Source organism: Nonomuraea sp. B12E4, from assembly GCF_039871825.1.
Classification (GTDB): Bacteria; Actinomycetota; Actinomycetes; order Streptosporangiales; family Streptosporangiaceae; genus Nonomuraea.
In genome coordinates, this window is the sequence record NZ_JBDPME010000039.1 from 1 (window position 1) to 57,671 (window position 57,671).

A 57,671-nucleotide genomic window follows, 5' to 3' on the forward strand; every position below is an offset into this window, starting at 1 on the left:
GAGCACGGATGGTCGCACATCCGCTTCTATCGAGGGCTCCATGCTCTTGTCAGGCGATCGACGACACCTCCACATCCATGGTCATCCGATCGCTATCACCCGGTTTGCCTGCTGAGAAAACTTCAATCGCCTAAGCGGCGACTTGTTTCGAAGAAATTAGTCATACGGTCACGCGAAAACATGTGCTCTTCTTTGTAACGGCCGTGACGATCGCAGACTTCGGCCGGTCGCCATAAGTTGCTTGGGCGATCGGCTGCCGCGACCCTCCTTCGTCGGGCCTTGCCATCGGATGACAGGGGATCCCTAGTACCTCGGCCAGGAACCCGAAATCTGACGGCCGAGTCATGACGTGCGCCCCAGTCAGGTTCTGGCGAGGTGGCCAGCTACAGGTGGCGTCCAGACCGCCGGGAGCAGTTCTGTCGCCCTTCGGTACGCGAGCTTGAGGGTGCGGTGCCGCTCGGTCGTGGTCGCACCGGTCTGGGCCATAAGCACTTCGCGTAGCGGGTGACGTGATTCGATGAGATCGTTGTTGCGCTGTTCGAGCCACGGCATCCACGTCTCGTGCGGAGCTCGCCCTCCTTTGGCGTTGTTGCATGACCAGCAGGCCAGGACGAGGTTCCAGATGGCATCGACGTCGGGGCCTCGCCACAGACGGGTGAGCAGCTTCCAGGGCAGGACGTGCTCAACGATGGGTCCGCTGCTTGTGCTCCGCGCCATGAGCTCATTGCAGTAGGCGCAGCGGCCATCCTGATATCCGTTGAGAGCGGCGACCACCCCGGTCACGCTTCGTCGACGTTGCTTGGACTGGAGCACGAGAGCCTGTTTATCAGGATCGTAGACAAGCGACGGGCTCAGGACCCCATCGGAGATGCCCGTGGCCCACGCCGTCTCCACCAGCCGCCAGCGCGCAGCCGTTTCCGCATCCAGGTCCGGGGCATGCACCGATCCGGCGAGCTCAAGCAATTCGTCGCGCAGCATCAGACCGGGAGTGGCAGAGTTCTTGCGCTGATCCTCGTAATAGTTCACTGGTGCTTGATCACCGCCTAGCTTGGGGAAGGCGTCGACGACGTTGCTGAAGCCAAGCTGGACCGTGCGGCGGTGCAACGTGTCGCGATCAAGCTCGCCAGCGTTGAAGGCGCGGCAAGCGTCCAGGAATCTGCTGCGGGCCGAGGTCCCCTGCCGCGGCTGGCGCTGAAGGGCCTCACACAGGCGTTCCGCGTACCGCGGTGCCAGTTCTTCGAGCGTGACGTGGTTACGGCCGGTGGCAGCGACCTCCAGCAGGGTCGCGCCGAAGGCGAACTTGTAGGTGGCCGAGTTTGCGCCGTACAACACGATGGCACGCCATACGCTTTCACCGGTGACCACACCGCGGCGGTAGTCCATGCGAGCAGTATCGGCCAAGGAGGCGACAGTTTTGGGTCAGGGACAGACGATCGTTTACGGCAAACTGGTCCGTGATCGAATCCCAGAGATCATCGAAGCCGGTGGTCGTACAGCCAAAGTGCGCGTCCTCGCGGAGTCCGAGCTGGTCCCTGCCTTGACAGCCAAGCTCGTTGAGGAAACCGAGGAGCTCCGCCAAGCGGAGTCCGATGATCGGCTGGGAGAACTGGCCGACATCCACGAGGTTCTGGCAGCCCTGACAGCAACGCTCGGATTCTCTGACGAAGAGGTCCAGGCTGCCGCGCATCACAAGCGGATGAAGCGAGGCGGCTTCACGCTGCGGCTGTGGTTGGAGGAGGTAACTGCGGCCTAGGGTACTACACCCATCTAATTAGCCGCGGCCCTTAGCGAACCTCTGTCCAAGGCGTTCATTCCCTAGACGAACGAATCCTGCTCTGCTCAAGTAGATCCGCAACGACAGAAAATTCATCAAGAGCAACGGTGAGGTCTTCAACGATTTCCCGGGCGATCACACTTGAGGCAGGGGCGCTGTCACCGTCTCTCCGGCCCGAAGCCTTCAACCACGTGATGTCGAGGTTCACTTGATCACGATCCATTAGTTCCTCACATGAGAAAGGCTTGAAGCGTTCGGCCTCGACGCGACCGGCGCGAGATTCGCCCGGTCGGTAGCACATGACGAAGTCATCCAAGTCTTCGGGGACAAGCTTCCTCCTCACATCGCTGAAATGCTTGTCCGCACGGAAGTCATACACCCACAGCACAGATGTCTGCGGCACTTCAGGTTGAACCTCCTTCTTGTCGAAGAAAAGAACATTGGCCTTTACTGCAGTCGAGTAGAAGACGCCAGACGGCAATCGCAGTAGCGTATGCACATCAAAATCTGCGAGCAACTGTCGACGGACTTTATGCGCTGCGCCTCCTGCAAACAAAAAAGTATCCGACACGACGACGGCGGCCCTGCCAGGTACGCCGAGCGTTGACGCGATGTGCTGCAGAAAATTGAGCTCCCCATTCCGGGTATAAACTGGGGATCTCGGGATTGAATTCGTGCGCAGCCTGCGCCCGAAAGGTGGATTCGCCAAGATGATGCTCGGGGTTAGGAGTGGGGCCTGCAGTGTCGCATCCCGATCCTCGATCAGCCGCACAGCATTTCCGGTGTCCATCCCGTGCACAATCATATTCATCTTGGCCAGGCTAGACGCCTCCGCAACCAACTCCGTCCCGAAGATTCGGCTGCCATCCAACTGCGCGCGCTGCTCGGCCGTCATGTCATTGCGATGGTGTCGCAGGACATGGTCCCGTGCGGCCAACAGAAGGTTACCCGTTCCACAGGCGGGGTCGTAAATTATATCCGTCGGGCCAGGTTGGGCACAGTCGACCATTGCGCGAACCACTGCGCGCGGAGTGTAGTACTGTCCAAGGCCGGACCGATCGTCGTCCGCAGCTAAGGCGAGCAGCCTCTTGAAGACTCTCTCTGATGGCCCCGTGGTGCCGCTCTGCCCTGAATCCAAGGCATCCACCTCGACGATCAACTGTTTGAGCTTGTCCGGGTCTCGAATCGGGTTAGACGTACTATGGAAAATGTCCCCAAGAAGATCCTCCCGCGAAGCGAATGTTTGGAGGATATGGTCGTAGGCATCTTCTAGCGTCTGGCCATCCTTTGCCAGCAGCGCTTGCCAGGCATCGCTCAACAGCTGCAGCGTCAGATCAGGCCGATCTTTAGCCAGCTCGTGCCCACGCTTGAGAACCATCAAAGGTGCGACTTGGTCCAGGTACTCGCGTGCAGACACACCCTCATTTCGCAGTCTGCCGTAGGACTCCCACAGTTTCTCGGTCAGCTCAGGTGCCGTTGAACTGCTCAAAACAGTGCCTCTTCCTGATATGTCTGCCTGTTTCTGCTCTGCAGTGTCCGACTAACGCGATGGCGCATCGCCCGTTCGGCTCGGATCCGCTCTAACACGACGGAGATGGGCTCATCTGCCGAGTCTTGGCTCACCAAGCGGCCTGCAAACGCGTCGGCCATTAGCGATCCCCGCAGTTCTGCTGCCCGCTTCTTTGCAGTGGTGATCGTGGGCGCAAGACGTTGAATGACGTCGAGTTTCTTCCTGACATCGGCGACGATAAGTTCCTGTTCAGCAAGTGGCGGACGAGGGAAATCAACTCTGTTCAGGCGGGTTGCAGTCAGATGGGTGAGTGTTGTTGTCCCACGCGCCTCGCACCGAAAGCGCCCCGCATGCAGATGCCGGCGGAACACCAGGAGCGCCCACTCCGGTAGGACTCCAGGCTTGGCGCGAAACCGTAGGAGGCTGTTGGTGAAAGCCACATCCGCAGGAATACCCCGGTACATCGCGGGGCGGCCAAGATACTCTGGGCTCTGCCCCTCATTGAGAAGGATGTCTTTCTCTTCGAGACGGTAACGCTCGAAGTCCTGCGGCGGGATATTCATCTCCATGAGATCAGAAGTGTCGATGCGATCTTCATATACGTTAGCCACCCGCAGGTAGGGGCGCATATGAGGACCATTATGCCGGCTTGGGTGTCGCGCTCGTCCGACGTCGACCCGTCCAGCCTCAGCAACTGTCACCGAATCCCAATGCGATGGCGTCGGCATCGGCACCGCCTCCAACAGAATCCGCTTCGTCAGCAGCTCCACTCGCTCCGAAACACGCGCCATTGCCGCGTCCCCAGCATCTAGGTGGGCCACGTGATCCTCAAGAGCTGCAGCGATGCGGCGTTGCTCGGGGTACGGTGGCAGGTGCAGACGGAGGCCCCGCAGCTGTTTTTGCGACAGATACCTGACGCGACTGCCAGTGGCGTGAACCTCAAGCTCTCCTGAGAGGCTCATGTGCTCCATAAAGTAGCGAAGGTATCTGACATCTATACCATCGTATGGTCGGACTCGATGCAGATCATCTCTGTGAGTCATGTAGCCCGTGGAGTTTGGCCAGATCGCACAGCGGCCAATGTCGCCGATCTTGCAGATCAGCAGATCATTCGGCTCGAGACGAAAGAGTTCGCGTTCTTCTAACGGAATTTCTATAGTCGCAATGTCGTCTATCTCAATCCGTCCCCATCGAACATTCTCCCGCCCTACGGAAGGTATCGCGCATCTGTCACCTACGTTCCCGTAGTCAGACTTCTTTCCCAGACATGTCTCGGCAATCTCACCAATCGTCGTTGCGACCCAACCAGGAGGCAGGCACGGATAGGGGCGGTGAACCGAGTTCAAATTTGTGCCCTTCTCAAAACAGTTGGTCGGAGGTCGGTTTCGGCAGGTGGAACTGCACATGCGGCTCTGCGAACGCATCGCGCCCGACTGCGCTGAAGCTGAGTCGATCGAGTTCGTCCGCCAGGAGCGGGATGCCGGCGTTGGTGAGCATGAGCTGTGTCTGCTCGTCAGCCGAGAACAGGACGGCTCCGCGCGCCCCACGGGTTGCGAGAGTTCGGTAGGTGTTGCGCAACACTTCGTGCAGCCGCTCGCCTTGAACACCGCGCATCGCGTAGTCCTTGTTCTTGACCGCGACCCATTGACTGTCGCGCCAGACGTAGTCCTCGCCCATGATCAGACCGACGTAGTCCCACTCGAAGCTCTGGGCTGTGTAAATGCAACCTACTTGCTCAAAACCGGCCGGATCGGTAGCCCATGTTTCGGGACCGGGGATCCGCTTGCGCACGTACTTCTTGCGCGCGTTCCATGCCCGACACCACTCCCCGATGCGGATGTCCAGCTCCAGGTCCCCCTTACGATCGGTGGCCTTGGCCCACGGCCACCAGAAGCCGGCAACGATTCGGGCCGTCGCGTCCTGCGCCATCCGCAGTCGGAGATATTTTTCCATCTCCTGTGGGGAAGCAGCGAGGAAGACGTCATATTCATCGCGGGGAGTCCATGGACCAGGAGCACCACCGTGATAACCGAACAGATGCTCAACCCAGTCGACGTATTCCGGGCAGCGGCTGTGCCGGAACTGGCTGTCCAAGACGATCTCATGGACATTATCGGGCGCGACGCCGCAATCGTCGGCAGCCTGGCGAATCGTCTCCACCGTGCCGACCTCATCAGCACGGATCACCTGGTAGGGGTCGAGGAGAAAGACCGGGACACGAGCCGCATTGATCAACTCACACGCCTGCGGTACGCCCGTCCGGTCTGCCGCTCTGGTCCGGTGGTTGCTCGATGTCGGGCGAAGCCGGTGCCCCTCATCGATGACCAGGGCGTCGAGGTCGTTCTCGGTTCGCCAGCCGTGCTGGTTGAAGTAGGTGAACACTTTCTCGGCCTTTTTGCGAGGACCGCTGAGGTGCTCACGCAACGCGCCCGCGAAGGCGGAGCTCCCTGATGCGTGTTTGGCGGCAAAACCGAGGCGGTTCAGCCGACCCAGAAGCTCCAGGGCGAGCACGCTTTTGCCCGTACCCGGGCCGCCTTTGATGATAAAGACCTCTTTGTTGCTGGCCGAGCCTGCCCGCCGTACGGCTCGGATCACGCGTTCGACGGCCAGGTGCTGCTGGTCCAGCAGGACGAAGATGGGGCGTTCGCGCACTGCCTGGTCGACCGCGCGCATCAGGTCTTCGTTGGGACGAACCCGCGCCTCGTCGATGTCGCGTAGATGCTCCACGGCGTGATCACTCGAGATGGCGCCGGTGAGGAACGTAGCGAACTTGTCGCGCTCGTCCTTGGCGAAAATGTGCACGCTCCCGCCGCATTCGGCGGGCAGCGGCGCGGCTGGTGGCAGGATGCCTATCACGTCTTCGCGCTTGGCAACGTGCAGGTTGACCACGTAGTGCATGCGAGCCGAGTGTAGGTGCGACATGTGCTGCAGCATTGATTCGCCGTACGACCAGACCTGCTTGACGGGGTGCAGATCGCCCGCCGGACTGCCCGGATGGATCACTTCTCCGGGCTCGTGGCTCATACGCGCCCACGACCACCGTTTGTTCTCCACCAGGATGACCGAAAGGTCGCGTGTGCCGGGCTGAGATCCCACCAGCACCATGTCGATGCGGCCGTCGCTAGACAGGTTGTTCATCTCCAGGATGACCATGACGTCGCCCAGATTCGCCTCCACGAGCAGGTTGATGACGTGGCGGACACTGCTGCGCCACGTCTCCTTCTCGGAGGTGCCGACGGTGGTGTTGTAGACCTGCGCCGCCCGTGCGACCAGTTCACCTACCAGACCCTCTTGATCCTCGATGAGGCGCTGGTGGAGGTGAGCTGCGGAGGCGGCCAATAGATAGCGGGCTCTCATCGTGCTCCTGGCTGAGGGGTGAGCTGAGGGGTCGTTCTTCGCTTGCTACGTGGACGTGACCGGCACACCGTGCTGGTCGAGGAGCGGGACTCCCAGGTCGATCAGCAACTGATTGGTGGCCTCATCATGGGCGTACAGGACGGCTCCACGCATGCCGCGGGTTGCCAGCACGCGGTACGTGTTGCGGACCACGGTGGAGAAGTCGTCAGCATTGATTTGGTCACGGTCTTTGTTGTGGCGGCGCTCCGTCTGCCACCCGTTTCGCCACACCAGGTCCTTGCCGATGATGACGCCGGCGTAGTCGTACTCGAAGCCTTGTGCGCTGTAGACGCAGCCGACCTGGTTGACTCCAGCCGGGTCTGTGGCCCAGAGCGGCGACGGCGGAATGTCGCCCAGGTACTCCTCCGCCTTGGAGTTCCATGGCCGCCGCCACTCGTCGATAGTCACGTCGTCCGGCAAGGTGCCGTCGTCATTCGGCTTGTTCCACTTCCAGCAGAAGCCCGCGGCGATGCGGACCTTGTGCTCCTCCGCCGCTCGCGCCTTCAGGTAGTGCTCCATCGCCAGCGGAGTGGGGGCGACGTACAGGCTGAAGTCGTCCAGTGGCCGCCAGACGGGCCGGCCTTGCGGCGGCGCGAGCATGAGGAGCCGATCCACCCAGTCGACGTACTCTGGAGAGCCACCACTGCGGAACTGGTGCCGCAGGGTGATCTCACGCAAGCCGTACCCCAGTTCCCTTGCCTTGGCGCGGATGAGGTCGAGCGAGCCGACTTCACCACGGCGCACGATCTGATGATCATCGAGCAGGAAGACCGGTACACGTGCGGCGTGAATCAGCTCGTCGATCTGAGGTGGCGGCTCACGCATGTCGTTCTCGTCCGTGCGGTCGCGCGAGGTCTCGCGGATGCGGTGTGCCTCGTCCGCGATCAGCACCTCGATGTCATCGGGAGTGGCGTCGGTGAAGGTGTTGAAGTAGGTGAAGGCACCGCGTTCCTTGCTGGGCAGGCCCGCGTACTTCCACAAGGTGCGAGTGAAGGACCGGCTGCCGGTGGCGTGCACGGCGTGCACTTTCTGCCGGCAGAGCGTGCCCAGCAGCTCGAGGGCGATCACGCTCTTGCCGGTTCCAGGGCCACCGACGATGGCGACGATCTCCTTGCCACCGCTCTGCTTGCTCTTTGCCACCAAGTGCCGGACGTAGTCGTAGGCCTCGCGCTGCTCGTCCAGAAGGGGGAAGACCTGGCGTCCGCGCACGCACGCGGCGACCCGGGTCATCAGGCCCTCGGCGAGCCGGACCGGCGCCTGCAAAAGGGTGTCGGCATGCTCAGCAGCGTGCTTCCCGGACAGCCGCCGCAGCAGCGTGTCCCGAAACTCCTGCCTATGCTCCCCCTCGCCGTACATCGCCACCCAGCGCGGCACCCGGTTCTCCGGCTCTTGCGTGTTTTCCTGCTTCCGCGCCACCGGCCGCGCGGCGCGCACAAGATGCGCGGGTGCGTTATGCAGGTTGACGATGCCGCAGATCTTCTCGTCCTCCAGCATGGGGACAAAGCCACGCAATACCTGCAGGTAGCCCCACGTCTGATTGGCCGGGTGCAGGTGCGGGACTCCGTTCTTGCTGAGCCGCACCATCTCACCGTCGGGTTGGATCCAGCGCCACTGTTTGTTCTCGACCACCACGACCGACATGAGGTCTATCTCCGGGTAGGAGCCGACCAGGACCATGTCCATGCGTATGTCCGTGATGGGCGCCTTGAGCTCGAGCAGCACCTGGACGTCGCCGAGCCCCGCGTCGACGAGCAGCCCGACGACCGTGGGGATGCTGTTCGCCCAGGACTCGACCTCGCGAGGGTCCGGCATCTCCCAGAAGACCTCGTTGAAGCGGTCGGCCAAACGCTCGGCGAAGCCGCCGCCCGCGATAGCGGCGGCAAGGTCGCTGGCACTCCCCCGGTAGAGGCACTGCAACGCCATGTAAGCGCTCCTTCGCAACGACGACCGGCACGGTGCCGGCAGGCGTGGATGGGGACGAAGGGTGGTGCGACCTCGTACTGTAGCGGGGATCACCGACAATCCCATCAGACGGACGAGGACCTTCAGGGACCTCAACCCTACGAGCCTGTCCGCCGATGGTGCCGCCATCGGCTGGCTGCAGCGGATGAAAATCACGATCTTGCTCGAGCCGGCGTGCCGGGGCTTCTTCTCGACCCCTTCATGCGCCTCGGCTGGATTTCCAAGACCGCCTGCATCTAATTAGCGTGATAGCGCCTCGCTGAAGGGACATTTGGGATGTACGTCATCCCACAGGCATGCGCCAAGGAGGGCTGAAGCCCGTACGAGTTCTACCGATCGCGATTCCGCCAGGCGGTGAATGTGTCCACGTGTCACTTATCCCGCTACTCTCTGAACGACCATGTGATGTGGCCCGCTGGGCTTTCGCGGTCCTACGGCTCTAGCCGTAGCCGATAGACCCGCATCACACCCATCCATCGTGCCGCCTGGGGGACGATCTGTGACGGCTCTGCGGCTGTCTGTAGACAACCTTCTTGCTTCTCCAGACGGGTCCGCTCTGGAAGAAGCCATCGCCGACCACGTGCGGGCAGCAACAGGGCGCCGTTCCTCTCCGTCTGAGGTCAGGTCTTGGCAGCGCAGCCTGCCCGTGCTCGCTCGCGACCTGGCCGACGCCGGACTGCGCAGGGTCGAGATGCTCGTGGAGTACAAGCTCCCGCTGACCAGCCGGCGGGCCGACGTGGTGCTCGCCGGCGTGCATCCGCGCACCGGCGAGGACTCCTACGTCGTGGTCGAGCTCAAGCAGTGGAGCCGCGCCGAGCCGTCCGAGTCAGGCGAGCACCTGGTCATCGTGGACGGCATGGGCGGCGGCGAAACACTCCATCCGGCTGAGCAGGTGCGCCGGTACTGCGAGTACATGTGCGACTTCCTCGGCGTGCTCAACGGCAAGCCGCACGTCGTGTACGGAGCCGCGTACCTGCACAACGCGATGGACCTGGACATCGACGGCCTGTCGGAGCAGGTCCGCGACCAGCGCAGCCGCCTGTTCACCAAGCAGCGGCGCGGCGAGTTCCTCCGCTACCTGAGCGAGCGGCTGTCCGACAAGCCCGGCGCCGACGCCGCAGACCGGCTCCTGTCCAGTGCCGTCGCGCCCAGCAAGCAGCTCATGGCCTATGCCTCCAAGGAGATTCGCGAGCGCGAGCAGTTCACGTTGCTGGACGAGCAGCAGGTCGCGTACGAGCTGGTCATGGGAGCCGTCGACAGAGCCCGGCGAGCCGACTGCAAGCAGGTCGTCATCGTCACCGGCGGCCCCGGCAGCGGCAAGAGCGTCATCGCGCTGTCGCTCCTCGGCGAGCTGTTCAGGCAGGGCCGATCGGCGCTGCACGCCACCGGCTCGCAGTCCTTCACCCAGACCATGCGCCGCTACCCCGGGCGCGGCAGCACCCGCATCAAGAACCTCTTCAAGTACTTCAACAGCTTCACCGACGCCGAGCAGAACGGCATGGACGTGCTGATCTGCGACGAAGCGCACCGCATCCGCGAGACCTCCACCAACCGCTTCACCCCCGCGGCCAAGCGAACGGGACGCAGCCAGCTCGACGAGCTGCTGTCCGCCGCGCGGGTGCCGGTCTTCCTCCTCGACCAGCACCAGGTGGTGCGGCCCGGCGAACTCGGCACCGTGACCGGCATCGAGCAGTACGCCCGCGCCAAAGGCTACGACGTCCGCTTCGTCTCGCTCGACGAGCAGTTCCGCTGCGGCGGCAGCCGCAAGTACGAGCAGTGGGTCCTCCGCCTGCTCGGCCTCACCGACGGCGGCCCGATGGAGTGGGACGGGGACGACGACTTCGAGGTACGGCTCGCCGACTCACCACAAGAGCTCGAGGCGTTCCTGAGCACCAAGCCCGGCACCGCCCGCATGACCGCCGGCTACTGCTGGCCATGGAGCGACCCACGCCCCGACGACACCCTCGTCAACGACGTCGTCATCGGCGACTGGGCACGACCGTGGAACGTCAAGAAGGACCGCGCCGTCGGCGACTACCCACCCAGCATGCTGTGGGCCAGCGAGCCGAACGGATTCGGTCAGGTCGGGTGCGTCTACACCGCCCAAGGCTTCGAGTACGACTGGAACGGCGTCATCCTGGGTCCTGACCTGACCGTTCGCGACGGACATCTGACCACTGTCCGCAGCGAGAATAAGGATCCCGCATTCAGAAGCCGGAAAACCGTTCCCGACGGGGAATTCGATCAACTCGTGCGTAATGTATACAAGATCCTACTTACACGAGGAATGCGAGGAACAGCGATCTACGCAGTGAACCCTGAGCTGCGGGAGCGCCTCGTCGGCTTGCTGCGTGCGGCGAGGATTTAAGCGTCATCCTCAACGACAGGACTTTCGAACAAGTGTGCGTATTGATGACGCTAAGGACCTGCGGGGAAATAACTCGGAGCATTCCGGCCTCGCGGTCGATGGGCTGATATGAGCGTGTCGGCAGAGATCATGGAGATGCTGACGGCGAAGCTTGAGGCGATCTTGCCGCATCTTGGATGAGCGGCAACGCCGGCTCGGCGCGTAGGTTCGCGCGCTGAGCCATGGCGGGATCCGGGCGGCGGCCCAGGCCGCGGGCGCGCGAGAGGCGACGGTGTCGAGGGGCGTCGATCAGCTGGACGCCGCTGCTCAGCCGCTGGGACGGACGCGTCGCCGGTGCTGGAGGTGTTGGCCGATGCCAAGTGGCCGAACGAGTTGCCTGGTGGCCTAGCCATTTCGCTAGGCCACCAGGCAGATTGTTATGAACGTCCGGTATACGCCGAACTTCCCTGGTTACCGGGTGAGAGCTCGATGAGCACACTGTCGTCCTTGCCACCTTTGAGGCTGACATTGCTCAGCACATAGGGGGCCTGGTTGATGCGGATCTGGATGGTCCCCGTGTCGAGGGCGGTGATGGTGAGTTGCCTCCCACCGGAGAGGCTGACCACGGTCTCTTCCTTCCGCTCACCACCTTGAACAATCGAACCGATGCCCTGATGCGTACGGATCAGCTTCTGGCTTCTGAGGATTGCCAGGGCACGCTCGACCGTCCCCATGGAGACGCCGTAGGACTGCTCGAGGTCGCTGATGGACGGCAATCGCGCTCCGGGCGACAGCTCACCAGACGTGATGCGCTGCCGTAGGTCGTTCGCGATCTGCTCGTATTTTGGAATCTCTCTTAACATACCCAGGACTCTAATATCCCATATAAGAGTTGGGTAGGTGAACTCGCAATAGGTGACAGGGTTGGCTCCGAACGGCAAGCCTGTTACAGACCTCGACCTCACGCCTATTCAGCCGACACCGCCAGTGGGATACCCGAGCTGCAGGCGAACCGGCTCGGTCAGCACGGCGCGGGCTCCGTCGAGATCGGCCATCCGAGCTGCCATTGTCGCTATCGCCAGCCGTTCCGGTAGCACTACGGAGAACTTCAGGCCACTGGCCGCACGACGGTCGACGTCCGGCAGTACCAGGATCTCCCCGTTGCCTACGCTGCTACGAGCCTCTCGCCACATCTCAGGTGTCAAGTCCTCGCGCAGCCGTACGGAGAAGTCCGTCGGCCGCTGCACCGGGTCGGCGATCGACGGCAGCGTGGCGGCGAGCGTCGCGTTGGCGCGGTACCCGGCCCAGGTCCACCATCGCACGTCGTCACCTGCCCGGCTGATCAGATTCCCTGCCGGGTGCACGATGCTGGGCGCCTCCTCCTCACGCCATTCAGTAAGTCTTGCCTGAGCTCGCCGGGTCAGGGAGACCGTAGGATCCGTGCCGAGCAGGACCTCCCGCATGGCCCGCGTCAGTGCGTAGGACAGACCAGCGATGCCGCCGCTCGTCCATTTAGCGACACCGCCGCGGTCGGCGGGCTCGACGAAGGCCCGCCTGCGAGCCCAGTCAATGAAGGTCACCCGCCAGCTCCGGCCGCCGAGCAGCAGCAGGCGAGGTCCCGTTCTCTCCTCCGTGAGTACCGAGGGGTCGGTCTGCCCGATCTCCTGGCGTCCGGCCAGCACGGTGAACTGCGGTGGTGCGGTGAAGGAGGCGGTCAACTCGATGAAATTGCGCCGTCCGAAGCGCTTTTCGGCCTCGGGCCCGACGAACAGCATCCCGTCGTCCTCGTCAAGGAACCCTTTCTCGACCATGTACCGTACGATCGGAGCCGCTGAGCGGTCGAAGGGGACCAGGCCGTTCCACTCCCTCTCCCACACCCGGTTGCCGATGCGGTGCTGCTGGAGGGTGACGGCGAGCAGTTGTTGCGCTACCAGATGCCGCGGTTCCGGCGGCGCAGTCACCGGTTCGACCCAGCCTCGCCCCCACAAGAGAAGCAGTCCGGCGGCCTGGAGCAGCGACTCTTTCCTCGTCGCGAGAAACAGGCAGTTGCGCACAGTGCCAGCCCGCCGGCCAGTGCGACCGAGGCGCTGCAGGAAGGATGCAACGGTGCTGGGCGCATCAATCTGGATTACTCGGTCCAGGTCACCGACGTCGATACCGAGTTCGAGCGTTGAAGTAGAGACGATGACGCAATCGCGGGCCTCCGCGAAAGCTCGCTCCGATCGGGCACGCTCCTCTGCGGACAGTGAGGCATGGGATAGGAAAACATTCACCTCGCGGGCGCGCAGGGCCGCGCCCAACTGCTCTACTTGCCGCCGCGAGTCGCAGAACACCAACCGCTTCTCGCCTCGGTGCAGTGCCGCGATCAGTTTCGCGGCGTTGTCCAGCGAGCCGACATAGTCGAGTTCGACGTCACCCGCTGGGTGGAGACCCATCGGGCGAGAGCCGTCTAGGAAAGAAGTCTCGGAGCTGGTCGTAATCGAACTCGGAAGACCAGGCGCCACCACCTGGCCGGTCCGCTTGCCAGCGTCGGCCCCTTGTAGCCATTCAAGCAGCCGCTGCGGATTCCCCACGGTCGCCGACAAGCCGATCCGCTGAAGGGGATGACTGGTCACACGCTCCAGCCGTTCCAGCACGGCCAGCAGGTGCCAGCCGCGATCGTCGCCGGCGAAGGCGTGCACCTCATCGACGACCACTGCCCGGACGCGGCCCAACAGTTGTCCGTGGTCGGTCTTCACGCCGATCAGCATCGCTTCGAGCGATTCGGGCGTGGTGAGCAGGATGTCGGGTGGATCGGTGCGGATTCGCCGGCGCTGTGACTCCCGGATGTCGCCATGCCAGAGTGCGGCACGGCGCCCGAGCCACTGAGCGTAGGAGTCGATGCGCGGCAGGAGGTTGTTGAGCAGCGCCTTGAGCGGGCACAGATAGAGCACCGACGTGCCGATCCAGCGCCGTTGCTCCATTGCTGACAGCAGCGGGAAACAGGCTGCCTCGGTTTTGCCTCCCGCGGTTGGGGCCAGCAGGATGGCGTCCTCGCCATCCATGAGGGGTGCGATTGCTGCTCGCTGCAGCGAGCGTAGATTGGGCCACCCGAGAGTGTTCACGATGTGGTGCAGAACGACTGGGTGAAGACGGTCCAGCCAATCACCAGGCTCGCTGCCGGACGTCATCACAGGTCCAGATCGACGTCGTCGGCTGAGGCGGCGAGATTTCGTTCGGTGTCGGTGAGCTCGTCGCTCCGCACGGTCAGCTTGTAGTGCCGCCGGGGATCGAAGTCCTCGAACTGGTCGACGCGATCAAGCACGTCGCCGACGAGCTTTTTCAGGAACAGCCGGGGAGCCACACCGACCTTGCCGCCAAGCGCCCCGCCGACCGCCTGCGCCAGGTCAGCGATGTACGCGTCGGTTACGAACTCCTTGACCCTTTCGGGAGCATCGGCTCCGGCGGCGTAGAGATCGCGGACCGTCACTCCTAGGTCTATCAGTGAGTCGGAGGTGAAGCCGGGAAGCCGGAGTTGGACTGCGCGCGGGTTGTCGAAACGGGGATCGGTGGTGAAGTCGGTCGCCAGCCGCTGGGCCAACGGCGCTAGGCGCTGCACTCCCTGTTGCCCGTCGTAGAACGCTGGAGTACCGGTGATCAGTAGATACAGCCCGGGGAAGCGGCCTGAGTGCACCTCGTCGATAAGCTGCCGCAGCGCGTTGAGTGCCTTATCACGTGCGTCGGCCCGCACCCGCTGCAGGGTCTCAACTTCGTCCAGCACGACGAGGAGCCCGGGATGTCCGGAGTCGCGCAGCACCGTCAGGAGCCCCTGCAGGAAGCCGAGTGCCCCGAAATGGTCGAGGTCGCCGCGCACGCCCGCGAACCGGCGTGCGGCGGCGGCGACATGTGGCTGCCCGCCGAGCCAGGCCAGCACCGCGGCGGCGGTCGCCTCATCGCGTGCCGCGAGCGCGGCCCGGTAACCGCGCAGCGCCGCGGCGAACGACGGCGCATGCCGCGACACCTCAGTGAGCCGGGCGACCAGCAGCTTCTCCACCTCCGCGGTTAGGTCACCCTCGTCCGCTCCATCGGCGAGGGCGTCCTCCTCCAGCGCGTAGAACCACGCATCCACCACCGACCGCAGTGCGCTTGGTGGAAAACTGGCAGTGGTGAGTCGTTCCGTCAGTCGCCGGTAGACAGTCTCCAGCCGGTGCAGGGGCGTCTCGGCCTCCGATATCTGGATCTCCGAAACGGCAAAGTTCCGGCGTTTCGCCTGCTCCCCAAGCCACCGGGCGAAGAACGTCTTACCGGTTCCGTACTCTCCCCGCACAGCCTTGAACACCGACCCACCGGAAGCGACCCCGTCCAGTTCGGCGTCCAGTGCCGATTCGAACCTCTCGAGGCCGGTGGCGAGCAGATCGAGCCCGCTCTCGGGTACGGCACCGCGCCGCAGCGCATCGATTACGGCACGGCGACGCACCGTACTGACCTGAGCGGAAGGGGACGGCCGAGCAGTGTTCACGCCTGCCAGTCTCCCATCGTGCTCGTCATGCCAGCTCGAACTGGTCGCGCAGCAGTCCCGTGTTCAACCGCAGGGTGCGTCCATCGGGGAGAGTCTCCAGGACCTGCACTCCGTCATAGTTGAGGAGTTGGCGCAGCACGGCGGCGAACCCGTCGGCTCGGGCGGCCGGGTAGCCGACGCGTTGGGCCAACGCCGTGATCGGGAGAGCCCCGGTGTCGAGCATGGCCAGCACCGCTTTGCCGATCTTGTCCAGGGGAGGCTTGCGAGCCAGTAACCCTACCTGTGCCTGGAAGATTTCCGATTCCAGCAGGGCGTTGACCAGGACGTCGTCGGGTGAGGTCAGGCGCGGGGAGAGAAGGGCGTCGTCGCCTCCAGGCGCCAGAACCACATCGAAGAGCGCGTCCCCCATCTCGGCCTGCGCCCGCGCCGCCTTCGACGGCTTGGCGCGCCGCTTCGGCTCGGTCGCGGGCACAGGGGCCGGGGTGACGAGGCGGGCAGGCTCCGTCTTCGCGGACCACCAAGCTGGGCGCTGGTCACCTAGCTCACGCCATCCCTTGGGCGGCTCTGCTCCGAAGGGCAGGAATGCCAGGACGGGGATGGTGACCTCGGCGGGTGAGGCGCCGCCATGATAGCCGGCCTTTTGCGCTGTGTATCGAGAGTCCGTGTCCCACAACGCCACAATGTTGGCGCCTGGCTCCGGCCACACCACCCGCGGCCCGGACAGCTCGATCTCGGTCTCCCCCAATGGATCACCGGGGGTGCGGTGCCTGGCGGATGCGATGCCATCGCCGTCGACCTTTACTCCGTGGCGGTCCACGACGTGCCCGTGATCGCTGGTAAGGATCACTGCCATACCCTGGGCCGCGGCCACACGTAGCAGGTCTCGCAGTTTCCCGATCTGGTCAAGGCGCCATGCTCCGTCGCCGAGCTTCTGCTCCTTGGCGAGCCGGTCGTCAATGGTGTTCAGCACGACCGCTACGTGGGTGTGCTCGTCAGCGAGGGCCTCGGTCAGATCTGGTCCGAACGGGTCGCCGGCGTTCTCGCCCCGCAGATCGTCCTTGTGGAAGACGGCAGCCCGGGCCCCTCCCCAGAACCGATGCGTGGGGAAGATCCGCTTCTCATCGGTCTGCGTGCCCTTCACCAGTTTCCCAGCGAACAGCGACGTGCGGGAGACCGCGGTCAGTGTCGGCAGGGCGGCGGCCATGGCGCGCCGTCGCGGCGGGCGGTCTGCTAGATCGGGTACTGGATCGTACTCGGCCCAGTGCCGGCGCAGCTCCTCCCCCAACTCGGTGGCGATCGCCGCACTCATTCCGTCTAGGACTAGCAGCAGAAGGCGCCGCCCGGCTTTAGCGGTAGCGATCGGCTTCACGACCCGTACGAGGAAAGTCTCCACAGTCAGCATCGAGCCAGGGTCGGTGCCTGCCGCTGTCCACGTGGCGAGTGTCCGCGCGAAGGCCTGATCGATTTCACGTCGGCGGTCGCGTACCTGGGCACCGAGCGAGTCGTAGGCCATCTTGAGCACGGAGTTGGGGTCGCCGCCTGCTTCGATGTGCTCCAGGGCCTGGTCCACCCAACCAATCTCGGCGAGGTGACGTTCGATCGCCGATGCGACCGTGTCAGCGGCTGCGGCCGGACCGGTCGCAAGCCAGCGGGCGAGCCGCTGTCCCATACGAGCCCGTTCGATTCGGACCCTTACGTCCGGATCGGCCGCCATATGGTGGCCGTCCAGCGCCTGAACAGCCTGCGTGACCGCCTCCGGTCTCTCTCCCGACAACGCTCGCCCGACCTGCGCGAACCGGGCCTCCAGTCCACCCGCCAATACCGGACTGCAGGTCACATCGGCGCCAAGCTGCCGGGCCAGGGCCTCGGCCCGGTCCAGCACCGTGCCGGTGATCCGCCGTGCTTCGCGTGCTGTGTCCTCATCCCCGCCGTTGCAGCCTGCCTCCAGCAGTGCGGTCACGTACTCCTCGCATGACCGTCCGAATGCGGTCACCAGTGCATCAAAGGCCTCGCCGATGGCGGGTGGCTCGTCACCGAACCACCGTTCTGCCCGTCCGCGCACCCGGTAGGTTTCCGCATCGGTCTGGGCGTGCAGCCAGAGCGTCGCGCACACCAGCCCGAACGGCACAGCATCGGCTCCGTGCTCGGCCTCCGCCAGCGCAAGGAGAGCCCGGGTGGCAAGCCCTCCCTGGTCGTCCTCGGCGAGGAACGCCATCAGTCCGGCGCGTTCTGGGCGGCGTAGAGCCAACAGCCGCTCCGCTCCACCAGGGGTGAGCGACCAGCGCAGCAGGGTGTGGGTGTCGAGTCCGTCTTGTAGTCGGCTTGGCTCGTCGATGTCGTAGCGGCCCAGGCGCAGACGACGCAATGCGAGTGCCGAGAGTGCTGTACGGCGTGACAGTAGGCCGCCGGCCAGCGGGGGCCAGCCACCCGGCGGAGTGGCGTCGAGGAGCGCTTCTGCGGCCCAGCCATCGGCCTTGAGCCGCGGGTCGACTTGCTCGGCTCCGAACGCCTCCCGGACGACGTCCCAGCCGTCCACGATCTCGATGCGCTGTTTGTGCGTACGAGCCAGGATGGCCGGGTCGAGCTCGTTCTGTTCGCGGTCGGTCAGCACCACCAGGACCGCCGGCCCACCAGCGTCGGCAGCCAGGTGGTCGAGCACCAGCTCGTGTACTGCCAGCGGCGAAGGGGCCGCCATGATCCGCGCGTGCTGTTCCTCGCCCCAGGACAGCTCCGCAGGGCCGTCCCAGTAGGGCGCAGAGCGCAACAGCACGACCCGTCGCCGTTCGCCACCCTTGAGGGACTTCTGAGAGGACAGGAACTGGGTGATGGTCGCGGCAGTCAATCGCATCGCGCCCGTGATTGTCGTAGGCATCAGTCCACGATCCGCCAGGTGATCTCAATGGTGGCGCTGGGATTCTGCGCCACCAGCCCGGCCAGCTCCGCCTCCATATCGGCGACAGCCTTGGCCGCTGTAGTGCGCTTCGTCCCTCCTGCTGTCCCGATGCCGGCCTTGGAATCGGGGGTGCGGTGGGTGTCGGGCACGCGTGGATGACTCGACGACGTGTCCAAATCCATATCTCCTGCTATGCGCTCCGCCGGCACGGGCGGGCGCGGGACAGGAGGTTGGTTCCGCTTGACCAGTGCGGTGACTTCGCGGCGGGTCTGCTCCAGAGCGCTGACCAGGTCAGCCGTCAGTTGGTCAGCCTGAGCCACCCCACGCAGGGACTGCAGCAGCGCCTGTCCCTCGGCGCCCTGCCCCTCGGCGAGCTCCAGTGTGTCCCAGGCCGCCCCGGCCAGCGCCTGCGCGACATCGTGCGCCCGCTTGATGCAGGTGCCGTAGCGGTCGGCGCTCACGTCCCCAAGATTGAAACGGGCAAGTGTCTCGACGACCCGCTTCGGCCCGCTCATCGCCGCTACCGCCTTCAGCAGGTCACGGGAGCGGCGAGCGAGCGCGAGACGCCCCTTCTCGTCTGTCTCGTCCAGGGCGAGAAAGCCTGCATGCGCCTCCAACCGTCGCACCAGCTCCGCCACCTGCTCCTGGGATGCGCGAGCGCTCCCTATGATCTGCCGGGCGAACTGATTCACCATGCGGCCCCGCCGCAGCGCCGGCGCCTTGCGCCCGAAAATGGTCTCGTATCGGCGCCGGGCCTCGTCCCAGTCTTCCTCGCTCGGCAGCGGCTGACTGCGCAGCGCGTCCCCTGACTTGATCTGGGACAACTCGGGCGCCGGGTCTAGCGGGACTCCACCACGTACCCAGACCCGGTCATCCATCTCCGCGAACGCGGCGACGACCAGGTTGGCGAGGAACGGCTCCAGCCCGCGCCTCTCCGGCCGATCCGTCCAGCCGAGGAGAGTGATGAGGCTGAGGTCTCCGGTTTCGCCGTCGGTCTGCGCCATCCGCCGGAAGTGGTCGGCCCAGCGGTTGGACAGCGCGAAGTACGCTTCCTTCTGCTGTCCAAGCTCCAGCTGCTCAGCCACCCGGCGCATCAGCTTGCGATCCTTCTCTGGCACCTCGACCCGCCCGTCGCGCGCCTCGGCAGCCGTTCTTATATGAGCGAAGATCGTTCTGGCATCGGCAGGCTTCACCGCGATGCCGACGCCATCCTTGTCGAGGTCGGGGTGGGCGGGGAACTGGTGAGCGAGCAGTTTGCCCGCGATGTCCCTGATGGCTTCCCGCATGGGCTTGGCAAAGGAGATGGTCAGCCCGCTGATGTCGGGCAGTGCCACGAGGTGGTCTTCGAAGCCCAGCTCGACATCGGATGCCTTCTTGTCCGCCAGCCCATACGCTTGCTTGAAAGCCGTCTTCACCTGCTTGAGCAGGGCCCCGAGTTGCGTCTCTAGCAGGCCCTTGGCGCGTGCCCGGTTGTCGGCGTTGAGATGGGCGGCGTACTGGGTGGCGAACCGGTTGTCGTCGGCGAGCGCCTTGTCGATGATGACGAGCCTGCGGAAATCGGCGAACCGCTGGGCGGACAGGTGCGCGGGAATCCACGCGACCGTGGCAGCGGGCTCGCCCTGCCGCTCGCGCAGGCGATGCATGCGGTTGACATCGTCGACGGGACCATAGGTTCCCTCGTCGAACGGCAAATCGACGATGATCCGCCAGCGGCCTTCGAACTGAGGTTGCAGTTCGTGGTCGGGCAGTTCGTCCTCGTCGGCGATGTTGCCGAAGATGATTTCCACTGTGCGGCCGGATCCACGCCAGACGAGGTTCAGGTCGTCAGCGCCGAGCCGTCCCTCGGCGCGCTCCATGCCCAGTTCCTCGGCGAGCAGCCGCTTGGCGAGCGCCATCCGGTTGCCAGGGTTGTCGTTGACGGTCGCGTTGGCGATGACCGAATCGACGTCGACGCCGGACAGTTCCAGCCGCACCCCCGCGTTGGCGCCGGTGCCGGTCTCCTTGATCTCGGGGAAGCGCGCGGCCCACTCGGCCACCTTGTTCTTGATGATGCCGACCTCGCTGCCCGGAATCGGCGCCGACACCGAGCCGTGGTTGAGCGCGCCGAGCCGGCGGTTCGTCAGGTCGCTGAGGGCGGGCACGCTTGGCGCGAGCGCTGACAGCAGCAGTGTGCAGATCAGCCGGTTGTCGCCGACGAACGACCTGCAGCGCTGGGTCAGGGCGGGGTCGGTGACGCTGTCCGGGCGGTGCATGTACCGCTCGACGTCGTCCTCGTTGACGTCGTACGAGGTCAGCAGGTATGGCCGCAGCTTGGTCCTGTACAGCTTGTCGGCCGCCTCGAAGACCACCTTGAGGCTGTCGACGAATGGTTTGTCACCGCCGTCGGCGATCAACGAATACAGGTCCCCCACGGGGACCAGGTCCCCCAGCCGCAGATCATCCCGGCGGGCTGCCAATAGCTGCCCCATCAGCTTCAGGCCGGTGCGCGAGCGCTGCAGCGCCGAGGAGATGTGCACCAGCGTGTCCATGAAGGCGGGCGAGAAGGGATACGTCAGTCGGAACGACTCCTCATCCGCCCCCGTCGTCCCCTTGTCCGAGCCGAGCAGCGTGTCCCACACCTGCGGGCCGATCCGCTTGGTCCGCTCGAACGCCGCGTCGACCAGCTCCTTCTTGCCCTCCTTCGGCTTCAGCAGGCGGGCGTACGCGATCTGCGGAAGGTTCCGATCCTCCAGCGTGATCTTGTCGAACCGGCCCGAGGCGAGGTTCAGCGTGTCCTGGATCGACGCCTCGGCCGCACCCGACACCTCCTCTCCGACCAGCTCGCGCAGGTCGCGCTGGCGGGCGATGAACGACACGATAGGGATGGCTCGCCGGGCATCCCCACCCTCCACGAAGTTTGTGATCTTGCTGGCTTCGCGGGCCACGAACTTCTGGTCGTGGATAAGCGTGGCGAGCCACAGGATCAGCTCGTCCATGAAGAGGATCAGGCCGTCGTAGCCGAGCGACTTGGCGTGCTCGGCGATAACGGACAGGCCTGCATCGAGGGAGACGAACCCGTGCTCGTCCTCGGCGGCGTTCATGGCGAAGCCGGGCAGCAGGTAGGTGCTCGCGTCGTGCACAAGCTTGGCCCGCAGCTCGGCCGGGGTGGATGGGTGTACAAGATCCAGCGGCGCGCCGCCGTCATGCGACTCCTCGGCGGCCAGCGCCTGGTCCAGCAGCGCGGACGTCCAGGCGAACGACTCGCCCCACTCGTCGTACTCGTCCGCCTCCTCACCGCTGTACCCGAGCCCACCGATGACCGCCGCGTCACCCATGCTCTCCCGGATGGCCCGTATGTTGGCGAACAGGGCATCCGTCCGGTACACCTGCGGGGTCGGCGCCTCCGGGTGCAGCCGCTTGACGTGGCTGACGTACCCGCCCAGCACCCGCTGCTCCAGCGCCTTTGCGCCGAGCATGTGGTACGGCACCAGCAGGAACCGCTTGCCGTCGGTGTCCAGCCACTCGTGCTTGGCCAGCACGTGATCGAACTCGTCGCGCGCGCGGGCTGCCTGGTTCCCGCTGAGCAGCGCGTACAGCACGGCCATGAAGTGCGACTTACCGGAGCCGAACGAGCCGTGCAGGTAGGCGGCCTTCGAGGTGTGCCCGTCGAGAGCGGACTTGATCAGTCCGAGCGCCTCTTCGAAGTTCTCCAGCAGCCGCTCGGTGACGACGTAGTCCTTCAGGGCATGCTCAGCCCCCTCGGGTGTCACCGCCTCGGCGAGGCTCAGCACGAAGTCCGAAGTGGAGATCGACTCCTTGATGTCGATGACATCCTTCAGGAGGGGCTGCTCTGTCATAGCCTTGTCTCGCTCTCCCTACTTCTTGGTCGTACGGCGCCCGCGGGCCGGCGCGGTCGGCCGCCAGTTACGCAGGGCGTCGTCGGTCAGGCCGTGCTCCTCCTGGATTTGCTGCCGGTAACCCGCGAAGAAGCCGGCCGGGGAGCCGCTGTACATCGCGTCAGGTTCGTCGTGCCACTGCCACAGCCACGGCTGTAGCTCCAGCAGGCCAGCGAGGAACGGTGTGATGTCCTCGGTGGTCATGGGCTGGTTAGTGAAGTACGTGGCCAGCGCCTGCGCCTGCTCACGATGGTCCCAGCCCGCCCAGCCGTACAGACCGGGGATCGAGTACGAGATGAACCGCTCCTTGGGCACGTCGAGCTTGCCCCTCGCCCGCCAGTAGGACGGCTTGGCGAAGTCGGCCGAGGCGTACTTCGGCGGCACCGGGATCGAGTCCCGGATCCTCTTCTTGGCCGGCTCGTCGAGGGCGGCATCCTCCTGCCGCTGCAGGTCCCACACATGCTCCCAGTCGGCGCGCTTCTTCAACCCTGACGGCTTGTAGCGCAGCGCGGCCAAGAACGGCACATGCTCATCGGCAAGCAGGTCGGCGACGACAGCCATCAACTCCCGGCGAGGGGCGTAGAGCCCGGCGACGGAAACGAAGTCCTCATCCCGCGAGAGACCATCGACCAGCCGCGCCAGCGTGACGATAGTGGGCTGGCCGTTCTCGTCGTACCAGTGCTCCCGCCTCTCGATCCGATCCAGCAGCCAGGACCGCAACGCCTTCTCCTGCAGCGCATCCCACCCCTCGGTGGCCCAGCGCCGCTTGTACTCGGGCCGCTCGATCATCCCAATCGCCCGCGACGACTCGATCGCCTCGATCCGCCGCTGCACGATCTGCTTGTACGCCTCAGGCCACCGCTCCGGAATCTCCGTAATCGGCGTGGACCCATGCCGCTTGAACCACTCCCCAGATGTCTCCCCCTGAGCCACCTTCTGGGCAAGGACGATCTCGAAGGCTCGTTCTCCGAGGGCGAGTTCAGGGATGTCGGCCTCGCCGGAGGTGCGGAGGTCCTCGGGGTACAAGTTGTAGAGGGAGTAGACCTTCCAATCCAATTCTTCCTGGAGGGCGATCATCCGCGCCCGGATGGACTGCCACCTAGCCTTGCCTTCGCGGAGGGCGGCGGCCGTAGGCACGACTCTCGCGATGGCCATGGGATTCACATCAGCGAGGTTTTGCGCGAGCCGGTCTAAGGCTGTGGCGAGAACAGTAGGATATTCTGCAGAGAGTGGAAACTCCTGGAGCTTGGTACCGCTGAATTCGTAGAACCGCTCCCAGTCATCGCTAGTGAAGCCGCCTCCTTCGCCACGGATTCCTTTATCATGGCTCACCATCTTGAGCCAGAAACAGGAAGTTGAGCTGTTGAGCAGACCGAGCAATCTTAAATGCTCTGTTTCGCTCGCCCCCTCTCGCAACTTCACCACCGGAGAGGAACGGTTGAAGAGGTACCCTTCGCGGCCAAAAACGAAGTGGTTATGCGTCGCTACAAATGCAAAGCCAATACCTAGATCGCTTCCCAGCTTGCTGGGGTAGTTTTCCAAGTGTACATACCAAGGCCTCCCATTCTCCGTAAGCGTTTTGCCGAAGATCATCCTCTGGCGTAGACGAGTTCGGTCACGCCACAGATGCTTGGCAATGAGATCGTCAGTATCCGGCAAGAGTTTGGAGTTCTTGTGATCGACGTACGGGTTGCAGACCTGAATAAGAGCGCCGAAGCTGAAGTCTCTAACCGAATCGCCCACAACCATGGGACGCACTCGTTCGGAGCACCCATAGCGAGCAGCTGCTTCTTTATTTGGCCAGAAGAAGATGTCGTCTGCTCCCGTCGAGGTAGTACGCCCGACGCTATCCACGTGATCCTTCAAGAGGCTGCCCGCAGCGTGGTGAATCTGCTCCACCATTTCCAGCCCTCCATCAGCCAGAATCCAGGGCTGCTTGCTGAAATAACGCTTCCGCTCCAGGTCGCCTACCGAGACCCACTGGCCGAGAGATCCAATCCTGTCAATCTGATCAACAATTGCTCTCCAAACCAGACCGTTCTCAGCGTTCTCCGGCGCGGAAGGCTCACCCTGAACGCTTCGTACCGTCCGTACGGTTTCAGAACGCTCGCCACCAGAACGGTGTGTGCCAACGAGAATGACCGTCGGCGTCCCATGTCCAGGGATATACGCCCCCGAGGTGTCGATAACCTCAGTCAATTCAACCTTGTGTGCAAAGAAGTCCTCGACTAGCTTTTCGCCGAACTCTCGCTTCATGAAAGAATTTGCTGTTATCTGACCGACCATGCCATAGCCACGCCTGTCGCCGGCATCACCCCGCTTAGCCAGCTCAAAGAAGCGTTGAGCGAACGGCACTGATAGTGCGTAGGTTCCCGCGCATACGCTGTACAGCCTCCGATACACCTCGTTCAGTTTTTTGTCCTTAACCGTAATGTACGGCGGATTGCCAACCACCACGTGGTAGCGGCCCTCCTGCAGAATGCCAGGGTGTTCGTGTACATCCTCGAAGGCATAGGCGAACTCCGCGAGCGGGTCGCGTGGCGCCTCCTCACCTAGAGGAAGTTCGAGCTGCCGCTCCTTAATGAGGGAATCGCCAATCGCCAGATGAATCGGCCACTCATATTTCGCCGCTTTCTCCATCGTCGTTACGCCCGCCGCCGCCATTGCAGCCACCAGCAACCGGAACCGGGCGATCGCCACCGCGAACGGATTCACGTCCACCCCGTGGACAGAATCCAGCGCCCCCTTCACCCGCTCATACCGATCAGCATCGGGCCGGCGCTCACCCCAGAGACGAACCAGCCGCCGGAAGGCGCCCAGCACGAAGTGCCCCGACCCGCAGGTCGGGTCGATCATTTTCAGTTCCTCGAAGCCGAACTCCCGCACCGCCGGATCCATCGTCCGGTCGAGGATGAACTCCTCCACGAACTCCGGCGTCTGCAGCAGCGCATAGGTCTTGCGCGCTGCCTCCGACAGGTCCTGGTACAGGTCACCGAGAAAACGGGTGTCCCACCCCCGGGTGCCACCGTCGTCGAGCGGGTCGGTGAAGTCGTGCATGAGCGCGCCTGCCCCATCACGCTCCCGCCAGAACTCCACCAGCACCCGCGCGCCATCGTGCGAGAGTGGGATCTGGAAGAGCGGATTGTGCGCCCGGTCGAACAGCAGCCGCCCGGCCTGCCCCTCCCCCAACTCCCCGAAGGCACGTTCCAACCAGCCTCGATAGGTTGGATCGGCATCGTCCTCGACATACGCCTCGTACCGCGCCTGCGCCAGGTCACGTCGCTCGGTGTCGGCAGCGGTCAGGTACGGCTCCGGGATCAGCCGGTTGTCCTCGCAGAAGCGGACGAAGACCGTGCCTAGCACCCATGCCACCGCCACCTGCGTGACACGCTCGTCGAGCCAGGAAGCCCAGGTCGCCGCCGTACGACCCAACTTGCGCGCTCGGTCGTACTCTGCACGTAGCCGCTCCCCGGTCTCCGGCAGCGCCTTGACCTGCTTGGCGAGGTCGGCCTCGGCCGCCTTGACCTGCTGCTTCAGGTCCTCCAGCAACGCCTTGCGGTCGATCATCTCGCCTCCTGCCGGGCTGCGGCCCGGTGCTCGTTGCTCACCCACGCGTCTGGCAGCACGATCCATTCGCCCAGCCCCGCCTGGTACGGCACCGCGACCGTGCCCAGCCTCGGCTCACGCGCCGGATCGCCCTGCGGACACAACAGCCACAACCCCCGGATGCCCTGCCTGGACGCTGCCGTCAGCCGGTCCAGCACGCCCATCGCGTCGTAGCGGGCGAACACCCCGGCATCCGTCAGCAGCACCGGCCCGGCACCCGTCGCCAGCAGTTCGCGCACCCGCGGCTCGATCCGCCCCCAGGCGGTGCGGGTGTACTCAGCCAACTTGAGCGCCGCCCGCGAGCCGGGTTCGGCCACGTCCGCCCGGATGATCGTCTCCCAGGTCGGCTTCGTGCCCGGGGGCACGAGTTCGTGCATGACCTCCAGGAACAGACCAGTCATCGAAACCGTCTCGGTCGCGAACCTGCCACCGGACAGCTCGGTCACCGCCTCCCGGGTCAGGCCCGTACGTACCGTCAGCACCCGGAACCCATCCCGCCGTACCGAAGCGCCCAGCCTCTCCTCCGCGCGCACCGCACCCGCGAGCTGCGGGTCGTCGGCGTACCGGGTGAGACCAGCGTCGGCCGTGCTGTGCCGCCAGGCGCGCACGGTCAGGTAGCTGGAGGCGATGTCCATGCGGGTGGGTAGATAGCGCGGGGTGCCGGTGTCTTCGCGGGTCGACAGGGTGAGGTCGAAACCGGCATCCCGTAGCGCCTTGGTCAGGGCCCCGCCGCCCCGGATGTCGGTCAGCTCGGGGAAGCGGGCACGTACCCGCTCATGAATGTCCTCGGCGGTCAGACCCGGCTGCCGCTCCTCGGACACCCCCGGGATGAGCCGGACCAGACCAGCCTGCGTCAGCCGCAGCGCCCGCACCAACGCCAGGTCACGGGGGTAGATCTCCAATCGCGGCGTGGCCGCGGCGTTGCGAGAGGCGGCGACGGCGAGCTCGACCATGCGGCGCTCGTCCCACTCGATCGCGCCCGGCGGCGGGGTGATCGCGCTGAGCTCACCCAGTACGGTCATCGCGGTCGGCAGCGTGTCGAGCTTGGCGAGACGGTCGGCGACGCGGCCCAGGCGGTGGGCGTAGTCGAGCAGGCCGGGAGCGGACGGGGTGTCGGGGGCGTCGTCCTCCCCGACTTCCAGGGCCAGCAGACCTGCGCCCATTGCCTCGTCAGCGGCCTCACGGTTGGCGGCGTGCCGAAAAGCGCTGTCCTCCGGCACCAGCTGCTCGACCTCCAGCACGGCACGGACGGCGGCCAGGGCGAGCGCCCGGCGCTGCTCACGCTCCTGCAGACGGGTGCCGCGCCGTACGGCCAGCGCATCGGCGATCTCAGCAGCCGAGGCGACCCGGCCGAGCCCGGTCAGCAGCGAAAGGATCTCCTCCCGCAGCACCTGCAGCGCCGGGAGCTTCTTCCACCGGGTCCGCTGAGTCTTCAACATCTGGGGGATGCGCCCGCGGCTGAGGCCGAGGGCGTCGGCGACTTCCCGCTGCTTTGGCCAGACACCGATGTCGGGCAGCTCACCTCGCTCGTCGGGCAGGCGCAGCAGCAGCCGCACCATCTCGACCTCGTTCCGGTTGGCGCCGTTCTTCTTCAGCTCCGGCACCAGCAGCGTGGCAAGGGTGTCGAGGCTGACCGAGCGCAGGGCGCGCAGCGGGAGGTCGTCCGCGCCTTCACTCTCGGCGAGGGCGTTGGCCAGGGCGGACTCCGCGGTGCCGAGCCGCTCCAGCTCCTCCTTAGCGGCGCGGCGGCCCTCGGGGGTGAAGGGGGAGACGGGTGTCTGGCGCAGCCGTTCACCCCATTCACGCTGGCGGCGCTGGATCTCGTTGCGGGTCTTGGCACCCAGACCAGGGGCGTTGACGAGGGTGCGCTGGCTATAGTCCAGCAGCTCGCCCACCGTGGTCACGCCCAGCCCGTACAGGAACGACTCGGCAGCCGGGGTCAGGCCGGCGGCCGACAGGTGCGTCTCACGGCTCACCTCGGCGGCGAGCCGATCACGCTGCTGCTCGGCAGACTCCGGCTCGGCGTCGGCGATGACGGGGGCCACCTCTACCTTGCCGGGTGCCGGGTGCCGGGAGGCTCGGGGGTTGGACGGAGCCGTCTCCGCCATATCCAGGAAGATCTTCTTCCAGGCGTCCCGCATCGGCTTGAGGTCCCTGAAGCGCCGTGCGGCGTCCCGATGGAGGGCTTTCTGGAAAAACGCGACCAGCCCGTAACGGATCGCGGGGTCGAACGCCTCGGCGGCGATCGCTGGGACCGGCCACTCCTCCGGGTCGGTCTGGCGCGGAAGTACCTTGCCGTCGCCCCATTTGGGTAGTTCGCCAGAGGCCATCTCATGCAGGGTGATGGCGAGCGCGTACCGCTCGGCGTGGGCGTCGTACACCGAGCGGGTCAACGTACCGATGAACGGATCGAGATAGCCGTCGGTGCCAGCTTCTGTCTCCTGCACCGGGTAGCCTGCCAGCGAGAAGTCGATCAGCACCAGCTCCCGGGTGCGGTTGGGGCGGACACGGATCGCGATGTTGTCCGGCTTGATGTCGCGGTGCCAGACGCCTTCCCCCTCCAGGAAGTCGACCGCACCGAACAGGTAATCGCCGTACGCTTCCAACTGGTCGACCTGGAGCCGACCGCTCTCGCGCAGGAGGCGGGCCACTGTCTCCTGACGACGACGCGTCCCGCTTGAGCCCTCCCCGCTCTCGTCCAGGTCGCGCTCGTTGCCGACGTACTCCAGGACGAGAACCGTACGACCACCGATCACCAGTGGCTCAGGCTCGACCAGCCGGATGACGCCCGAGTGTGGCCGGATGCGGCCCATGACTTCGGCCTCCCGAAGGAGGACCTCGCCGCGGCTGTCCGACAAGGCGATCTTCAGGACGGCGAGGGCGCGAGCGCCGCGCGCCTCCGGGTCGGCCCGCAGATCACGAACGAGGAAGGCCCGACTCGTCGAACCGGTGCCCAGTCGGCGCCGCACCTCCCACCGACCGGCCAACACGTCACCCGCGACGGCTTCCAGCGGATCCTTCTCCTTCGTATCCACCGGGGCAGAGGCAGGGGCGGTAAGCGAGTCCTCGACGCATTCCAGCATCTCCAGGAACTCGGCGACCGTGGCCAGCCGCCGCTCGGGCTTGTAGGCGGTCGCGGCCTGGACAAGTTCGTCGATGTCCTCAGACAGGCCATCCACGATCGCGCTGGGGCGCAGCCCTTCGCCGGCCTCCAGCCGGGCCAGCAACTCGGCCTGGCTCGCGGCCGGCGGCTTTCCCGTCGCCAGCAGGTAGGTGAGCACGCCGAGCCCGTACACATCCAGGGCGATCGGATCTGGGCTCACTGCCGTCAGCTCTGGGGCAAGGTACGGGTCGGCTCCCTCGGCCAGGTGGATCGCCGACAGCGCCGTCGGTGCAAACCGCGTCATGCCCTGAGACGGCCCGCTGCCGCTGCGCTGGGCGGCGATCTGCCAGTCGGAGATCTGCAGCCGCGGGGTGAGCCAGCCACCTTCCCGGTTCTGCGGGATCACGTGCACCGAGCGCGCCGCCAGAGCGCGGTGATGGATGCGGCTGGAATGCGCCGAGCGCATCGTCTCGGCAAGCTGCCGGACCAGGGCCATCCTGCCGAGGATGTCGAGCTTGTCGCCGTATTGGACCAGATACTCATCCAGCCGCAGCGTCTCCGGATGATACTCGAAGATCAGCGCAGGCCCGGCGGAGTGCCCGGACGGATCGTACTGCTTCAGCTGTACGGCGCCAGGATGCCGGAATCGGCGCAGTACGGCCGCCTCCCGCCGGGCTGCGTTCTCCACCGAAGCGCGGATTGAGGCATCCGAGCCGCGTTCTCTCAAATAGATGCGCACCCGCGCCGACTCGGGCAGCTCGGTGTGGCGAGCCAGATAGTCGGCCCAGGTAGGGCCGGTGTCAAAGGCCTTGCGTTCCAGAAGGTACGGGCCGACCTTGTACTCAGCGTCGCTGCGGCGGATACCCACCCGGGTCAGCGAGGCCTTGATCTCCCGGGAGTCGGTCGCGGTGATGCGCCGCCGCTCCTCGCGGGCAGGTCGCTGCAGCATCTCAACGAGCGAGTTGATCGTGTAGACGCCGTTCTGGTCGTGGGCGGGCAGACGCACCCGTAGTGAGGAATCGGTGAAGCAGACCGCGGCTGACACCCACACACGCTTGCCGTGCCGTCCCAGCAGCGACGCCAGCTCCTTGGCCTTCTTGTTGACCAAGTGGAGAGGATTTCCGTGGGAGATACGACGGCCGTTCGGAGCAGTCTGCACCCAGGAGCCGTTCTCCGTGGTGAGGCTCCCGTGCCAGTCCTTGAGCTCGACCATGCACACGCCGCCAGGGGTGACGACCAGCAGGTCAACCTCACGTACATGGCCGGTGTGCGCGGTGAAGGTGAAGTTCGACCAGGCCCGCCATGGGTCAGCGTCCGGCAACAACACGCGGATGGCTTCCAGGCCGCGGCGCTCATGGTCGAACTCGGACTCGGTGACGATGGTCCACCGGCCTATGAGCATGCGCCTACTCCGCTGTCGATGCTGTGTGTCGCCGGCCGCTGAACGGAAGCCGATCTGTCCGCCCAAATGGTAAAGCAATGGCAATGGATCTGGGTAAGGCTTTCCAGGGCAGTAGGGGTAACGTTTTCTGACGAATGCCTGTCGACTCATTCCAATGGTGCACCTCCCCGCAGGGGTGACTTCAAGGTGCCCATTTCCGGACATTCCTCCAGACATGCCGCAGAGTGAGGGAGTGTGTGTGAACTGCAACTTTGAAGCAGCGCGGATGAAGGGCGATCACATAGGCCCGATGAAGCTGACAGAGCTTTTTGTTGGCCCGTAATTCGTCTTTCGGGCGACCGATACTTCGGTTAATGTCACGTCATAGAGGGTCGCGACACTCGCTCTGCCACGATGACGATGCTGCGGCCGTGGTTGGAGCGCTGAGCCACATGACATTCACCCGCTCTACCGCTGGAGCATCACCATCGACCCAGCCCAGCAGTAGAGGGCATCGGCCATCCCAAATCGGGCCAGCCAGCCCGGAGGGCCAGTGGATAATGGCGGTGGATCACCAGGTCAGAAACGCAGACGAGGATCTCATCTGGTCGGGTAGCTCTGCCGCTTTCCCCTGCTCTAGCGGGTCGCTTGGACTCACCGTCGTGGTTGCGGGCTGGTCCTTCTTCTTCGCACGCTTGCGAAGGTGCGCGGGAAGGCGCAGGTGAGGGGCAAGTCGCTTGCGCAGTTCCTTGGGAAGTCGTCTGCGGATCTGCTCCAGGGCCTTCACTTCCAGTTGCCGGATGCGCTCACGGGTCACGCCGTAGTGGCTGCCGATCTGGTCGAGGGTTTGAGGCTCGTCACCGTCGAGGCCCAGATGCCGGCGGAGGATGTCGGCTTCCTTGTCCGAAAGAGGTGCCAGCCACTCTTCAACGGCCTGCTCGGAGATCATTTCTTCCAGCATCTTCTCAGGCCCCGGTGTGGGGTCCAGCAGGGACAATAGTTCCCCCAGGTGGACTCCATCCCCGACGATACGGTCCAGGGAGTCGGTGACCTTGCTCAGCGCACGCACCTCGTCCACCGTACGGATGTCCAGGCCTGTGGCCAGCGCCACATCGACTGCAGTGGAGGACTTACCAGCCTGGCGCAGCGCTGACTCCGTGGCCGCGACTTTGCGCATCTTCTCGTGCATGTGGACAGGGATGCGGATGGCCGCGCCCTCGTCGGCGATCGCCCTGGTGATCGACTGCCTAATCCACCAGGTGGCGTAGGTCGAGAACTTGTGACCCATTCGTGGGTCGAACTTCCGCACGGCGTGGATGAGACCGAGGGTTCCGTGTTGGGCGAGATCTTCTTCCTCAAGCCCCTGCCCTAAGTAGCCCAGGAGGATGCTGTAGACCAGACGCGTGTTGTGCAGGACGAAGGTGTCCCGGGCAATCCTGCGGATGTCGTCGGCGGGCAACGCCGAAAGCTCCTCGTCGGTCGGCTCGACGTCCACGCGGTCGACGCCACCGCGTAGCAAGATGCTTAGACCGAGCTCCTCGGTTGCGCTCAGAAGACGCTTACTAGGATCGACGCGGAACCGGTCATCCTTGATGAGGTGCCGCGCCGCCGCGACAGCGCTCGGGAAGTCACGCGTCGATCTTCTGGGCTCGGGGCCGGGCTCGGGCTCGCGTCGGGATGTGCTGGCTGGTTCTGACCTCGACGTGGTCGACTTTTCGGCAAGTACGGTGATCCCGGCTTTCATGGCGTGCTCAGCGAGTGAGACGACCTCACTGGTATCCAGCCCCGCCAGTCGGCCGAATCGGCTCAGTTGCTCACGTGTGACAGGAGCTGTGGGAATGTGGCGGCGCACGAGTGCCAGTGCATGTGTCAACCGGTCGGTGAGCGCATCGGTTGCGGTGGGCTTGTGGATCACGATCCGCAGACCCATTTCGGCGAGCGCCTTGATGACGCGCTTCCGCGCTTCCGGGGTCAGTCTCATCTGCTCAGTGGCGTCCTCGAAGACTCTGGCAGACACAACACCGTTCACGGCGGCGCTTCTTAGCTGCTGCAAGACGTCCGCTACGGCGTGATAAAGGCCCGACTCACCCGAACGCGCCAACGGCGTGTCAACGGTCATGACAGTGACCATGCCATAAGCCACCGACATTCACGACAACCGAAGTCTCGCGCCAAGCGTCTGTCCTGAGCATAGTTAGCATCCGGGTGACTGGATAAAGCTGGAGGGGCGAATGTCGCCACGCGAGGAGCTAGTGAGGTACCTCCGTCAGCAACTGATCGGCCCGGTGGGGGAAAGCACAGAGCTCATCGAGGAACCGCCCAACCGGCGATACCTCATGGGCACGCTCTACCCGCGAGACACCAACCGTCAACATAGTTTGACCATGGGCGCCGAGGTGACCGAGCCGGACGCCATTCCAGAGGAGGTCTCTGAGGAGACGAGCCTGGTGGACGACGCCGCCCCGGACGCCAACGCCTGGCTGCCGTCCTCGCTGGGAATCTCCCTTTACACCGACGCTGATGAGCTAACACTGGTCTGCCGGGGTGCTCGCTATGAGACCCAGCGCGGCAAGGTCAGGAAGTGGCAACGCGTCCCGCTTGAGGACTTCGAGGAGACTTTCAAGGAGGGAGATACCGAGAGGGACATTTGGGACGCCCGCGCACAGATTCGCCTGCGATGGCGCTTGTTCGCGGGCAAGCGCTTGGTGACAGTTGCGTTAGTCAACGCCAAAAAGGCCGTAGGAGACCAAGGGTCTCAATGGGGCGACATGCTCTTTCAGGTCTCGCTCGAGGTAAGGCCGGTCGGCGGCGAGCTGCTGCAGTACCCGAGCATTCGGCTGACTAGCCGCGATCTGGAAGAGCAGGAGCTGCGCCTGCAGTACAGGCATGTGGTGACCCATGCCGTCGGCCACAGCTGCGCGGTGGACGAGATCGTTGAGGATGGCCAGGTGGCCGGGCTCCAGACCCAGATGATGCCCGAGGCCGAGGTGCCGGCGATCAGGCCGGCCGGTCCGAGCGGGCTATCCGTGCTAAAGCTCGCGTACCTGTCCGACCCAAGCCTGCCGAAGCCCCGGCTACGCACCGAGATCATGGACTTCATCGGCGGCTACCGGGAATGGTGCCAAGCTCAGCGCAAGGTTGACGTGCCCTCGGGGGCGCAGAAGGCGGCCGAGCGCATCCTCGACAGGTTGGACACCGCTGTCCGCAGGATGGAACTCGGAGCGAACGCCCTGTTCGCCGACTCCTCCGGCCATGCACTCCGCGCCTTCCAACTGGCCAACCGAGCGATGGCACTTCAGATGCGGCACTCGGCCCCGGACCTGGGTGGACGGCGTCGTCCGCGTTACACGGCCGTCCCGCTCGACCCAGAACCGTTGCCCGACGCAGCATGGCACCCGTTCCAGCTCGGGTTCTTCCTACTGTCGATCTGCGGGCTGATTGACGAGTCCCACCCCGACCGCGAGGTGGTGGACTTGATCTGGTTCCCCACAGGTGGCGGCAAGACGGAGGCGTACCTCTTCCTGGCCGCCTTCGAGATGATTCTGCGCAGGCTGCGACACGGAGACGATGGCGGCGGTACCGCCGTGCTCAGCCGGTACACGCTGAGCCTTCTCACGACGCAGCAGTTCCAGCGCGCCGCGACGACCATCTGCGCCCTGGAGTACCTCCGGCTGACGGAGGGCACCATGATTCCAGGCGGCCCGTTCGGCATTGGGCTGTGGGTCGGCAGCGGGACCACTCCCAACACGTACGCAGAGGCGCACCGCGTGTTCCAGGAGCAGCGCGCAGCTGCCAGACCGAAGGATGTTTTCATCCTGGACCGTTGCCCCTGGTGCGGCACGCAGCTGATGCCTACTGCCAAGTCTCCCCATATAGATGACTATGGAGTTCGGACGACCGAGACGTCCTTCCGGTTTCTGTGCCCGAGGGAAGAGTGCCACTTTCACGAGTGGCTGCTGCCAGTGGCGGTGGTCGACGAGCACCTCTACGCGGCGCCACCGACATTCGTCCTCGGCACAGTGGACAAGTTCGCCCGGCTGGCCTGGGAGCCCGACGCGGGAGCGCTGTTCGGCGGCGATTACCTACCTCCGTCCCTGGTAATCCAGGACGAGCTTCATCTGCTGACCGGCCCGCTCGGCACTACTATGGGCCTGTACGAAGCGGCCGTGCTCGAACTGTGCTCGTGGAATGGCCGCGGGCCGAAGGTCGTCGCGTCCACCGCCACCATCCGGCGTGCGAGCGAGCAGATCCGCGGGTTGTACGGCCGCGACGTTCAGCTGTTCCCCTCGGCGGGTCTGGATGCCCGTTTCTCGTACTTCGCCGAACCGGACCATACAGTGCCAGGGCGCAAGTACGTCGGCGTGATGGCGCAAGGTCACACCGCAGGCCGCGCGACAACGGTGACCGCAGCCGCCATGTTGCATGCACCCATGGAATTGTCCGATGAACACCGCGACGACTACTGGACGCTCGTCGCCTACCACCACAGCATGCGGGAGCTTGGCCGTACCCGTACCGCCGCCGGTGACGAGATCCCCGCGCATCTGCGCGGCCTCGGTTCTCCTGGACGTCGTCGTGAACTGGCCGAACGCCAGGTGGAAGAGCTGTCCAGCAACCTCGATAGGTCCGAGCAGCCCAAACTGTTGGATCGCCTTGAACTCGGGCTCGAGGACCCCGAAAGCGTTTCCATGGTGGTCTGTACCAACATGCTGTCGGTCGGAGTGGACGTAAAGCGGCTGGCGCTGATGCTGATGCTCGGCCAGCCCAAGGCGAACGCTGAGTACATTCAGGCGAGCAGCCGCGTTGGACGGCATGGCGTCCCTGGTCTCGTTGTCACGTTCCTCAACGCGACCCGGTCGCGTGACCGATCGCATTACGAAACGTTCGGCACGTTCCACCAGGCGCTCTACCAGCATGTCGAGCCGACCAGCGTGACTCCGTGGTCGATCCCGTCCCGCCGCCGAGCACTGCATGCCGCGTTGGTGATCCTTGTCCGGCACGGCCTCGGGCTATCGAGGGACGACCAGGCTGGTGATGTCATCAACCACGCTGACGAACTTGCCGAGGCTGCGTCCCGGCTGGTCCGATGGGCAGCCGCGGTGGATTCATCCGCCGCCGACGAGGTACGGGCCGACCTCGATGAACTTCGTCGAAAGTGGCTGGACGCAGCCAAGCAGGTTAGGCAGACGGGCAAACGCCTGTATTACAAGCCCGCCGGGAAGGCGCAGAAAAGCCTGCTCAAGCACTTCGACCGGCCCGGCGGTATGTGGGAGGCGCAGCATTCCATGCGCAGCGTCGACCGTGAATGCCAGATCATCGTAAAGGGGGCTGGGGAATGAGCACCCGTAAGCTACGCGTCCGGCAGTCGCAGACAGTCGTGCCCTTCGGAGTGGGCGCGGTATTCGACGTCCAAGGCGAATCATTTGTCGCGGCCGGGATCGCCGATTGGCCGCCGCCACGGGATCTTGAACAGATCCGCGCACCCCGGCTAGAACGAAAGCTGAAGGTAACGGGCCTGTGGGCGCCGTTGCAGGCCCCCGCCGCCGACTACGACAAGCTCGACGCGACGGGACCAGCCTTCATCCGCTTTCCTGCCTGGCTCTTCTGCGGATCGTGCCGTCGGATGATCCACTGGCGGATCCAAGACGAGAAGTTCGGGCATCCGCCTCACTGCGCCTTTTGCAACCCGCGGCACAAGCTCACACCAATGCGGTTTGTCCAGATCTGCGAGGCCGGCCACCTCGGGGACGTCGATTGGTGGTACTGGGCACACTCCGAGCTCACGCCAGCGGAACGTGACAAATGCCCAGGGCCCACAGCGCTGAGCTTCGAGGCTGGGGAGAACGCTACTGGACTCGAAGCTCTGACAGTGCGATGCCGACACGAGGAGTGCGAGGCGGCCAACAGGGACCTGCTCGACATTCTCGGGACGCAGAAGATGCGCTGCTGTGGACGCAACCCGTGGGAGCGGTTCAGCGAGCGAAAGGACTGCAGGGAGCGGATCCAGATCGTGCAGCGGACCGCCGGCAACGTCTACTACCCCGTCGTCCATTCGGCACTCGACATTCCGACCCCTTCCGCGCCCGCATCAGCCGATGACGAGATTTCGAGGCAGATCCGGGAACACCCCTTCTTCAGCGCACTGTGCCAGTCGCCCGACGCCCCGGGGTCGGACGGGCTCATCATAATCATCGCGGAGGCGGCCAAAGCTGAGCCATCGCTCGTCAGGCGGTTGATGGCGGAGGAAACCGGGCAGGATACTCTATCCGGTACTTCGCCCATGGCGGAGGAGTCCGATCTGAGCAGGGGGGAGTGGTCCGCCTTCACCTCGACCAGGCCCGAACGCAGCCTCCATTTCGTCACTCATGAAGTCGGCTTGGGCTCATCACAAGAGCCACCATGGACCGAGCTGGAGTCGAGAATCTCGCGAGTGGTGGTGGCCGAACGGCTTCGTGAGGTTCGTGCCCTCCAGGGCTTCAGCAGGGTATCCCCGGAGAGCCGCATGATTCCGGTGGACTCCTCTGGACGTCGACGCTGGTTGCCCGCCGTCGAGGTGTTCGGCGAAGGTATCTTCCTGACCTTGAACGAAGAACTGCTCAAGCAGTGGGAGGCCCGCCCTGAGGTTCGTGCACGCACTGCAGGAATGAAATCGGACGTTGCGAAGTCGTTCCAGCAGGACCGGGTCGAAGCTTTCGCTGGTTCTAAACTATTGCCCCGACTGCCATTGCTGCATACGCTGGGTCACCTCCTCATCCGGCAGTTGTCCTTCGAATCCGGGTACAGCGCCGCGTCGCTGCGCGAGCGGGTATACGCGCGTGCTGCAGAGGACGGTGGCCAACAGTACGGGCTACTCGTATACACCGCCTCCGGCGATGCAGAGGGCACGTTGGGTGGTCTCGCGCGGCAGGGCGAACCCGATCTCCTTCCTGAGCTTCTACTACGGCTCCTTGAACAGGCCGCCTGGTGCTCGGCGGATCCGCTGTGTTCAGAGCACGACGGCCAGGGATACGGCAGCCTGAACCGGGCGGCATGCCATGCATGTGCGCTGATTCCCGAGACTAGCTGCGAGGTAGGCAACATCCTGCTCGACCGGGTGATGGTGGTCGGTGGCTCAGGGGTTCCCGGGTTCTTCGAACCTGTCATTCAGGCGGCCCGGGAAGAAGCGGCACACCAGGTCGGTGCGTGGTGACCATCGACTTTCTCGACCTGCTCGCCGAGCAACACGCCGTGCTGCACAGGCTCATCGAACCCGGCCATCACCTCGTCAGCGGTCCTCCCGGATCCGGCAAGAGCCTGCTCGCGATCCATCATGCGGCCGCGCTGGAGATTGCCGGCCGCCCCGTGACACTGATCGCACACTCGAAGCTGCTCGGCCAGCACTTGAATGCCGACGGCATGCGACTTGGCGCGTCGTTGCCCATCATGACCTTCCACGGCTGGGTGCACGGCTGGTACCGGGAGACCACAGGCTCGACGCTCGGAGCGAGGAGCGGTCCCTTCGACTGGCCGCGGTTGATGTCCGCGGCACTCCATGACACCGGACGACGAGGGCATATTCTCGTCATCGACGAGGCTCAGGACCTTCCGCAGGAGTTCTTCAGCCTATGCAGGGTTCTCGGTATGGACGTGATCGCGTTCGCCGATGAGTACCAGCGGATCACCACTACCCAATCCACTCTCGATGAGATCGAAAAAGCTCTTGGTGGCTGCGGTCGACTCGAAATCAGCACAAATCTGAGGAACCCACGCCCGGTCGCGGAACTTGCGCGTCACTTCTACCCGGGGCTGTACCAGCCGCCGCTGCCGCACCGAGACGGACCGGTTCCTGTGCTACTGCACCGCCCGGAAGCGCGGCGTCCGTTCGCGCGCTGGCTCGTCCGCTACGCCGAGGACCATCGCAAACTCAAGATCGGAGTTGTGGTCAAACGCAAGTATGAACAAGTAGAGCTGCTAAGAGAGATCGAGCGGGTGCGCCTCGGCCTACGACCACAGATCTACGTCGGCGCTGCCGAGGACAAGCGGTACAAATACGTCGACGCAGAGCGTCCTGGTCTACGACTGGTGAACCGCGCGAGTGTCAAGGGCCTGGAATTCGACACCGTCATCGTCCCGGACGCGCATTTGGACGCGAGCGATCCATCCAGCGTCGATCTGAAGATGCTGTACTACGTTCTCATCACAAGGACGCGCGGGGAACTCCACATTTGCTATTCAGGCGACCAGGAACCACGGATGTTCAGCGCAATACCACAACGAACCCTTATCCGGAAGATTCTGCGGGACTGAGCCGCAGCACGCCGTGTCGGCGTATTCTGCGGCGTGCAGAGGTAGGTTCGGAAACGGACTCTGTCACTGATCTTGGGACGTTCGGGACTTCAGTCCCGAAGCAGGAGCTTTCCTGAGAAGGTCAAAGCTCGCGCCTCTGCATCCCTTCACTTGTGCTATGCCGAGGAGACGTTACGAGAGGGCAGGGAATGGTTGCTGGCCTCGACTACGACGACGTCCAGCGCTGGGCGCAGGTGCCTGAGCCGCCAGCCTAAACGAGCGGCCAGGAGGCAGGCCGGCCGGGACGGTGACGCTACCGGGACTGTTGTTGCGGCTGAGGCGGCGTCCAGCATTCTGCGTTGTTGAGCCACTACGCAGTCGCGTCCTCCAAGCCCCTCTGGTGCGTGGAGGTGACCGTAGGCGAATCTTGCACTGAGCCTTTGAGTGGATTGAGATACGGAGGACCAGCTGCAAGTGCACCTGCTCGGACTGCGCTCTCGACTTCGCGAGCTGCTCGCGCGTTGGTGCACATCAGGAATCGGTAACCGAGATGCTGTCGAATGTAATCCCTGGTCAGCCGGTCAAGGCTCAGATGACCGCGGCCGATGTCGGCCTGCTGTTCGGGGGTGAGGGCGGGGATGACCAGACGGTCGCAGATGTAGACGTTGAACTGGTCCCCCGACCGCCTTCCGGACGCGTGTGCTCTCAGTAGGGTCCAAAGCCCCTGAGGTTTGCGCGGCTGACCGGGCTGGACCTGCAGCTGCTCCGGTTGTAGCTCTCGCCCGCTCATGCCGGCGTAGAGGAGCCTGTCTCCTTCCCAAACGGTGTAGACACCGATGGAGACGTCAGGTACTTGCTCGTTCGGCCAGTCGGAGAACTTGAAGAGCGGCCCCTCCTGCAGTTCCTTCACTCGTATGAAGGTACAGGCCGTGCCGCTGCGTTCATAGATCTTCTTCCTAGAGCACGAAGCCAGTCGTGCTTCGACGGCAACTTCCCCGCGTTTCGCCTGATGGGCCTCTTTTGGAACGTACCCATCAATTTCCCCTATCGCCCCACCATCGCCTTACGTAGGCGGCATTATCAGTGATCAGAGATCCACTTGCTTCCGGAGGACGACGCGTGAAGCTGATCCATGCCGCCGATCTGCACATCGACAGTCCGCTCCGCGGCCTGTCTGCCTATGAGGGGTCACCGGCCGAAGACCTACGGACCGCCTCCCGGCGTGCGCTGCAGGGCCTGGTGGACCTTGCGATCTCCGAGTCCGTCGATGGCGTCCTTCTCGCCGGCGACATTTACGACGGCGACTGGCCCGACTTCCAGACCGGTCTCTTCTTCGGCAAGCAAATGTCCCGGTTGCGGGCGGAAGGCATCTCCGTCTACGTCGTCTCTGGAAATCACGATGCCCAGAACACGATGACGCACCGGCTGCGGCTGCCGGACAACGTTCACATGTTCGACGTCGATGAGCCCGAGACCGTCCTCGACGAGAAGGCCGGGCTGGCGGTGCACGGACAAGGTTTCCCACGGTGGAACATCACCGAGAACCTCGCCCTCGGCTATCCCCCTCCCTGCCGGGATCTCTTCAACGTCGGACTGCTGCACACGGCACTCACCGGCCGCGACGGCCACGACAGGTATGCTCCCTGCACGGTCGATCAGCTCACAGGGAAGGGCTATGACTATTGGGCGCTCGGCCATGTACACCATCGCGAGGTCGTCCGGAAGGACCCGTGGATCGTCTTCCCCGGTAATATCCAGGGCCGCCACGCCCGGGAGACCGGCCCGAAGGGCTGCACCCTGGTCACGGTCGGCGACGACCTACGAGTGCGTTCCGCCGTTCATCACGATCTGGACGTGGCGCGCTGGGAGCATCTCCGCATTGACGCCTCCGGAGCCGAAGATCTAGATGCCGTCACCGACCTGGTACAGGCCCGGCTCAATGCGCTGGCTTGCGGGAAGCTGCAGGCCGTACGGGTCAGCCTCACCGGCCACAGCAGTGCTCATCTAGGTAGCTGGTGTTAAGCGGGTCATCTCGGCTGGACGATTCCGGGTGACGCGCTCAGCGCCCGATTCTGTGCGCTGGCTGAGGGACTGACCTGGTGATGTGGATCCGGCGATCTGCGGTCTCGAGAGTTATCCACAAAGCCGCTGGAGGTGTCCTGTGGCCGTCCTGGCTGGATGGTTCTGGGGCGTTCGCCCTGATCACGCTGTGGCCACCGTCCATCGGCCGCCGCCGGTGGAGGTGATGCCGAGCACGGCCAGGCGCGCCAGATTGACGGCGGCGGCCAGCAAGGAGAAGTCCGCGTCGACCTTGGTGGTGCCGCGCAGGCGGGCGCGTCGTCCGCCGTGCCGCCGCCGCATCAGGTGTGCGATCTTGCGTTCGACTTTGGGCCGGGTGGCGCGGTAGCGGGCCAGCCAGCCCGGATCGGTGCTATTGGCCCGGCCGCGGAGCAGATGTTCCTCATGCGGGCTGATCGTGATCTCGCGGCCGTTCTCGGCGGTGGTGCACCGTTCGGCCAGCGGACAGCCCGCGCAGGCGGCGCCGAAGGCGGCCACCCCGCCGCCGTCACGATGCCGGCGGATCTCGGTGGTGACCTGGCTCGGGCAGCTCACCTGCCCGGCCTCCAGGTCGATGGTGAAGGCGTCCTTGGTGAACCGGCCACCCGGAGCGCTGGAGGGCTGCGTCTTGACCAGCGCCTCGATGCCGGCCTCGGCCAAGCCGGCGAGCATCGACCCGGTCCCGTAGGCGGCGTCACCATAAACCTCAGCCTGCCCGGCCTGCTCCTGCCCGGCCTGCTCCTGCCCGGGCAGCACGTCGGCCAGCAGTTCGGGAGCAGGTTCGGCATCGCCGACATTCCCGGCGGTCACCCGTGTCGCGGTGATGATCTCACTGTCGGGATCCTCGGCGATGTGGCCCTTGTAGCCGTCGAACGATTTGCTGACCGTCTTCCGGCCGTGCCGCGCCTGCGGGTCGACGGTGGAGATGATCCGATCCTTGGCCACCTTACGGGCGATCCGGAACACTCCATCCTCGCCTTGGTCCAGGTCTTGGCCCAGCACCGTGGCCAGCAACCGTGCCGCCTGCCCCACCTCCAGCGCCAACCGCCGCCCTTCCAGCACGGCCAGCAACGCAAAGCCGTCCCGGGCCCGCGAGTCGATCAGCGCTTCCCGCTCGGCCACGTCCGTCCAATCGATGACCGGCTTACCCAGATCGGTGTAGCCATCCCCGCTGGAGATCACCACCCGCAACTCCACCCGCAGCAGCCGATCGGCAGCACGCAGCAGACCCCGGATCGCCGAACGGATCAGCGTCAGCGTGTCCTGGGTGGCCACCGCGTCGTAAATCGGCGCCGAGTCCAGCACCCGCCGCCGGCCGATCAGCCCGGCCTGCGCGGCCACCTCCACCGTCCGCTCGAAGATCCGGCCTGGCCGATCCGAAGCGGCCAGCCGGGCCCGCATGTCCACCAGCACCGTGTGCACGAACCCCGGATGATCGAAGTCCAGCCCGCCGGCGGCGTACTTCCACCGCACATCGAAGGCGAACCGATCGACCGCCTCCCGATCCGACAGCCCCTCCAGGCGTTGCAGCACCATGACCACGGCCACGATCATCGGCGGCACCGACCGGCGCCCATCCTCAGCGAACAGGTCGGCGAACATCTCATCCGGGAACAGGTTCCGGCACTCACGGTGCAGCACCGCGTAGATCGAGTTCGGCGCCAGCCGACCCTCGACGAAACTCACCGTGGAGGACAGCAACCCCGGCTGCATCGGAGTCTGGCCCACTGCCATCGCTCGATCTCTCCCCACGCCCGGTGACCAACACCGATCACCCTGGCACAAGCGGACGAACCTATGCGATAAAGATCAAAAAACACCAGCCACCTAGAGCTCTGGCAGGGACGGCATCGGTTCGTCAACGAGGTCCGTTCACTCGCAAACGATCTCGGCGATCTGTGGGTGGAGAAGGTACGCATCGAGACCCGGCTACCCGACACACCCGACGAAGGAACTATCGGGGTGCTCGCCGATCTCCGACGCACAGCGGCGGCACTCCGTTCGGACACCCATGCCCTGCGCCAGATGATCATCCGGGATCCTCTCTACGCCCAGCTGCCGCCGGAAGTGCATCATCGCGACGGCATTCGTCCCGATGACCCCGACTGGCTGCAACGCCTCGGCGACGACGCCATTGATCTGCTGGAATCCATGCTCACGGAGGAGCGGACTCGATGAGGATTGACCGGCTGGACCTGATCGCATTCGGTCCCTTCAGCGAGATGACACTGGATCTATCCGCACCTGGCATCCACCTGGTCGCCGGGCCGAACGAGGCCGGCAAGTCGACGGCACTGCGTGCGATCGACCAGCTCCTTTACGGCATCGACGAGCGATCGCGCTACGACTTCGTCCATGCCAAGGCGGCGCTGCGGCTCAGTGCGCTGGTGCGGGGCTCAGAGGGCGCACTTGTGGAGTTCATCAGGGTCAAGGCCCGCAAGACGCCGCTCCGGCGCACCGATGGGCAGCCGCTGGACCAGTCGGTGCTGAACACGATCCTGGGAGGCATCGACCGAGCTACCTTTACGTCGGTGTTCGCTCTGGGGAGTGCCGAGCTACGCCAGGGTGGTGAGGCGCTGGCGCGCGGAGGCGGAGACTTCAAGCAGGCGCTGGCCGCTGCCCGCTCTGGAGGCCGTCTGTCCGATGCTCTGCGTAAGATCGACGAACGTCTTGGCGTCCTGTACAAGCGGCGGGGACAGAACCCTCGGATCAACACCCTCCTGAGTGAACTGAAGCAGGCGAGGAGCCAACTGCGTGTGGCGACTCTGCGCCCGCAGGAGTACCTCGAAGGGGAGCAGGGGGTCAAGGACGCAGGAAATGCCGTGACCACGCTCACCCTGGGACTGGAGCAGGCCAGGAGTGAGCAATCCCGTGTGGAGCGACTCGTGCGGGCCTTGCCGGGGCTCAATCGTCGCGGCGTCCTGATGACCGACCTCGCTGTTCTGGAAGCCGAAGGGGCGATCGCCCCTGTGGAGGTCGTTGAACGCCTGCCTGAGCTGCGGGAGGACCTACGGCTGGCGGACAGCAAACTGGGGGACACGCGACGGCGCCTGGACGCTGTTGGCCACGAGTTGAGCAAGCTGGCCGTCGATGACGACCTCCTCGCCGTGGAGGACGCGATCGATGCCCTCTATCAGGAGCGGAAGGCGGCTGCGGCAGCCGCGGATCGGCTGGCCAGTTTTTCCGGCGCTGTCACAGACCTCCGTGACCGGGCGTTCTCCCTCCTCGCCCAGGTCCACATGAACGCAACGCTGGACGACACTGACCTCTATACGGTGCCGGCGTCGTTGCGCACGCGTACTCAGGAGCTGCACGACCAGCGCACCGCCATCGATGTGGACCTGGCACGGGATCGTAAGGCGGTGGCCCAGCGCCGGCGCAATCTGGAGGAAGCCGAGAAACGGCTCAGCGAGCTTGCTGCGCTCGAAGACACGAAGCCGCTGCACGCCGCGCTCAACGCCGTTCCTCAAGACCTGCTCACCCACATGGCCGCCGCCGACGAAGACGCCCGGCGCCTGGACGACCTCGTCAAGCGAGCCACGCTGGAGCTGAGAATCCCGGCATCACAGGTCGGCGTCATGGCCGTGCCCACCCGCGCCCAGGTCGACGAGCACATGGAGACGCGGAACGATCTCAAACGGGACGGACACGAGCTGGTCAAGCAGCGAAAGGCGCTGACCGCCAGGCTTGATGACAAGCGCCTCAACCTGAACACCCTGCTGAACGGCGACCCACCCCCGACCGAGGCGGAGCTAGCGGCGGCCCGGTCCGTCCGGTACGAGCTCTGGCTCGCGATCCGCGACGGGCAGCAAGATCAGGCAGGGGATTTCGAGCTGGCCCTTGACCGTGCCGACCAGATCGCCGACCGGATGCGCCGGGACGCGTCCCGGATCGCCGAACGCTACCGGCTGGAGCTCGAGATCGCTCACGATGAGAAGGCGCTAGCCGCGCTCAACGAGGAGCGGGCTGTTCAGGACGACCGGGCCGACCGTTGGGACGCCGAGTGGGACTCGCTGTGGGAAGGCTATCCAGGCCCTGTGCCCAAGCCCGGCGCCGCCCCTTCGACCTTGGACAGTGTCGAGAAGCTCCGCGGCGGTCTCAAGGACCTGGGCGATGCCCGAGCGCGCCTCTCCTCCCTACGAGAGCACGCCACCCTGCACATCGCCCGGCTCCATGAATTGCTGCGAGCGCCGGGAGAAGTTGCATCCCTGGGCGCCGAGCACGCCCTGTCGGAACTCCCCGAACTATGCGAGTTCGCCGGGCAGCGGCTGACCGAGCAGGACGAGCTGGCACGTACGCGCAACACGTACGAAAGCCGGCTCCTCGCGGCCCGCGACGAGCTGATCGCCGCCGAAGCCGAAGTCGCCGAGCACGAGCGTACCCTGACCAGTTGGGAAACCGCCTGGTACGAGTTGCTCATACAGGCGAAACTGCCCACCGACCGAGACACCATCGGTGCACTCACCGATCTGGAACGGCTCGGCCAGGTCGTTTCCTTCGTAGCGGATGCCGCCAAGAGCGAGCGTGACTCTGAGGAGGCCGCCGCCACGCTCGACCGGTTCCACACCCGGTTGGCCACCACCGCCTCAGCCTGCGGCCGTGCGATGCCGGGCGACGAGGCCGAGCGTCATCAACTTGTTGGCGATCTCTACAAGAAGGTCAAGGAGAACCGCTCCGCTGCGGACCGCCGAGCCACGCTCGTTGCCGATCAGGTTAAGCTGCGTACCGAGACTCGTGACCTTGAGGACGCCGTCAAGGGATTGCGCGCCGAACTCGCCGGGCTGTGCGAGAAGACCAAGGTGGACAGCCTCGAAACTTTGAGCGAGGCCGTACGGAGAAGTGAAACTTACAGGGACTTGAAGGCGAGCCTGGCCGAAGTCACGGCGGCGCTTCCACCCGACGCCGACACGCTATTGGCAGAGTTCTCTGAAACTGACGAACACCAGCTCACGGCTCGCCTTCGCACGCTCACCGACCACGTCGACGACCTTGACGCCCAGCGAACCCGCCAAGTCCAGCAGCTCGGCGAGAAAAAGACAGAGTTCGCTCGCTTTGACGGCTCCGCCGCCGCCACGCAAGCTGCCGCAAGCGCGGAGACCACCGCAGCCGCGCTTTTGGAGGAGAGCGAAGAGTATCTCCGCCTGCAGATCGCCCGGAACATCGTCTTGTCCTGTATGGAGGAGTATCGGCAGACGCAGCAGGACCCGGTACTCGCACGGGCGAGCCTCCTGTTCGGGCAGCTGACGCTCGGTGGCTATGGCGGGCTGGAACTTGATCAGGACCGCGATTCACCGGTCGTGCTGACACGACGCGGTGCCGAGTTGTTGTCTGCCGACCAGCTCAGCGAGGGCACCCGTGACCAGCTGTATCTCGCATTGCGACTGGCGTCTTTGGAACGTTACGCCGAGCAGGATCGAGCGCTTCCGTTCATTGTCGACGACATCTTCATGACCTTCGACGACCAACGCACCGTTGCCGCACTCGGTGTATTGAACGACATGGCCGACAGGTTCCAGACGATCGTCTTCACCCACCATGATCACTTGGTGGAGCTGGCCCAGACAGAGCTCCCGCCTGACCGCGTGCACGTTCACCGGCTGCCGCGGTTCACACCCGCATGAACAAGGTGCCTCGTGCTTCCACTCCTCGATCCCTACCGGCCCTGATGACGGGTCCACACGCATCGAGGTATGCGATTCTCGTCTCTGCTGTACAGCCAAGGAAAACACCAGCGCGCACTCGCGCCAGCACACAACACCGCTCGCCACCGCTAGTTGACCTAGGCTGATGCCGTAACGATTGCAAACTTCGGTACTCACCACAAACGGCCGGGTCGATCGGCGGCCACTGCCCTAACCGACGCTGCCCGATCTTGTCAACGGTGGAGTGAGTGTCTCGGCGAGTCCTCGGCGGAAAAGTGCCGCTGGGCGACCGACGTCGGGAAGCCGTCGTTCACCTATGGGTATGACGAAGCCTTCTGTCTTCATGACCTTGCGGCGGAAGTTGCTGGGGTCGAGGGGAAGGCCCCATACCGCCTCGTAGATCTGGCGCAGATCGGCGATGGTGAAGGGTTCCTCGCAGAAGGCTGTGGCGATCGTGGTGTGCTCCAGTTGGGACCTGGCCCGCTCCAGCCCGTCGCGGAGGATTCTCTCGTGATCGAAGGCGAGTGTGATCTGGCCCTCGAGGACGGCGGAGACCGGGGACCAGTGGGCGGCCGACGCGTCGGTCCCCGCCTGGGGCATGGGGAGATCGGGGCCGAGGGCCAGGTAGGCGATGGAAATTATCCGTCCACGGGGGTCGCGGTCCGGGTCGCCGTAGGCGTGCAGTTGCTCCAGGTGCAGGGTGTCGCCGGCGACTCCGGTTTCTTCTCGTAGTTCTCGTCTGGCTGCGGCGTCCAGGGCCTCGCCATCACGGACGAACCCGCCTGGCAGCGCCGCTTCGCCGCGATAGGGCATGTTGCCGCGTTCGATCAGCAGGACGTGCAGCCGGCCATCGCGCACGGTGAAGATCACGAGGTCCACGGCCGCGGTCAGGGAGGCGGGCGGGCGGCGTCGGTGGGCTGACTTGCTCGTTGCCATACGTCTATTAAAGGTCCAGTTGACTCTAAGTCGTGACACACTTATGGTCAGATTTACCTAAATGGCTACCGGAGGGGCTCATGGCCCGATCTAGCACGGTACGTCTCAAGAACGACGCGGGGGCAGTCGCCTCCAAGGCGACGCGGTACCTGTGCGCCGGCGTCTACCTCGACCGCGACTTTCGCGAGATGGTGATCCGCCGGGTCTACAACGACTCCAAGCACATGGTGGCGCCCTCCTACGGCTTCGATCTGGTGCCGGTCGTCGCGCACGCTTGGCGAGCGTGGCTCCTGGAGGCGCTGAAGTGGATACTGCTTCTCTCGGTCCTCCTGGGCGGCATCGCATGGGCTCCTGCCGCGACCGCGGCTGAGGCGGCGTTGTTCGGTCTGTGCTGGTCTGTGGCGATCGCTGTCAGAAGCGCGCTGGTCGCCTTGCCCCTCAAGGCAAAGGAACGCGCGGACCGATTCCTGCGACGAGTCCGCTGGAACAGCGAATCGACCAATCTTGCCGAGCACCTCCGTTCCCTGAAGCTCGCCTGTGGCGGGAGCGGCGCTCTGGCGGTTGCTGTCTTCGTGATCTCTGCCATGGCCGGCATGCCGCTCTCCCAGTTGCTACGGCAAGCGACGATCATGGGGATGATGACGCTTCTCGTCGCGTGCGGCTGCGGGGCCGCCCAGCGCGGCGCCCTGCACCGGACGGCGAAGAGCCGGCTGCCCTCGCCGAACAGCCACCGATATCAGGCGATCAACGAGCAACAGCACCACACCTTCGTCGTCTACCGCAGGCCTCCGAAGAAGCAGCCGGAGCCGAAGGACTTCCGCGACATCCTCGCGCTCGACGACTCACACAAGCCTTTTGTCGGAGCCGGGCGACTGATTCATCGCTGGAACCCGCCGCTCAACATCCACTTGCTGCAGATCGGTGAAGGCAGCATGGCCGACCGGGAATTCGACCCGCTCCCGTTCAAGGCGCACGAGCTGGTCGCATATTTGAAGAAGGAGATGCGACGGCTCGACGGGCAGGATGACGCCACCAGCCTCCCGGACTTCGGGAAGGCGGACCGTGTCTACGTGGCGGAGGCTGATGTCGACCAAGAGCGCGGATGGTTACAGGGCGAACCTGCTGACGACGAAATAAACGAGATCATCGATCGGCCGTTCGACCAGTTTCACCACTTCCTCGAGATCCGTACGTCGGTGTCCGGCGAGCTGGTCACCACGGTGTTCCTGCGCACCACGGTCAAAGGGCGTGCGCTCAGCCTCGACTTCGCTGCGTGTGCGCTGACGCGGACGCCGGACGAGTACCACGTCCTGGACGAGTACGGTGAGCGCGGAGTCACGGCCGTACTCCGGGCAGCGGTCCGAGCTCTTACGGAGCTTCCGGCCGACATCATGCAGTCATGGCGTCTTGTCCACGTCCCGGCCATCCTGCTGGGGGCTCTTCGAGCACGGCGAACGCGCGTTCTCCACCCCAAGCGGGGTGTGAAAATCGGAGCAAAGCTGAGCGTGCGTGAGGAGAAGCGCATGCCATGGGAGACGGCTCAACTCGACCGAACCCTCATCTCCGACCATGTGAAGCTCATCGAGGATCGCCTGTTGAAAGCGGCGACCGAGTTCCTGCGCGAGCAGAAGGTCGACATCTCTGAATTCGAGGAACGCGCCACCAGCATCATCAACACCGGAATCATGAACTTCGGCGAATCGATGAATGTCACCAACTCCGCAGTCGGCGCGAACGCGCTGAGAATCGATCTGCCTGAGACCCTCGGCAGCGCACCAGGAGGAGGCCACGCATGAACAGCAAGGTCAGGAACAGCGGGGTCATCCATCAGGGTGGCTCCATGACCATCACCGGCACCGCGATCGGGGACGGCGCCATGGTCGTCCACCACCAGCCGGCCGACGCGATGGTCGGCAGGGGCACGGACCTCGGCGTGATAACGATCAAAGAATCGGAGGCAAGGGCAGTCATAGACGCCCTTGGACTCGAAGGCGCCCCGGTGAATGGCATTCCCTTCTGGTGCGGCACCATCGACCATCGTGGACTGGCCACCAGAGTGGCGATGACCCGATCGCTGGGACAGGGCCAACGATCGACAATGGCCGCGTTCGAGAATCTCAAGGAGACGTTCCGGCCGGCGGTCGTCGCACTTGTCGGCATCGGCGGTGGGTTCCAGCCGGACATCTCCACAGGCGACGTCGCGATAGCGACCAGAGCCGTGTATTACGACCTCCGGAAGGAGACGGCCGACCGCACGCAGCGCAGAGGCGAGGACCGCGAGACTTCTGCCGTCGTGGGAAACGCCGTGAACAGCTTCTTCGTCGACTACGGCGAGCCGGCGCGGTTCGTCAGCGGAGAGGAAGAGTTCCAGGTCATCTCCTGCATCGTGGGAACCGGTGAAGCCGTCATCGCGGACGCCGAGTCTGAGATAAGGCAATACCTCAAGCACTACAACGACAAGATCTCCGTGGTCGACATGGAGGCCGGAGGTCTGGCGCAGGCATTCCACGAGCGCGGAACCCTCGCCCAGATGCACGGATGGGTGGTGATCCGGGGAGTCTCCGATTACTCCGACAAGGAGAAGAACGACGTGCTGCAGAAAACGGCTGCCCGTAACGCCGCCGAGGTCCTGCGCGCTCTGATCCCTTACCTGCCGTCCCAACGGTGACAGGACGCGCGGATGGGAGAGTTCATCATCGGGGTGGTGAGTTCGCTCGTCGCCACCGCGCTCGTTGTCGTGGGCGGTACGGCTCTGTCGCCTCGCGCGCGCTCATGGCCGACCCGGCTTCTGTCCGGATTCACTGGCTTGGGAATCTCCTGTGTGCATCCGCGTCAGCGCGTCGCCATCGGAGATCTCATGGGAGAACTGGCCAAGGCTCGCTGGGTGAAGGTGCTCGCCGGCCGAGGCAATGAGCTCACTCGCGACGGTTTTGTGGCTTTGTGGGAGGACGGAGGGCGTCGCCTGGAGTTCGTCCACATATTGCTTCCCGACACCGATCCTCCGTCCGCATCATGGCTGGAGCGGCGCGAGGACGAGATCCGGCGCATCGACCCGGGCTTCTCCCGGGGAATGCTGGCCGAACAGGTCGACATCAACGCGGGATACATCAAGGAGGTCGCCGCTGACAGGGACAACATCGAGTTGCGCCGCTACAACCTTCCCAACCTACACCGAATGGTGATCACCGATCGCGTCGCCTTCCTCACTCTCTACCGTCGAGCGGCCCACGGCCGCGACTCGCCCTGCATCGTGGCACCCAGCCCCGGCGTGATGTACGACTACGCTGTCCAGCTCTTTACCACAGCCTGGGACCATGCCTAGGCTCGACGACCGTGGTCGCAGCGGATGCTGCACAGCAGCATCCGCTGCTGTGCAGCCGAGTAGAGCAACGCCGACGGACGCGAGCACATGCCATCAGTCACCACATTCAGCTTGACCAGGTGAAGACCGCTCGACGGTACGACTGGCTCCGTTTGCAGGTAGGCGCTCATGCGGCGCTGTCATGGAGTCGTCAGCCAAGACAGGAGTCCGCTGACCAGTTCGATACCTCCGATGACGCCGTCATTCCTGACGAGGAGGAGCCTTATAGCGACGAGCAATCGTGATCGCATCGGGGAGATTTTCGAGGTCTGAAGTTCCCCGCCGCCGGACACCCATGTCTACGCCGCGCCCTTGCCGCTAACTGACAGCGGCCCATGCAGCGTCACGCCCTCTTCGATCTCGACACCTGCCGGGGTTCGGGTCGGGTGGATAGGGGGTCGGCGATGCGCGTAGTCAGCGCGGTCACTTCGTATCCCAGGGCACGACAAGACCGTGGGTCAGAGCGCACGTCACGCATTGACGATGGACCAACTACGTCCCATGGCGGAGCCAAACGAATCAAGGTCTACGAATGTAGTACGGTCAGGCGCTCGAGCGGACCTCTCTGGGCAGCGGAACAATTTCAGTTCAGACGCCAGGTGAGATGAATGTCTTGGCGATACGGCGCGTTCTCGGATGTCGTTGCGAATGCGCCGTCCCGAAGGGTTAGAGTTGCCGGGCCAAGCGGAATCTCAGGGGCCGTAGAGATCTTGGTGAGTTTTTCCCATGTCTCAACTTCGCGAGATTCATAAGCTTCGACCTTGAATCCACACGGTTCACCCTGATGGAAGAGAATGGATCCCTTGGCGGAGAACCAGGATACAACGGTAGCTGTTGCGAGGTTGCACACAACAGGCACTTCAATGATTGCGTTTCGAGGCTCGCAATCGCTGGCGTTGGCATGTCCGAAGATGAGTCCTCGGGGGATGACATGGGCACCTGGCGATGCTGCTGCAGCAAGCCACGCCATCGCAGCACGAGACTCCTCGAGTGCCATGTCTCGGATTAGGACTGGAACATGGTCGAAGCCTTTGAATGACCGCGCCCTGAGTAGTGCGCTTGCGAAGTTTGAGCAGTTCCCCAAGCCTGCGAAATGGTCTGCATCGAGAACCACTTTATGGTCTCCCTGAAAGACGAACTTGGAGTCCGGTCTGCAAGCATCGAGGAATTTCAAGAGATCCAAATGGTCTGTCCAGTTGGAGTCGCTGACCTCGTCCACCAATGCATCCATCTCATGGACGTACTGGCCGTCTTGTTTCTTCCGGGTTGAGATCGTCAGGGCGAAGCCTGCTTCATGTACATAGCCAAAATGATGTTCGTTCCCTGTGTGTGACAGTCGAATTGTGGCAGCTGCGTCAGAGCTGGAGACCTGGGCTATTATGGGTTCGTCCATCACGAACCCGCTGAGGACATACGGTTGGGGAAGTCGCGCGAGGTTGCCCATGAGCCGTTCCTTAAGCGCCAAGTCCCGGAGTCTCTGGCTGCGAAACCTGGGTGCTCCAAAGGTGGCCAGGTGCAGAGACAGCTTGTCGCTGTCAGTCTTCTGCTCGAAGTACTTATAGAGGTCAAGAGCTGTCACCAGAGTCTCTTGGCCGTCGCTGTCGCGCCTGATCTCAATGTGAACGGATCCGATCACCGGTTCCGTGCGCTGCTTGGTCGCCGCGAGTCTGGATCTCTCGACGAAACCGGAGGCCGAGGCTCGCTTCACCTCCTCTCTGATCTTCGTACCAGGAAGAAGGTCGTTTGGGACGAAGTGCTTGACCTTCTTCTTCGATGCTACGAAGGCATAGAGCTCAGATGTAAAGTCGTCGTCGAGCAGGCGGAAGAAGATCTCGCATGAGTCCGTCTCATGCAATTTCACTAAGGCGAGACCGGTCGGAAATTCAGCTGCAAGCAGGCTCTCGGCATCTGCTCTCGTCAGCTTGATCTTCCCATCACGTGTGGCCGTCGAGCGAATGCTGAAACCGATGATGGTGCCGGCTATCTGCCCAAGTTCAGTAGGGTTCTTCGCTAGGTCGATCTGGCAGAGGAAGTCGAAACCGAAATCTTGCCCCGGCTTATTGGGGATTAGGTAGTTCTGCTCGCAGAACGTCTGGAACAGACTCTCACCGAGAGATCCGATGCGTTGACTCTGGCTACGCTTCTTCGTCAAGAGAACCTTTGGCTGCTGCTCGGCGTGCTGAGGACATCTATCATGCTTGGCCATCGCTCCGGCGGTCGCGCGCTGCAATGCGGACGGCTGGCGACAACAGTCTGTCGTACTGTGTGCGGCAAATTTGGGCTGCGAGGACAGGCTGGTTGTCACGGTGCTGCGTGCACATCAGGGCTTCCACAGAACCCGGGGCGGTTCAGTTGGCACCATCCGCCTAACTTTGGCAAGGGACGATCTCATCTGCTGCTGCGGACCCCACTGAGGCGGATGCGCATCTGCGCGAGTTCTTCCTCTGACATGCCCATCCATCCGACTCGGACGGCGTGCACGATGAATCCCTCGATCGCCAGGATGCCGCGACGAGCCTCCTCGACCTCTTGCGAAGCCCCGCTGTCGGAGTGCTTCAGTTTCTGCAAGCGTGCTCTGGCAGTGGTGAGGCCAACGACCGCCATCTCACTGAAGACGAACGACTCGCCCGGCTCTTTCCCCATGTAAACGAAGCAGAGGGCCTGCCCTCGCTTCGTCGGGCGAACTCTTCCGGACTGATCGGCGGTGTAGAGAAGATCGGGTTCGTCTGGCCGGTACGTGGACACCCAGGAGATCACCTGGCCTTCGCTGTACGCATCCCTGAGAAGCCGGTCGACGAACTCGACCAGAGAGTTCGCTGCCTGTGAGACGCCATCAGCGGAGTGATCGAGAGCATCGCGCGCTCCGCGAACCTTCCGGCTGAGCTGCTCGCTGAGTTCAAGAAGGACTTCGCTCGATCGGCCAGAGAGGACTTCGTGCACGCGCTCGGCGATGCCCGTGATGTCGTCGGCGATGTCTTCGACGAGCGGCTCCAACTCCTCGACCCGCTGTGTCATGGTGTCCACCGGAAGGTCAAGCTGGAAAACCCTGTCAACCGCTTGATCCACCACGAGGACGGTCCTGAGGAGGGACTCGCTGAACTGACTAAAGCCCTTGATCTGTGCGATCTGCTCGCGCGTGACAAACGTCATGCAGTTGTCCAAGGCGAGCGCCAAGGGCATGAGGCTTCGGATCCCTCGGCGCACTCCAACCGCCAGGGCCGCGCCATCGGCCTTCACAGCTCGGATGAGCCGCGTGTACTTCGCTTCCCCCAGAAGCTTGTGGACGAAATCCTGGAACCCAGGCGACTTGAGCTTCCGGGTGATGGAGCCTGGATCTTGCGACAACTGCTCAAGGCCCTTGAGGGTGGCCTGGAGCTGCGGGTCGAGCTCGTCGACCAGGCCGTTGAGATCGTTCAGGCGGTCATGCCACGGCCGACGGTCGGTGTCATCAATCAGGAGCCGGACCATGGCGATGAAAAAGTCCACCACCATGATGGTCGCGTCGGGAAGACCGAGGATGCTTCGCACCTTGGGGTCAAGTGTGGCGAGCTCCCTTGCGAACTCCGACCGTCCCGAGAGCGTGAGAGTAGATCCGCTCTGCCCTTCCTGATCGGCGATGGCGCACCTCCTGATCGAAACCTTCCTCACAGTTTGCACTCCAGCACCGACAGTTTCCTTCCGTTTTGGAGGCGGTAAGAGATGCCTTCGAACTGTGGGACTCCCTTCAAAAGAGCGTTGGCCTTTCCGGCCTCCCAAAACGCGCTGACCTCCGTAGCTTCTCGGACATGGGGTTCGCATCCGCCAGATGGGAGATGAGCGTGACGACGTTCGCGTTCTGGGCCGGGTCTCAACCGATAACCGGCAGGGCCCGGAGCGCGGGACATGCGCGGGATGATCAAGCCAAGGGCAAAGGCTCCATAGAATGTTCCTGCAGGTCAGTCCTAGTAAGAGCGCAGTATCGGCCTCACTCTCCTACTGCGGATGCTGATCGGCTGCGACCGTGACGATTCACTCATTTCGCCACTTGCTAATTAGTTCCCTCGTCCCTGCTCGGGACGCCGCTCAGGCGGGAAAATGGGTGCGGGTTGCCCGCCGACGTCGGTTCGTCTATGGCGCGGGTGAGGCCGTTAATTAGTTTGATCGCTGGGAGCTGCTTCAGGGGCCGCGCAGTGTTGCCATGAGCAGTACCGAGGGTCCGCCTCTTCCTGTCCCCGCTGGCTCCTGCGGGTGACCCGCAGGCACCATCCCCATCGATGGGAGGGGAGGCAACATCGTGCAAGAGGTCGATGAGCAGGACCTGTTCGTGGAGCGGGTCGCGGCCCTGGACCTGGGCAAGGCGGGGCTGGAGGCGTGCGTGCGGGTGCCGCACGAGGACCGGCCCGGTCGGCGGCTGCAGGAGATCCGTGCGTACGCCACCACCACGGCGGCGTTGCTGGAACTGGCCGACTGGCTGCGTTGCCAGAGCGTGTCCCGGGTGGTGATGGAGAGTACCTCCGATTATTGGAAGGGGGTGTTCTGGCCGCTGGAGGCCGAGGGGTTCGACTGCTGGCTGGTCGATGCCCGGCAGGTGAAGAACGTGCCGGGCCGGGCCAAGACCGACCGGGCCGATGCGGTATGGCTGGCCAAGGTGGCCGAGCGGGGCATGTGCCGGCCCTCGCTGGTGCAGCCCGCGCCGATCCGCAAGCTACGCGACCTGACCCGCTACCGGCGCTCGCTGATCGAAGACCGCACCCGGGAGATGCAGCGGGCCGAGAAGCTGCTGGAGTACGCGTAGGTCAAGCTGTCGTCGGTGATCAGCGACATCTTCGGTGTCCGGCCGGCAGATGCTGCAGGCGTTGATCGACGGCCGGCGCGACCGTAAGGTGCTGGCCGGCATGGCCCGGGGCAGCATGCGCGGCAAGATCCCGCTGTTGGAGGAGGCATTGCGCGGGTTCTTCACCGATCACCACGCGGTGCTGCTGCGCATCATGCTGGCCAACATCGACCGGCTGACCGAGCAGGCCAGCCTGCTCGATGCCGAGATCGAGCAGGCCATGCGCCCTTTCGCAGGTCAGGCGGCCCAGCTCGATGAGATCACTGGAGTGGGCCCGGTGGCCGCCCAGGAACTGATCGCCGAGATCGGTGTCGAGATGAGCCGCTTCCCCACCGCCGCGCATCTGGTGTCCTGGGCCAAGTTCTGTCCCCAGACGCACGAGTCGGCGGGCCGCAAGAAGGGCAAGGGCCGCGGCAAGGGTAACCGCTGGTTAGCCGGCACGCTCGGCCGGATCGTCTTCTCCGTCGGCAAGACCGACACCTTTCTCGGCGAGCGTTATCGCCGCATCGCCCGCCGCCGCGGCAAATCCAAGGCCCTGGTCGCTGCCGGGAACTCCGTGCTCACCGTCGTTTACCAGCTGCTGTCCGACCCCGAGGTCCACTTCTGCGACCTGGGCGCCGACTACTACGACACCCGCATTAACAAAGACCGCCGCGCCCGCAGCCTGGCCGGCCAGCTTCAGGCTCTGACCGGCCAGAAGATCGTCATCCGCAACGGCAAGGCCGCCTCATCGAACCCGAGACAGCCTGACCACAACCCACCGCCAGCCGCTCTCGCTTATCACCGCTCGGGGTTCGCTGCCGCCTGCCCACGCGAATGTCGAAATTTTCGGGTCAGCCATGGCTGGGGCGATCGACGCCGAGGCCATCCCTCATCGGGCGCCAGCAGTGTGGCGCAACCCGGTCACGGCAGTCACCGTCCTGGCCCTCATACCCCGAGCACGAAGTCCAGGCGGAACAGACGCGCGACGGCGAGGCCAGCGACGGCCCGCCACCGCCTGCCGGGCGCGCATCCGGATCGGCGTGGGGACGGCCGGGGCCGAAGCGGTCCTGGTGATCGAGGACGACGGCCCCGGCCTCACCCCCGATGAGGCCCGCAAGGTGTTCGATGGTTATCTGGGGTTGTCAAGCGTTCTAGCTGGTCAGCCGCTTGAAGGACAGGCACGTCAGACAAGTAGGCTGCTCGCGTTCGGCGCGCAGGTGGATGGTCGAAAGGCGTGGGGTTGCAAGCTGCCGCAGTGTTCAGGCAGGGCCCGAACCGCGCTACTCGTCGGCGTAGGGCTTGAAGAGCACGTCGCGTTCCATCCACGACTCGTTGAGCAGCTCACTGTGCACCTCGCCCTGGACGATTCCCAGGAGAAGGTCGGTGGTGAGCAGGTCGTACCGCTCCCACACGTCGCCGTTCCGGTCCGAGACCCGGATCGGGTACGAATCGGCCGCCGCCTCGGGTGAGACCTGCCAATAGAGCGTGACCCCCGTGCCGGTCGAGGCCCAGGGCAGCAGCCTGGAATCAGGGTCGAGATCGTCGGGCGGTCCCACGACCTCGTCCTCGAACAGGTCCTGGAGCTGTTCGAACTCCAGCCCCGACGGCTCGAGATCGACGTGCTTGAGGCCGGGGCCGGGCGCCGGAACGTAGAGCCTCAAGTAGTCCAGCCAGAGTCCGCCACCCCCTGCGTCGAGAAGCTTGCGGTAGTCCTGCGGCACGGGCGCCCCGAGCCGGTGCTCGACCTGTTCCCAGTCGAACGGGCCGGCCAGCGGTGCGAGACGTGCCGTTTCGATCAGCTGCTGAGCACTGGTTGTCATGCGGGTGCATTCCTCGGGGTTGCTGGTCCAGGTCCGATCTGTCCGAACCGGATCCCGCCCGCGCCCGGCCAGGAAGGGCGCTGCTGGTGCCGTCGACGCCCTCGCCGAGCCCTGACGCAGGCGCCGGGCGCCTCAATGATCCTTCTGGGCGAAGGAGTCCTCCGGCACGTTCTCAGCGAGAGGTCCCTTGCGCTCCGACGGCACACGCTGCCGGATGTCTTCTTCGAGATTGCGCATCGCCATGCGGAAGATCTCCGACTGCCCGGCGCCGACGAACGACAGGTTCCCGAAGACCTCGAGCACCACCAGGCCGTGCATGTGCCCCCACGCGCTGATGAAGAGCGCAGCCGCCGGGGCGGGAAGGACCCCGAGCTCCTCCTGCCCGGGCAGGCTCTCCAGGTGCCGGTGCAGCGCGGGGCTGAGGTCGGGCGCGTCGGCGTGGGCCAGCT

32 protein-coding genes and 2 pseudogenes (1 of these 34 running past the window's edge) are annotated in these 57,671 nt (G+C 64.5%); 14 read left to right on the plus strand and 20 right to left on the minus strand.

The features are described 5' to 3' along the window. Positions 1–360 precede the first annotated feature (360 nt). Complete coding sequence (locus ABGB18_RS44580; RefSeq protein WP_347701765.1) at positions 361–1,383, minus strand: HNH endonuclease signature motif containing protein; 1,023 nt, start codon at positions 1,381–1,383, stop codon at positions 361–363. 31 nt (positions 1,384–1,414) lie between these two features. On the opposite strand from ABGB18_RS44580, the gene ABGB18_RS44585 reads away from it, so the two are divergent. Then, positions 1,415–1,753 carry a nucleoside triphosphate pyrophosphohydrolase gene (locus tag ABGB18_RS44585; protein ID WP_347701766.1) on the plus strand — a complete coding sequence of 113 codons (339 nt, stop codon included), beginning with the start codon at positions 1,415–1,417 and terminating at the stop codon, positions 1,751–1,753. A gap of 55 nt (positions 1,754–1,808) precedes the next feature. On the opposite strand, the gene ABGB18_RS44590 is transcribed toward ABGB18_RS44585, so the two are convergent. The 4 genes from ABGB18_RS44590 to ABGB18_RS44605 form a co-directional block, all read right to left on the minus strand. Next, on the minus strand, positions 1,809–3,191 hold the full coding sequence (locus ABGB18_RS44590) for an N-6 DNA methylase (RefSeq protein WP_347701767.1): 1,383 nt from the start codon (positions 3,189–3,191) through the stop codon (positions 1,809–1,811). A gap of 68 nt (positions 3,192–3,259) precedes the next feature. Next, entirely contained in the window at positions 3,260–3,913 is a 654-nt protein-coding gene (locus tag ABGB18_RS44595; RefSeq protein ID WP_347701768.1) for a hypothetical protein, read from the minus strand. Positions 3,914–4,643: 730 nt separating this feature from the next. Then, entirely contained in the window at positions 4,644–6,641 is a 1,998-nt protein-coding gene (locus tag ABGB18_RS44600) for a DUF2075 domain-containing protein (RefSeq protein WP_347701769.1), read from the minus strand. A gap of 45 nt (positions 6,642–6,686) precedes the next feature. Further along, positions 6,687–8,603 (minus strand): DUF2075 domain-containing protein, encoded by a 1,917-nt coding sequence (locus ABGB18_RS44605; RefSeq protein WP_347701770.1) that lies wholly within the window; start codon positions 8,601–8,603, stop codon positions 6,687–6,689. Positions 8,604–9,288: 685 nt separating this feature from the next. On the opposite strand from ABGB18_RS44605, the gene ABGB18_RS44610 reads away from it, so the two are divergent. Continuing rightward, positions 9,289–11,010, plus strand: coding sequence for a DNA/RNA helicase domain-containing protein (locus ABGB18_RS44610; protein WP_347701771.1), 1,722 nt, complete (start codon positions 9,289–9,291; stop codon positions 11,008–11,010). Between the two features lie 135 nt (positions 11,011–11,145). Continuing rightward, positions 11,146–11,317: pseudogene (locus ABGB18_RS44615) on the plus strand (ISAzo13 family transposase); the annotation flags it as partial. Positions 11,318–11,426: 109 nt separating this feature from the next. Here ABGB18_RS44615 and ABGB18_RS44620 read toward each other — a convergent pair. The 8 genes from ABGB18_RS44620 to ABGB18_RS44655 all read right to left on the minus strand — a co-directional run bounded on the left by ABGB18_RS44620 (position 11,427) and on the right by ABGB18_RS44655 (position 32,464). Then, entirely contained in the window at positions 11,427–11,852 is a 426-nt protein-coding gene (locus ABGB18_RS44620) for a winged helix-turn-helix domain-containing protein (protein WP_347701772.1), read from the minus strand. Between the two features lie 108 nt (positions 11,853–11,960). Next, positions 11,961–14,159 carry a DEAD/DEAH box helicase gene (locus ABGB18_RS44625; protein WP_347701773.1) on the minus strand — a complete coding sequence of 733 codons (2,199 nt, stop codon included), beginning with the start codon at positions 14,157–14,159 and terminating at the stop codon, positions 11,961–11,963. Continuing rightward, positions 14,159–15,487, minus strand: coding sequence for a BREX system ATP-binding protein BrxD (gene brxD / locus ABGB18_RS44630; protein WP_347701774.1), 1,329 nt, complete (start codon positions 15,485–15,487; stop codon positions 14,159–14,161). The genes ABGB18_RS44625 and brxD overlap by 1 nt, the downstream gene beginning before the upstream one ends. A gap of 25 nt (positions 15,488–15,512) precedes the next feature. Further along, the gene (pglZ, locus tag ABGB18_RS44635) at positions 15,513–18,359 is read right to left on the minus strand and encodes a BREX-2 system phosphatase PglZ (protein ID WP_347701775.1); all 2,847 of its coding nucleotides are present in this window, start codon (positions 18,357–18,359) and stop codon (positions 15,513–15,515) included. Continuing rightward, entirely contained in the window at positions 18,359–22,216 is a 3,858-nt protein-coding gene (locus tag ABGB18_RS44640; RefSeq protein WP_347701776.1) for a hypothetical protein, read from the minus strand. The genes pglZ and ABGB18_RS44640 overlap by 1 nt, the downstream gene beginning before the upstream one ends. An 18-nt stretch (positions 22,217–22,234) precedes the next feature. Further along, positions 22,235–25,822: a BREX-2 system adenine-specific DNA-methyltransferase PglX gene (gene pglX / locus ABGB18_RS44645; RefSeq protein WP_347701777.1), complete on the minus strand. Its 3,588-nt coding sequence runs from the start codon at positions 25,820–25,822 to the stop codon at positions 22,235–22,237. Then, the gene (gene pglW, locus ABGB18_RS44650) at positions 25,819–30,366 is read right to left on the minus strand and encodes a BREX system serine/threonine kinase PglW (RefSeq protein WP_347701778.1); all 4,548 of its coding nucleotides are present in this window, start codon (positions 30,364–30,366) and stop codon (positions 25,819–25,821) included. Before pglW ends, pglX begins: the two co-directional genes overlap by 4 nt. Positions 30,367–30,916: 550 nt before the next feature. Continuing rightward, a complete protein-coding gene (locus ABGB18_RS44655) occupies positions 30,917–32,464 on the minus strand; it encodes a sigma-70 family RNA polymerase sigma factor (RefSeq protein ID WP_347701779.1) in 1,548 nt (515 codons plus the stop codon). Positions 32,465–32,729: 265 nt separating this feature from the next. Here ABGB18_RS44655 and ABGB18_RS44660 point away from each other — a divergent pair, with 265 nt between their 5' ends. From ABGB18_RS44660 to ABGB18_RS44670, 3 genes are read left to right on the plus strand one after another with little or no spacing between them, the layout of a single operon-like run. Beyond that, positions 32,730–35,684 carry a helicase-related protein gene (locus ABGB18_RS44660; RefSeq protein ID WP_347701780.1) on the plus strand — a complete coding sequence of 985 codons (2,955 nt, stop codon included), beginning with the start codon at positions 32,730–32,732 and terminating at the stop codon, positions 35,682–35,684. Then, the gene (locus ABGB18_RS44665; RefSeq protein ID WP_347701781.1) at positions 35,681–37,534 is read left to right on the plus strand and encodes a DUF1998 domain-containing protein; all 1,854 of its coding nucleotides are present in this window, start codon (positions 35,681–35,683) and stop codon (positions 37,532–37,534) included. The genes ABGB18_RS44660 and ABGB18_RS44665 overlap by 4 nt, the downstream gene beginning before the upstream one ends. After that, the gene (locus ABGB18_RS44670) at positions 37,528–38,631 is read left to right on the plus strand and encodes an AAA family ATPase (protein WP_347701782.1); all 1,104 of its coding nucleotides are present in this window, start codon (positions 37,528–37,530) and stop codon (positions 38,629–38,631) included. Before ABGB18_RS44665 ends, ABGB18_RS44670 begins: the two co-directional genes overlap by 7 nt. A gap of 349 nt (positions 38,632–38,980) precedes the next feature. Here ABGB18_RS44670 and ABGB18_RS44675 read toward each other — a convergent pair whose 3' ends face one another. Then, the gene (locus tag ABGB18_RS44675) at positions 38,981–39,520 is read right to left on the minus strand and encodes a hypothetical protein (RefSeq protein WP_347701783.1); all 540 of its coding nucleotides are present in this window, start codon (positions 39,518–39,520) and stop codon (positions 38,981–38,983) included. A 209-nt stretch (positions 39,521–39,729) separates the two neighbouring features. On the opposite strand from ABGB18_RS44675, the gene ABGB18_RS44680 reads away from it, so the two are divergent. Then, positions 39,730–40,632, plus strand: coding sequence for a DNA repair exonuclease (locus ABGB18_RS44680; RefSeq protein WP_347701784.1), 903 nt, complete (start codon positions 39,730–39,732; stop codon positions 40,630–40,632). Positions 40,633–40,812: 180 nt separating this feature from the next. Here ABGB18_RS44680 and ABGB18_RS44685 read toward each other — a convergent pair whose 3' ends face one another. Continuing rightward, positions 40,813–42,402: an IS1182 family transposase gene (locus ABGB18_RS44685; RefSeq protein ID WP_347701785.1), complete on the minus strand. Its 1,590-nt coding sequence runs from the start codon at positions 42,400–42,402 to the stop codon at positions 40,813–40,815. 168 nt (positions 42,403–42,570) lie between these two features. On the opposite strand from ABGB18_RS44685, the gene ABGB18_RS44690 reads away from it, so the two are divergent. Then, entirely contained in the window at positions 42,571–42,846 is a 276-nt protein-coding gene (locus tag ABGB18_RS44690; protein WP_347701786.1) for a hypothetical protein, read from the plus strand. Beyond that, positions 42,843–46,289 (plus strand): AAA family ATPase, encoded by a 3,447-nt coding sequence (locus tag ABGB18_RS44695; protein WP_347701787.1) that lies wholly within the window; start codon positions 42,843–42,845, stop codon positions 46,287–46,289. Before ABGB18_RS44690 ends, ABGB18_RS44695 begins: the two co-directional genes overlap by 4 nt. Before the next feature lie 231 nt (positions 46,290–46,520). Here ABGB18_RS44695 and ABGB18_RS44700 read toward each other — a convergent pair whose 3' ends face one another. Then, on the minus strand, positions 46,521–47,246 hold the full coding sequence (locus ABGB18_RS44700; protein ID WP_347701788.1) for an NUDIX domain-containing protein: 726 nt from the start codon (positions 47,244–47,246) through the stop codon (positions 46,521–46,523). 80 nt (positions 47,247–47,326) lie between these two features. Between ABGB18_RS44700 and ABGB18_RS44705 the strand changes: the two genes are divergently transcribed. Genes ABGB18_RS44705 through ABGB18_RS44715 form a run of 3 tightly spaced genes read left to right on the plus strand, consistent with a single transcriptional unit; the run spans position 47,327 to position 50,568 of the window. Continuing rightward, positions 47,327–49,042: a hypothetical protein gene (locus ABGB18_RS44705; protein WP_347701789.1), complete on the plus strand. Its 1,716-nt coding sequence runs from the start codon at positions 47,327–47,329 to the stop codon at positions 49,040–49,042. Further along, positions 49,039–49,914, plus strand: a complete 876-nt coding sequence (locus ABGB18_RS44710) for a hypothetical protein (protein WP_347701790.1) — start codon at positions 49,039–49,041, stop codon at positions 49,912–49,914. Before ABGB18_RS44705 ends, ABGB18_RS44710 begins: the two co-directional genes overlap by 4 nt. 12 nt (positions 49,915–49,926) lie before the next feature. Further along, positions 49,927–50,568, plus strand: coding sequence for a hypothetical protein (locus ABGB18_RS44715; RefSeq protein WP_347701791.1), 642 nt, complete (start codon positions 49,927–49,929; stop codon positions 50,566–50,568). Between the two features lie 622 nt (positions 50,569–51,190). Here the strand turns inward: ABGB18_RS44715 and ABGB18_RS44720 are convergent. Continuing rightward, a complete protein-coding gene (locus ABGB18_RS44720) occupies positions 51,191–52,813 on the minus strand; it encodes a hypothetical protein (RefSeq protein WP_347701792.1) in 1,623 nt (540 codons plus the stop codon). A 182-nt stretch (positions 52,814–52,995) separates the two neighbouring features. Continuing rightward, entirely contained in the window at positions 52,996–54,255 is a 1,260-nt protein-coding gene (locus ABGB18_RS44725; protein WP_347701793.1) for a hypothetical protein, read from the minus strand. 625 nt (positions 54,256–54,880) lie between these two features. Here ABGB18_RS44725 and ABGB18_RS44730 point away from each other — a divergent pair. Continuing rightward, positions 54,881–55,381, plus strand: a complete 501-nt coding sequence (locus ABGB18_RS44730) for a transposase (RefSeq protein ID WP_347701794.1) — start codon at positions 54,881–54,883, stop codon at positions 55,379–55,381. Positions 55,382–55,430: 49 nt separating this feature from the next. Further along, positions 55,431–56,510 carry a transposase gene (locus ABGB18_RS44735; RefSeq protein ID WP_347701795.1) on the plus strand — a complete coding sequence of 360 codons (1,080 nt, stop codon included), beginning with the start codon at positions 55,431–55,433 and terminating at the stop codon, positions 56,508–56,510. Between the two features lie 172 nt (positions 56,511–56,682). Here ABGB18_RS44735 and ABGB18_RS44740 read toward each other — a convergent pair whose 3' ends face one another. Together ABGB18_RS44740 and ABGB18_RS44745 are read right to left on the minus strand one after the other, a co-directional pair. Then, entirely contained in the window at positions 56,683–57,222 is a 540-nt protein-coding gene (locus ABGB18_RS44740) for a hypothetical protein (RefSeq protein WP_347701796.1), read from the minus strand. Between the two features lie 132 nt (positions 57,223–57,354). Then, positions 57,355–57,671: pseudogene (locus tag ABGB18_RS44745) on the minus strand (TetR-like C-terminal domain-containing protein); its annotated part runs 160 nt beyond the window's last position; the annotation flags it as partial.

Bases quoted from the DNA above. Each gene is read 5' to 3' on its own strand.
- ABGB18_RS44640 (WP_347701776.1), bottom strand. From the start codon at position 22,216: ATGACAGAGCAGCCCCTCCTGAAGGATGTCATCGACATCAAGGAGTCG.
- ABGB18_RS44580 (WP_347701765.1), bottom strand. From the start codon at position 1,383: ATGGACTACCGCCGCGGTGTGGTCACCGGTGAAAGCGTATGGCGTGCC.
- ABGB18_RS44665 (WP_347701781.1), top strand. From the start codon at position 35,681: ATGAGCACCCGTAAGCTACGCGTCCGGCAGTCGCAGACAGTCGTGCCC.
- ABGB18_RS44700 (WP_347701788.1), bottom strand. From the start codon at position 47,246: ATGGCAACGAGCAAGTCAGCCCACCGACGCCGCCCGCCCGCCTCCCTG.
- ABGB18_RS44685 (WP_347701785.1), bottom strand. From the start codon at position 42,402: ATGGCAGTGGGCCAGACTCCGATGCAGCCGGGGTTGCTGTCCTCCACG.
- ABGB18_RS44735 (WP_347701795.1), top strand. From the start codon at position 55,431: ATGCTGCAGGCGTTGATCGACGGCCGGCGCGACCGTAAGGTGCTGGCC.
- ABGB18_RS44740 (WP_347701796.1), bottom strand. From the start codon at position 57,222: ATGACAACCAGTGCTCAGCAGCTGATCGAAACGGCACGTCTCGCACCG.
- pglW (WP_347701778.1), bottom strand. From the start codon at position 30,366: ATGCTCATAGGCCGGTGGACCATCGTCACCGAGTCCGAGTTCGACCAT.
- ABGB18_RS44695 (WP_347701787.1), top strand. From the start codon at position 42,843: ATGAGGATTGACCGGCTGGACCTGATCGCATTCGGTCCCTTCAGCGAG.
- ABGB18_RS44595 (WP_347701768.1), bottom strand. From the start codon at position 3,913: ATGCGCCCCTACCTGCGGGTGGCTAACGTATATGAAGATCGCATCGAC.
- pglZ (WP_347701775.1), bottom strand. From the start codon at position 18,359: ATGCCTACGACAATCACGGGCGCGATGCGATTGACTGCCGCGACCATC.
- pglX (WP_347701777.1), bottom strand. From the start codon at position 25,822: ATGATCGACCGCAAGGCGTTGCTGGAGGACCTGAAGCAGCAGGTCAAG.
- ABGB18_RS44655 (WP_347701779.1), bottom strand. From the start codon at position 32,464: ATGACCGTTGACACGCCGTTGGCGCGTTCGGGTGAGTCGGGCCTTTAT.
- ABGB18_RS44600 (WP_347701769.1), bottom strand. From the start codon at position 6,641: ATGAGAGCCCGCTATCTATTGGCCGCCTCCGCAGCTCACCTCCACCAG.
- ABGB18_RS44625 (WP_347701773.1), bottom strand. From the start codon at position 14,159: ATGACGTCCGGCAGCGAGCCTGGTGATTGGCTGGACCGTCTTCACCCA.
- ABGB18_RS44705 (WP_347701789.1), top strand. From the start codon at position 47,327: ATGGCCCGATCTAGCACGGTACGTCTCAAGAACGACGCGGGGGCAGTC.
- ABGB18_RS44620 (WP_347701772.1), bottom strand. From the start codon at position 11,852: ATGTTAAGAGAGATTCCAAAATACGAGCAGATCGCGAACGACCTACGG.
- ABGB18_RS44660 (WP_347701780.1), top strand. From the start codon at position 32,730: ATGGGCGCCGAGGTGACCGAGCCGGACGCCATTCCAGAGGAGGTCTCT.
- ABGB18_RS44605 (WP_347701770.1), bottom strand. From the start codon at position 8,603: ATGGCGTTGCAGTGCCTCTACCGGGGGAGTGCCAGCGACCTTGCCGCC.
- ABGB18_RS44720 (WP_347701792.1), bottom strand. From the start codon at position 52,813: ATGGCCAAGCATGATAGATGTCCTCAGCACGCCGAGCAGCAGCCAAAG.
- ABGB18_RS44710 (WP_347701790.1), top strand. From the start codon at position 49,039: ATGAACAGCAAGGTCAGGAACAGCGGGGTCATCCATCAGGGTGGCTCC.
- ABGB18_RS44715 (WP_347701791.1), top strand. From the start codon at position 49,927: ATGGGAGAGTTCATCATCGGGGTGGTGAGTTCGCTCGTCGCCACCGCG.